Here is a 54,352-nt window from a genome sequence, read left to right on the forward strand (position 1 = left end):
TACCTCAAGTCACTCGGCCAAGTCGATCTCTTGGTCAAGCTTTGCTATGTGGTTTTCCTTGGCGTGATCGGTGGACTGATGTTCATCGAAAGCCTGAATGCTATCCGAAAGTCCCGTAAAAACGGCCCCCCGACAAAACGCAAAAACCACAACTGGATTCACGGCCTTCCGTTCAAAATGCGGTTTCGGGTTTCGGGACTCTATATTTCGGTAATACCACCGCTGATCGTTGGCCTCTTCGTCGGTGTTCTTGCGGCCATCATGGGTGTTGGCGGCGGGTTCATCATGGTTCCCGCGATGATCTATCTTCTGGGCATGCCCACAAAGGTGGTGGTCGGCACCTCGCTGTTCCAGATCATTTTCGTTACCGCCTTTACCACGCTGCTGCACGCAACGACCAACTACACAGTGGACATGGCGTTGGCCGTTCTTTTGCTGGTCGGTGGCGTGATTGGCGCCCAGATCGGCACGCGGATCGGCACCCGCCTTAAGGCCGAGCAATTGCGCATCCTTCTGGCACTGATGGTACTGGTGGTCTGTGGCAAGCTTGCGCTGGATCTGTTGCTCATGCCAACCGAGTTGTATTCGCTTGGCGCGGCAGGAGGGCATTAAGATGTTTCTACGTCTGTTCGCTCTGCTCGCCCTGCTCACCGGCCCGGTTGCCGCCGAAGAAGTTGTTCTGGGAATGAGCCAGAACCGTGTTGCTATCACGGCCAATTTCGACGGCTCTGAGATCCTTTTGTTTGGCGCTGTGAAGCGCGAGACTTCCATTCAGGACTCGCCGCCGCTGGAAGTTGTGATTGCCGTCTCTGGCCCGCTGCAACCCGTCACCGTGCGTAAAAAGTCCAAAAAGCTCGGGATTTGGGTGAACACGGAAAGCGTTGACGTCGACTACGCACCCAGCTTTTACGCGATTGCAACCAGCGCCCCTTTTGACGACGTCATGAGCCATGTGGATGATCTGCGCTACAGAGTGTCTATCCCACGCATGATCCGCTCGGTCGGGGCGCCGATGGACGTTCAGAATGCCCAGCGTTTCTCAGACGCAGTTCTGCGAATTCGCACGAACAACGGATTGTATCAGATGCTTGAAGGCACGGTGGACATAGATCAGCAAACTCTGTTTCGCACATCCATTGCCATGCCCGCCAACCTCACCGAAGGGGATTATCCCACGCGCATCTTCCTGACCCGCGGTGGCAAGGTCATTTCGCATTATGAAACGATCATTGATGTGCGCAAGGTCGGGTTGGAACGCTGGCTTTACAATCTGTCACGTGAACAGCCGCTGGTTTACGGAATTCTCTCTCTGGCCATCGCGATTTTCGCGGGCTGGGGCGCTTCGGCAGCCTTTCAGGTTCTACGTCGTGGCGGGTGATTATCCACGCCCGATGTAAGGCATTTTTGTCGCCATCACCGTCATGAACTGAACATTCGCTTCTGGTGGCATTTCCGCCATGTGCAGGACAGAGCGCGCGGCTTCATCCACGTTCATGCTGGGCATCAGTTCCGCGTTCGGGTCTGCAGCGAGAATGCGGGCGTTCAGATCACGCACCATATCGGTTTCGGCGTTGCCAATATCGATCTGGCTGCAGGCAATATCAAACGCACGACCGTCCAGTGAGAGGCTGCGCGTCATGCCGGTAATCGCGTGTTTTGAGGTTGTATAGGACACGGATCCCGGTCGCGGATTGTGGGCAGACAACGACCCGTTGTTGATGATCCGCCCACCTTGGGGGGATTGATGCCGCATGAGCTCAAACGCAAGCTGGGCGCAGATGAACATACCACGCACATTGACGTTAAGAACCTCTTCGAAACTGTTCAAAGGCACCTCATCGATTGGACCCGCAGTTCCAAACATTCCGGCATTGTTGAACAGCACGTCCAAACGACCCGTCTGATCCGTGAACTGTTTAAAGGCCTCTGCCATTTGGTTTTGATTGGTCACATCTGCAGGCAAGGAAATGGCGTTGTCGTAACCAGCGGCCAAATCGTTCAGGCGTTCGGCCCGACGGGCCACAAGTCCGACGTGCCAGCCAGCTTTCAGAAAGACTTCGGCCGTAGCGGCGCCAATTCCAGAGCTCGCTCCGGTAATAAGAATGGTCTTCACGTCGTTTCCTCCTGTGTAAGCGTCAAGGGAGCTGGCGCGACTCGCAAATCATCCACACGCAATGGTCCCGAAGGGCGCGACAAACGGTTGCGCACCACCCAATGCAGGCGTTCCTGCGCACGCGTGATTGCGACGTAGGCCAGACGCTTCCACAGGGGTTGCCCAGCTTCGATACGCCCCATTTTCGAGGCCACATAGAGGTCTGGGGCAAAGACCTGAACGTCTTCCCACTGCGAGCCTTGGGCCTTGTGAATGGTGACCGCAGCGCCATGCAAAAATGTTGCCCCCATGCGCGCAGCAAACGGGATAAAGGGTTCTTCCTCGTCCGGTTTTTCGATTTTAACGATCGAAGCCGCAGAGACTTGCGGGTCTTCTGCACCAATCACGTGCAACCGGGAAAACCCGGGTTTGCGCCCTGGTTCGAGATAGATCACCTGCGCCCCCTTGATCAGGCCTCGCGCCTCAAGGTCCAACCGCTTTTTGCGGTGTTTCAGGGGCAGTTCAATGCCATCACAAATCAAAGGCTCGCCTTCCAGCAGCATATCATCTGGTGCGTCATAGACCGCCCGGAAGGCGTTGATCAGGCGAATGCGCGTCGCGTTACGCCAAACAAGAACGGGGCTGCGGGCCATCAGATCTACCTCAACCCGTTGGCTCCAAACCACACGATCATCGCGTTTCGCTGCTTCCTCGATCATCTGCTCAAAGGATTGAAAATCAAGCATCGGGTCGGCCAACGCGTGGGCGAGATCGAGAATTGGGTTATCCGCATCCTGACGGTGGATACGTTGCAACTCGAATTTCGAGTCCACTGGCATCGTGTCGAAAACCATCGCCCCGGATTGGTTCACCGGGGCCAGCTGCGCCGGGTCGCCAAACAGTAAAAGCGTTGAGAAGATCTCTTTCAGATCCTCAAACTGGCGGTCATCCAGCATCGATCCTTCGTCAACAAACCCAATATCAAGTGGTTCGTCGCGACGCTTCCATCCAGTGATGAAATCCGACCCACGCAAGCCAGCAGCGGCCAGCGCGCCGGGGATGGATTTGTGACTCTGATAAAAGGCATGCGCGCGGTTCAAGGCCTCATCCGTCAGGCCCTCAATCTCGGGGCGCTCACCCTGCCCGGCCAACCACTCCGCTATACGTTCATATTCGGGATCATAGACCGGGGTATAGAGAATGCGGTGGATCGTGGTTGCCGGCACACCCCGCATACGCAGCACGCTCGCGGCCTTGTTGGTTGGGGCCAAGATGGCCAGCGTCCGGCGATCCTTGTGCTTTTTACCCTCATAGTCGCCGGAAACAATTGTCACCCCAGCAGAATCAAGCTCTTTCACCAATTCCGCAAGCAACAGGGTTTTGCCGGACCCGGCCTTTCCCACCACCGCGGCGACGGAGGATTTGCCGTCCCGTGGAGGCGTTAGAAGATTGTCCTCCAGATCAACACCCGCCGCGCGCAGCATCTCGGTGATGTTGTCAAAGGCAGCAGCCTGATCGTGGGAAAGCGTCAGCGCGGTAGTCATGAGGCGACCCTACAGTCGCCCCGAACCAAGCGCCATGCGCATTATGCTGTTTGTGCGATTTCTCGGCCCACATCTGGCGAGGATGTCCGACCGAATGAGAGGTCAAACCATCTGCGCGACAGATCCAGTGGAATGCCTGCTCGTTCGCCAACGGCGCGACGCGACTCTTGTGAAAAACTCCACAGTCCGACACTGATTTTGTCACGACCCTCTCCCTTGGCGCCAAGCACCTCGGGTGACGAACCGATCATCCGGTAAATCCGTACCATTCGCGCATCAAAAACACCGACATAGTGTTCGACGCCGAAGCCTTCCATTACCTCGCCCCCGGCCAGCATCAGGGCGGCAGCGGTGCGTGGCTCAGCGTCGCGAGACAGACAAAATCGGGTACATTCCCAGATCAGAGGACTCATAATACGGACCCCATCGGTGATATCGAGGAAATGGTCATTCACCATACAAGGCCCGGTCGTGGGCAGCAGTCGCATCGAGCCGCCATGTGATCCATCGGGTTTCTCCCAAATCACATAAAGCGGATTCAGCTTGTCATAGTCATCATGTTCTTCTCCATCTGCATCCACGTGCACGTCCCACCCAAGGCGAACCTTGAATTGGTCAGCACGGTCGCGAAACATCGACTGTTTCAGCTTCGGAAACTTGTCCAGGTCACTGGCATAAATATAACGGATCATTCTGGCATCCCTTTCCGTTTCGGAATGGGAAGACAGCTAGCCAAGCAGGGTTAATCGCCTGCTAACGGGGCGCGCAGGCATTAACCATTTCAAACGACAATTAGGCCTCGGCTGAGAGCTCTTGCTACCGCATGAGTTGTATTTAGCGCTCCCAATTTGGAGCGAGCAGACTCGATATACACCCTGAGTGTGTGCTCTGAGATCGAGAGTGTTTCCGCAACTTGCGCACGGCTATAGCCCATCGCAATGAGGGTCATGGCATCAATTTCACGGGGGGACAGTGCACGTGACTGTTCATGATTGCGCCCTGGCTCAATCTCCAGCGCTTTCTTGTTGAACTCATGTGCTATCAGGATCAGGTCACGGCGGTTGGCATCCTTAAACCTGGCCCACTCTTCGTCAGAACAATGGTGTGACGCAGTAAATAGGGCGAACTGCCCGATAGGACCTCGGATTGGCACCGAGAAGCCCTGATTGCCGATACCATAGGCGATAGCGTCGGCCTGAAACTCGCGTGCGGCTTTTGACGACCAGTCCAGCCGCTTCCAATCTACCGGGTGAAACCTTTGATAACATCCAATAATAACGGGATCTACGCGCAAGTAATCCTTGTCCAGATACCGTTGGACCCACTCATCCGAATAAGTACCACAGCCAAACTGTTCACCACTGGAGCTGACCCAGTGGTAAACAAGATGGTCTATGCGGAAGTGATCGCGTAATTCAACAATCGTGTTTTGAAGGGCCTCAAGCCCGTGCGCGCTCTCGAGCGTTTCCAGAATAAGTTCCCGTCGAGGTATCATCCCCATGAGCCACCAAACCCGTCATGTCGGAGACACTGACAATCTCGATTGCTGCAATCTGCCGGGTTTCTTCCAGTTGATCCGCAAGAACCCTAAGGTCATTTGCATGGGCAAATGTCTTCAGATCCGCAAGAACGTCGAGTATCCAATCATATTTCATAACAACTCTCGGTTTAAGGGGTTAACGAATGGTTAACACAAGCATAGCACGAGTGCTTTCCGTTCATAAATTCGCGTAAATGCACTCCCCCAAAATAGCGGGTCAGTGGTTTCCAAAGCGTTGAAAAGCAATCATTTGGGCAAAAACAATGAAAAACCCGCGGCGCCCAGTCGGGTGCCACGGGTGATTCGGTCGTTAACCTTTACGCAACCTTAAGGTCGCGTTGGCGGATTACTTACCGGCCTCAAGAACTTCCTCAACAGTCCGCAAACCGGTTTTTGGGGCCTGAACCAGAACCGCCATGTTGCCGGGCTTGTGCTCGTTGCGCAGCATCTTGGTGTGAGCGGCAGGAATCTCGTCCCAGGCGAACACTTCGGACATGCACGGGTCGAGGCGACGTTCGCACATCAGACGGTTGGCGGACGCGGCCTGTTTCAGGTTGGCAAAGTGCGACCCCTGAAGACGTTTCTGGTGCATCCACATGTAGCGCACGTCAAAGGTGGTGTTGAACCCTGAGGTCCCCGCACAGATCACGACGATACCGCCCTTTTTCACCACAAGTGTCGAAACTGGAAAAGTTGCCTCACCGGGGTGTTCAAACACCATGTCGACGCTGACACCTTTGCCGGTGATGTCCCAGATCGCCTTGCCGAATTTGCGGGCTTCTTTCAGCCACGCATTATACTCCGGCGAGTTCACGATGGGCAGTTGGCCCCAGCAATCAAAATCCTTGCGGTTGATGACGCCTTTGGCGCCCTGATCCATAACGAACTGGCGTTTGCTTTCATCCGAGATAACACCGATCGCGTTGGCACCAGCGGTATTGGCCAGCTGGATCGCGTAAGAGCCCAAACCACCCGAAGCCCCCCAGACCAGAACATTCTGACCGGGACGCAGTTCATGCGGATGGTGACCGAACAGCATGCGATATGCGGTGGCTAGCGTAAGTGTGTAGCAGGCGGCCTCTTCCCAAGTCAGATGCTTGGGGCGTGGCATCAGCTGCTGTGCCTGCACTTTGGTGAACTGTGCGAATGATCCGTCGCCAGTCTCGTAACCCCAGATACGTTGGGTGGGGGAGAACATCGGATCGCCACCGTTACATTCTTCGTCGTCGCCGTCATCCTGATTACAGTGGATCACGACCTCGTCGCCCACTTTCCAGTTTTTGACTTTGTCGCCGACTTTCCAGACGATACCAGAGGCATCAGAGCCGGCAATGTGGAAATCCTGACCGTGGACGTCAAATGGTGAAATCGGCTGGCCAAGACCGGCCCAAACGCCGTTGTAGTTTACGCCTGCAGCCATCACGAGCACCAGCACTTCGTGGCTGTCGATCTCCCAGGTATCAACGACTTCTTTTTTGAACGATTGTTCCGGCTCACCGTGACGCTCGCGGCGGATCGCCCAAGCGTACATTTTCTTAGGCACGTAGCCCAATGGGGGCATTTCCCCGATTTCATAAAGGTCTTTCTCGGGCGCCTCGTAGGGGGCGATGGCAATATCGGTGTCCAGAGCCATTTTCGTCTCCTGAAGTTGGGTTTTGCCGCGATGCAGAATCGCGCGTCTGGTGATTTGATATGTATCACTAGGTAATATTGCAACCACAATCAGAGGAATTTTGTAATTTTATGACCCAGCAACTGCAGAAAATCTTTCTGCAGTTGCAAAATCACCTCAACAGATGGCGGATTGAATTGGCGTAGAAGGCCAGCGCATCGGATTGTTCTGGGTTTTCGCGAAAGCAGCCGTCTTCTTTCAGGATCATGCGTCGCTCGAGCAACATACGCAGTCCGGTTTCAGTTGCATAGCTCAAGTCATCGCGCGGCAAATGCACATGCGCTTTGTCCAGCTTGACGACCCAGGTTGCGAATTGAGCCTCGATTGCTGCGCGTGACACAGGCTTATCAGCGCTCTGTATAATGGCCGCCACCATCGGGACCGGCAGGATCGGCACGACATCCTCAATACGGCGCATCAGTTCCCGTCCCAAATCTTTGGTAATGTCCTTGTGCGCACCTTTGGAGAACTCTCCCAAAGACAAGGGGTGGCCAAAACTGACCGCAGCGTAACCGAATTTGTGGTAGCGCCCGCGTACCCGCAGCCAGATCTGTTTAAAGAAGAACCCCGCAATCACACTGATCCGTGCGCGAAACCCTCTCCCCCCACGGGCGTGAGCCTCAAGCAAGATACGGTCTTCGAGGACACGGTCATAATTCAGCGCCACCGGAACAAACACCACGTCGCGCACCTCCGCATCGAAGCCGTCGGTGATATACTTGAGCAATCCCAGTTTTGGAATTTGTGGTGCGCCGTTCAGCGACAAGCCACCTTCGGGAAACATGGCCTGCGAGACACCGCCATCGGTTGCAAGCCGCACGTATCTGGCCAGTACCTTGCGATACAACGCATTACGCGATTTGCGGCGGATAAAGTATGCGCCCATTGCCTTGATCAGGCGTGACAGCGGCCAAACCCGCGCCCATTCACCAACAGCATAGGCCAGAGCAGACCGCTCTGCCGCCAAATAGGTCACAAGCACGTAATCCATGTTGGAGCGGTGGTTCATAACGAACACAACAGTTGAGTCGCGTGGAATGTTCTGAATCCCGATCTCATCAAAATGTGCAAGGCGGACACGGTAGAGAGCCTGGCTCAGAAATCTCGCAACCCGAATGGCAAACCCAAAGTAGGCCGATGCGCTGAACGAAGGCACAATCTCGCGCGCGTATCTCTTGGCCTCTTCAAAGGCGACGTTCTCGGGTATGCCCTGCTCGCGGGCATGTTCGACAATCGCAGCCGTCACGTCCGGATGATACATTAGGCGCTGGATCATGTCATGTCGACGAGCCAACTTGAAGGGTTCGATCGGACGTTCAAGGCGTTCATTCAGACGCTTAACAGCCCGCTCCATACGACGTCGAAAAAACCATCTTACGGAGGGGAACAACAAATGGCTGGCAGCTGTGACCGCTGCAAAAAGCAGGATCAGAACGAATAGCCAAATCGGAAGTTCTATCGTCGACATCATCCAACGACCCTTGCAGGACCGATGCGCCGGGTAAATATAAAACTGTAGCGTCACGGTAAGAGGGCCGACAACCGATGTCTGAATTCACCATACACCGCGGATTTGAGCCCGAGCAGTCAGAACACGTGGCGCGCCTGTATTGGACGGCTTTTGCGAGCAAACTCACGAAACTGATGGGGCCGGATGACAAGGGCATCAGTTTTTTCACCTCTGTCGTGGACCCTGAATTTGCGCTGACGGCCATTGGGGCTGGCGGCGAAGTTCTGGGGGTCGCAGGCTTCAAGACTTCTGAGGGTGGTCTGGCCGGCGGAGATCTCCGCGATCTGGCAAAAGTGTACGGTTGGGTCGGTGCGATTTGGCGTGGACTGCTGCTATCGGTGTTGGAGCGTGACCTCGCAGATAACTCTCTATTGATGGACGGTATATGCGTTTCTGAAACCGCACGCGGGCAAGGCGTGGGAACGGCCTTGTTGGCCGCAATCAAAGAAGAAGCCTGCGCAAGAGGTCTGCAAGACGTCCGTCTTGACGTGATCGACACAAACCCTCGCGCACGAGCACTCTATGAGCGCCAAGGCTTCACCGCCGGAGAAACCCAATACCTTGGCCCGCTGCGCTATATCTTTGGCTTTCGCTCGAGCGTTGCGATGCGTTATGCTGTACCTGCAAAGGAAATACGCCGCGACGCAGCGAATTGACTTGCACATGATATTTCGAATATCTACCCTCTGACGCAATAAAATTGCCCAACCGATTCACGAGGACGTTCCATGTCGCAGACGCAGAAAGATCGCCCCTGGCTCATCCGGACCTATGCAGGTCACTCGACCGCCAAGGCTTCAAACGCGCTTTACCGGTCTAATCTGGAAAAGGGTCAGACAGGGCTTTCCGTGGCCTTCGACCTGCCGACCCAGACCGGCTATGACAGCGATCATGTGCTGAGCCGTGGCGAAGTGGGAAAAGTGGGCGTGCCCGTCTGCCATCTGGGCGACATGCGCACCTTGTTTGACCAGATCCCGCTGGACCAGATGAACACCTCGATGACGATCAACGCGACAGCACCTTGGTTGTTGTCGCTCTATATTGCCGCCGCCGAAGAACAGGGCGCGGATATCTCAAAACTGCAGGGCACCGTTCAGAACGATCTGATCAAGGAATACCTGTCGCGTGGCACCTATATCTGTCCGCCAAAGCCGTCGCTCAAGATGATCGCGGACGTGGCAGAGTATTGCTATACAAACGTGCCCAAATGGAACCCGATGAACGTTTGTTCCTACCACCTGCAAGAGGCCGGCGCGACGCCTGAACAGGAACTGGCCTTTGCACTAGCCACCGGCATCGCGGTTCTGGATGAATTGCGCCCACGCGTACCTGCGGAAGATTTCGGCCCGATGGTGGCGCGGATTTCGTTTTTCGTGAACGCGGGTATCCGGTTCGTGACCGAGATGTGCAAGATGCGCGCCTTTGTCGATCTGTGGGACGAAATCTGTCAGGAGCGCTATGGCGTAACCGACCCCAAACACCGCCGCTTCCGCTATGGTGTGCAGGTAAACTCGCTGGGTCTGACCGAGCAACAGCCCGAAAACAACGTCTACCGCATCCTGATCGAGATGCTGGCTGTGACGCTGTCGAAAAAGGCCCGCGCGCGTGCCGTGCAACTGCCTGCTTGGAACGAAGCTCTTGGCCTGCCGCGTCCCTGGGACCAGCAATGGTCGATGCGCATGCAGCAGATCATGGCCTTTGAGACCGACCTCTTGGAGTACGATGACCTGTTTGACGGCAACCCCGCCGTGGACCGCAAGGTCGAAGAGCTAAAAAACGGCGCACGCCACGAACTGGCCAACCTTGGCTCTATGGGTGGTGCCATTGGCGCGATCGACTACATGAAATCGCGGTTGGTCGAGTCCAACGCTGAGCGTCTGAACCGCATCGAGGCCGGTGAAACCGTTGTTGTTGGGGTGAACAAATATCAACAGGGTGAGGCTTCGCCTTTGATGACCGGTGATGGTGGCATCATGGTTGTCGACCCTGCGGTGGAACAAGAACAGATCAACCGCCTGAATGATTGGCGCTCTGAGCGTGACAATGACGCTGTTGAGAAAGCCCTCGCCGATCTGCGTGCCGCCGCCAAAGCAGGCGAAAACGTCATGCCCGCATCGATTGCTGCGGCCAAGGCGGGTGTCACCACAGGTGAATGGGCCGCACAGATGCGCAGCATTCACGGTGAATATCGCGGCCCAACCGGAGTCTCTGGCTCGCCTTCGAACAAGACCGAAGGCTTGGACGATTTGCGCAATGCCGTGGATGCCGTGTCGGACAAACTGGGCCGTCGCCTGAAGTTCGTCATCGGCAAACCGGGTTTGGACGGCCACTCAAACGGGGCCGAGCAAATTGCTTTCCGGGCGCGTGATTGCGGTATGGACATCGAATACGACGGCATCCGCCTGACCCCGGAAGAGCTTGTTGCGTCTGCCATCGACACCAAGGCCCATGTGGTTGGCCTTTCGATCCTGTCAGGCAGCCATATCCCGCTGGTTGAGGACATGATGAACCGTATGCGCGAAGCAGGTCTGGGCGATGTTCCTGTCGTTGTGGGCGGCATCATCCCTGACGACGACGCGGATCGGTTGCGCGCAATGGGCGTGGCACGGGTTTATACGCCAAAGGATTTTGAGCTGAACACGATCATGATGGATGTCGTGACACTGGTCGATCCCAAGGCCGTCGCCGCCGAGTAACCTGGCCCGGTGCCAGATTGTAAAAAGCCCCAAAGCCGAAAGCTCCGGGGCCTTTGCCTTCGGCGAGAGTATTTTTGGCAATACGAAGACTTGGCGTTGTGCAGGCGTAAAGCAGTGGTATTCTGACCTTCTGTTTAATCGGAGCGAGCCATGACAGTTCACATCGGAGCCAAACCCGGCGATATCGCCGAAACCGTCCTCATGCCCGGCGATCCCTATCGCGCGAAATGGGCAGCCGAGACATTTCTGCAGGACGCGGTCTGCGTCAACGAAGTGCGCGGCATGTTGGGCTTTACCGGGACCTGGAAAGGCAACCGCGTAACCATTCACGGCTCGGGCATGGGAATGCCATCGCTGTCGATCTATGCCAATGAGTTGATCCGTGATTATGGCGCCCAGACCCTGATCCGCATCGGGTCCTGCGGCGGCATGCAAGACAGCGTCAAAGTGCGCGACGTGATCGTGGCCATGACCGCGTCGAGCTTGTCGACCCCCTCTTCGGGCATTTTCAAGGAATTGAACTTTGCGCCTTGTGCGGATTGGTCCCTATTGAAAGCTGCTGTTGCAGCGGCAGAAGCCAAGGGCACACCAACCCACGTCGGGGGCATTTATTCGTCAGACGTGTTTTATGACGAACGGGCCGACCTGAATGAACAGATGACCCGCCACGGCATTCTTGGCGTCGAAATGGAAGCCGCCGAGCTTTACAATCTGGCAGCCCGGCACGGGCGACGCGCATTGGCAGTGCTGACCGTCAGCGATCATCTCCTTACCGGTGAGGCCCTGCCGTCCGAAGATCGCGAACGCAGCTTTGGCGATATGGTGGAAATCGCGCTAGAAGCCGCTTTCGCTGGATAAGTGATCCATCAACTGCGCCAGCGGGCCCACGGCTGGCTGGCGCGTTGAAAGTGACAAAGCCAATCCCGTGGCAACCAGGGATGGAAACGGATAGACCAGCCTGCCCGCCTCCACGAGTGGCGCAATCAGGCATTCGTGTCCCATCAACACACCGCCACCGTTGACGGCCTCTTGCACAGCGAGGGCGTAGAGCGAATAACTTGGGCCGCGAAGGCGGCCGGTCAAATCAGCGGCATTCTGAGCCAACCACAAATCCCAATCACCAACCCACACACTGTCGGCCAGACATGGGACGTTCAGAAGGTCGTGAGGTTTGCGCAAATTCTCTGCCAACTGCGGAGAACAGGCAGGGCGGACAACATCTGTTGCGATCTGGTGCGGGGCGCCCTCCGGCACCATGAACAAGGCAATGTCGAACTGCTCACGTTCTAAATTCGGTGGATGTTCCATGGCCGTCAAAGACAGCTCAAGCGCCGGGTATGCCTGACGTAGTTCCGGGAGTCTCGGCGACAACCAAAGCTGAGCAACTGCTGGCGAGGCCGCAATATGAATGCGTTGGGGCGTTGCTGCCTGACGCAAGGCGCTGACGGCGTCGCCAAGCGCGTCAAAGGCGGTCTCCAACAGTGGCCCAACGGTTTTTCCAACAGGTGTCAGAACCACCCCATGTGCGCGCCTTTCAAACAGCGGCTCCCCCGCCCATGCTTCAAGCTGCTTTACCTGTTGAGCGACGGCTCCCGGAGTCACGCACAACTCGTCTGCAGCCCGGGTAAACCCGCCAAGACGAGCAGCAGCCTCAAAGGCGCGCAGGGCGTTGAGGGGTGGAGACGGTGGGCGAGGAGGTTTGACAGGCATCAGATAGACTCAGTTTTTCTATGCCTAGTTTACAAGAAAATTCGTTTGCGCCCACCCCTGTCCTGAGATTGATTGCTCTCAGAAACTTTGGTGGAGAATCAACATGACACATCTCATCAAGCGGGATTGGGTCCCAACCCACTGTGAAGTGCGTGTGCAAGAGATCGCGGCGCAAACAGCGCGATCTGACAGCACAGCGCTGAACGCAAAACTGGACCTTCTGGTGGCCAAAAACCAGCAAATACATGAGCGTGACTGTTTTAACCTGAACCCCGCGACCAATGTCATGAACCCGCGGGCCGAAGCCATGTTGGCCAGCGGCTTGGGCAGCCGCCCGTCACTGGGCTATCCCGGTGACAAATACGAAATGGGGCTTGAGGCCGTTGAAGAGATCGAAGTCATCGCGGCCGAACTCGCCGCCGAAGTCTTCAACGCAAAGTATGCCGAAATCCGCGTTCCATCCGGGGCGATTGCCAACCTTTATGCCTTTATGGCTTTGGCTGAGCCGGGCGCGAAAATCATCACGCCTCCGGCGCCTGTCGGCGGTCATGTCACGCATCATGCCGATGGATGCGCGGGTTTGTTCGGGCTGCACAGCCTGCCAGCCCCAGTGGACTCTGATGGCTATACGGTTGACCTCGTTGCGCTGGCCGAGATGGCACGACGCGAACGTCCGGCCATGATCACAATCGGCGGCTCTTTGAACCTGTGCGAACATCCGGTGCGTGAGATTCGCAACATCGCAGATGAGATCGGCGCCAAAGTTTTGTTTGACGCCGCGCACCAATGCGGGATCATCGCGGGTAAAGCGTGGCGAAACCCACTGGAAGAAGGGGCGCATCTCATGACCATGTCGACCTACAAAAGCCTTGGGGGGCCGCCTTCCGGGCTGATCGTGACCAATGAAAGTGAGATTGCCGAACGGCTCGACAAAATCGCCTTTCCCGGCATGACAGCGAATTTTGATGCCGCCAAGTCTGCATCCCTTGCCGTGACAATGCTGGATTGGCGCGATCATGGTGCGGCTTATGCGGCGACAATGATCGACATGTCGCGCGCATTGGCCGAGGCACTGATCGCCGAAGATATTCCTGTGTTCCAAACCCACAGCGGACCAACGCTCTCGCACCAATTCGCGGTTGAGGCTGCAGCTTTTGGGGGTGGTCAGACGGCCTCAAAAACCTTGCGCAAGGCCGGGTTTCTAGCCTGTGGTATTGGCCTGCCAATTCCTGAAGTTGACGGCGATCTGAATGGCTTGCGCTTTGGCACACCGGAACTTGTGCGCTGGGGAATGACAGCGCAGCATGGGCCAGAAATGGCCCGGCTGATCGCTGGGGCCTTACGGGCCAATGACCCTAGTCGGCTTGCAAAAAAGGTCTCGGATTGGCGGCAGACCTTTGATCAATTGCACTTTGTGAACCTCTAAGGATCGTCGACACCGACCCTAGCCAACGCGATCACCTGTCGCCGGACACCCCATGACTGCGATTATATCCGTTGGCTTGAGGCGCATGCCATGTCTCAAGTGCTGTGGCTTCGGGCGCAAAGACTTCGACCAGCAAAGGGTAACAAGGCGCCGTATCAGAGCTGTGTTCGCTGGAACAATCTCCGCCCGGGCAGGCACTAAGCGCACCGAGCAGATCGATCTCTGCGAACAACTCAAGATAGTCTCCCGGTCGTACTGGGCTGGCCTTCATAAAGTACTGACCTGTATCGCGCGTGAAGCCTGTGCACATGAACACGTTGAGGACATCATGCACGTAGCTTTCGGCCTCGAGCAAATCCATACCCGTTTCTGCCGCCAAGGCCCGTGTCAGATTTGAGTGACAGCAGTGATGATACTGCGACCCAGCCAAGAGGTTGCCGGTATAGGGATCACAGCGCGTCCCGATCACGTCATGAACCGAACCGCCAAAGGAATCCATGCCGTACCAATCCAGAGTATCGTCAATGATGGTCGCCATCGGTCTGAGGTGAGGGAATGACGACCACATGCGTTCGCCAGTCGTCAGATGCGTGCCGTGCAACGCGCGGGTCTTTCCAGAGTAAAAGCGCTCGGACAGGTCATTCGCATTCCACAGATTCAGATCGCCAACTTGCGGACCCTCTACGGACGAGATGCGGAAGAAATGACCTTGCGGGACGTGGAAACACGCCGCGTCACGGGCTGGAACCAGCACTTCCGAGGTTTTTTGCGCAGATCGACGCGCGGCCCTGAACGTCTCCATCGGCGGTTTTGGCAACGTATCATTTGGATAACAAATGACAGGTTTGACAGCCTTTCGCGCGTCGGCATCGGCGGGTCTGGACATGGCGGGCTCCTCAGGTTGGCGGTAAAGGAGATGAGTGCGGATTTCTGGTAAGATTGCAATGCCTGCGACGCGCCCAGCAAGCTGGGGGCCTTTCAAAGCGCGTCGGCATAGCCAAACAATGCAGGCTGCCCGCCTGTGTGCCAGAACAGCACGCGCTGGCCCTTTAGCGCATCCGCCTGAGCAATCAGAGCCGCCATCACTTTGCCGGCATAAACAGGGTCCAGAAACACGCCTTCGGTTCGGGCGGTCCTGCGGATTGCCTCGCGAACGCCGTCGTTCAAACGCCCATAGCCGGGTGCCAGCGCGCGATCGTCAAGTTGTATGTCCTGCTCGGCCACCGGGTTCGCAAAGCCCATGAGCTGGGCGAGATCGTCAAGGCGACGACGCACACGTGCCTTTTGCGCTGTAGCATCCCGCCGCACGCAAACTCCGGTAATGGGCGTGCCATTCCCAAGTGCACGCAACCCAAAGAGCAAACCGCAATGCGTCAAAGCTGAGCCTGAGGCCACGACCACGACGTCAAACTCTGCATCCTGCTCTAACAGCTCGCGGGCGGCATCAACATAGCCCAGCGCCCCGGTTGGCGGCTGATCCGCGGACAATGGCACGATATAGGGTATCTCACCCTTGGCGCGCAGAGCCTCTGCGATCTCGCCCAGCGCCGCATCCGCCCCGGCTTCGTCCTCGCCTTCGGGGAAGCTATGCAACGTCGCCCCTAAAAGCTGGTCCAAAAGCACATTGCCATTTTCGCGGTACTGCGCCCCCACGTCCGGCACGCGATCTTCCAACTGAATGTGACAGCCCATGCCCAGCCGTGCAGCCATCGCTGCTGCTGCGCGCACGAAATTTGATTGGACGGCGCCGGTGATCAGGATTTGCGTGGCCCCCTGAGCCAATGCCTTGCCCAGATAGAATTCGAGCTGCCGCACCTTATTGCCGCCAAATCCAATGCCTGTGCAATCATCGCGCTTTATCCACAGATCAAGACCCAGCTCACGCCCAAGGTTGGTCATAGGTTCCAACGGTGTCGGCAGGTGACCCATGTGGACGCGGGGGAATGTGGAGAGGTGATCCAGAACAGTCATGTAATGATACCGCCCGCAGCGCTGCGCAAAGTCAATGCGCCTTAGACACTCCTGCCGGCCGCACGCCCAGAAAAGATACAACCGCCAAGGAATGTCCCCTCAAGCGCGTTGTAGCCGTGGTAGCCGCCGCCACCGAACCCTGCAACTTCGCCAGCCGCGAACAGGCCTTCAAAAGCTGTGCCATCCGCGCGCAAAACCTGCCCTGTGATGTCCGCGTGCAATCCGCCCAGAGACTTGCGGGTCAGAATGCTGAGTTTAACCCCGATCAGCGGGCCGTTGGCGGCGTCCAGAATACGGTGTGGTTTGGCGGTGCGGATCAAACGATCCCCGCGATAGGTACGCGCGCCGCGAATAGCCGTGACCTGCGCATCTTTCGCAAAGGGGTTTTCGATCTGGGCATCACGCATTTCGATCTGGTCGCGCACCTTGTTCACATCCAGAGGCGTATCGGACACCTTGTTCATCCCTGTGACCAGTTCCTCCAGCGTATCCGCAACAACAAAGTCTTCGCCGTGTGTCTTAAAGGCCTCAACCGGGGCCGGGGCACCTTTGCCCATGATCCGAGCCTTCAGAACTGAGGACCACTTGCCCGACGTCAGGTCCGGGTTTTGCTCAGAGCCGGACAGGGCAAATTCTTTCTCGATGATCTTCTGGGTCAGGATGAACCAGCTGTGCTCGTGCCCCGTGGACAAGATGCGTTTGAGCGTGCCCAGCGAGTCAAAGCCCGGCAAGTAAGGCGCCTCCATGCGCTCTCCCAAGGCGTCGAACCAGACCGAAGATGGGCCCGGCAGAATGCGAATGCCGTGATTGGGCCAGATCGGATCCCAGTTGTGCAGCCCTTCGGTATAGTGCCACATCCGATCACCATTGATGATACCGGCACCGGCCTGTTCCGCCACCCGTTGCATCTGGCCATCCACATAATCCGGTACCCCGGCGACCATATGCTTGGGTGCTGCACCAAGGCGATCTTCGGGCCAATAGCTGCGAACCATGTCATGATCGCCACCTATGCCACCGGTCGTGACGATGATGGCGGGCGCTCGGAACTCAAAATCTCCGACCACATCGCGATTGGTTGATCTTCCGCGATCTGCATTATCATCGGCCAGAACCTCGCCTGCGACACCGACGGCAGCTTCGTTTTCGACGATCAGAGTCGTCACTCGATGGCGAAAGGCAAACTCTAGCTTGCCCTCATCTGCCGCTTTGCGAACCAACCGTTCAAATGGCGCAACGGTCCCCGGCCCGGTGCCCCATGTGATATGAAACCGCGGGACCGAGTTGCCATGACCATGCGCCTGCTCGCCGCCGCGCTCGGCCCAGCCCACCACTGGAAACCAGCGAAAGCCGCGCTCGGCCAGCCAGGGGCGCATCTCGTCCGCCGCGAAATCCAGATAAGCCTCGGCCACTCTGCGGGGGTTGGCATCCTCGGGACGGTCGAACTGTGCCGATCCCATCCAATCCTTCAAAGCGAGGTCGTGACTGTCCTTGATCCCCATCCGGCGTTGTTCGGGCGTGTCGACCATGAACAGGCCACCCAATGACCAGAAGGCCTGCCCACCCATGGATTGCTCGCCCTCTTGGTCCAGCAACAGAACTTTGCGTCCGCGTGAAACAGCCTCTGCAGCGGCGACCAAACCGGCCAAGCCCGAGCCAACAACAATCACATCTGCCATAGTCTTTTCCTCCTGCTAACCAAAAGCTAGACAGACAGCGTCAATTAACCAACCACAACCTTGCGTAACCCCATTCCCGCATCAGCCGTAAGGGGGAATGACGGCAGCCCCAAAAGCGAAAGGCCCGCCAAAAGACGGGCCCTCGCAAAAACAATACCTGTCGCAGATCAGATGCTGCGTTCGACCATCATTTTCTTGATTTCTGCGATGGCCTTGGCCGGGTTCAGACCTTTGGGGCATGTCTTGGCGCAGTTCATAATGGTGTGGCAACGATAAAGCTTGAACGGGTCTTCGATATTGTCGAGACGCTCGCCTGTGGCCTCATCCCGGCTGTCAATGATCCAGCGGTAGGCGTGTAGCAGAGCCGCAGGCCCGAGATAGCGGTCGCCATTCCACCAGTAGCTTGGGCAAGACGTCGAACAGCTGGCACACATGACGCATTCATACAGACCATCCAATTTCTTGCGGTCTTCAATCGACTGTTTCCACTCTTTGGCAGGGCGGTTGGTCTTGGTTTCCAGCCACGGCATGATGCTGGCGTGCTGTGCATAAAAGTGGGTCAGGTCTGGGATCAGGTCTTTGACCACTGGCATGTGGGGCAGCGGATAGATTTTCACATCGCCTTTGACCTCATCCAACCCATAGATACAGGCCAGGGTGTTGATCCCGTCGATGTTCATCGCGCAAGAACCACAGATACCTTCGCGGCACGAGCGGCGGAAGGTCAGGGTCGGATCAATCTCGTTCTTGATCTTGATCAGCGCGTCCAGAATCATCGGACCACATTTGTCCATGTCGAGGAAATAGGTGTCGACCGACGGGTTTTTACCGTCATCCGGGTTCCAGCGATAGATCTGGAACTTACGCACGTTGGTCGCCCCTTCGGGCTTGGGCCAGGTTTTACCTGTGGTGATCTTGGAGTTCTTCGGAAGTGCGAATTCAACCATGACTAACCTCTTGGGGTTTGGTGGCACGATGGCGTTTGAAATATGTCATGCGCTGTCCCAACGGGTAAATAGCGCATCCTGATGGCGGGGTCGGGGATTTTTCCAAGTGGTGTTCGACACCGCCAGAACGTCCCGGTATTCCAGCCCATGACGGGCCAGGTATGCAAAAATCTCGCTTGGCGGGTTGATCCCGGCAAAACGGTGAGTGTGTGACAACTCAAGTATGACGAAATCACAGGACGCAAGCATCTGGCTGGCGCCTTTCAGAACCTGAAGCTCATGGCCTTCGGTATCAATTTTCAACCCGAAACGGCCGGTGTGACCCGCAGCGATGTCATCAAGACGGCGCATGGGGACATGACGCGTTTCGACTGATTGGAACCGAGCGGACATATTGTCTGTGCGTGTGGCCAAGCTGGACATAGCCAGCCGTGTGCCCCGCTTCATGGTCGGGATGTTCAAGGCCACCTCGCCCTCAGCCTCACCCACTGCACAACAGTGGAACTCGTGACTGACAGCCAAGCCTGCCGACGCTATGGTGTCACGGCTTTCGGTCAAAGGATCGATCAGCACATGATGCGCATCGGGAAAGGCGTGATACAGGTAACCCGTGCCGCTTTCGACGCCGACATCAAAGACAACGTCCGGCGCAAATTCGTATCCACGCAAATAAGGGCTGGTGGTCTTATGCGGGATCGCAACTAGGCGGCCCTGCTTAAGCTCTTTCAGCGTTTCGGGTGACAGATCATTTCGCATCAGATCACCGCCACACAACCACAGTTGCTGTGATTTTTGGCCGACCGGAAACCTGTGTATGGCTTTACCGCTTCAAGCAATACCCGTCTCCGCTGTGCATTACACCGCCGCCGCCAACACAAGCGGTATTGATCGCGACGTCTTGGGCATTTCCGCCATATATGTCCGAGTAGCCCTGGACGGCTTCGCGCGTGCCGTACTGAACGGAATACCTGTCCTGCAAGCAATCGTTCACATTGTGCGCCCCACGTTCACTGCCGCCACTGGCGGTTATCACGGTCGGCACGGCGTCTGCAGTAGACATCGCGTAGCTGCCCGGTGCGCGGGTTTCTGACATACAGCTTCGAACCGCTTGAATGGCCGAATTGTCCATTGCAAAAGTTTTACCGGCAATGCCGGCGACGGCGAATACGAGAGCTGTTGTCAGAATGCGCATTAGAAAGTCCTTGCCTTAGGAGCGATTTTCTTCAGGCTAATGCCGCCTTCATCTTCGGTCGTCAGACGATCGACGATGACTGGACGATAGCTAAGATCGACCTTGGCGCCATCAACATGGCTGACAGTATGCACACGCCATGCCTTGTCGTCACGCTCTGAGTAATCTTCATGCGCATGAGCACCGCGGCTTTCCTTACGTGCCTCGGCGCCGACGATGGTTGCCATCGCGTTTGGCATGAGGTTGGTCAGCTCTAGTGTTTCCATCAGATCCGAGTTCCAGACCAGCGACGTGTCCGTGACATGTAGGTCGTCCAGCTTCCCGGCAATCGCGGTCATTTTCTCGACGCCCTCTTTCAGGGTTTTGTCGGTCCGGAACACGGCGGCATCGGCCTGCATCGTGCGCTGCATTTCCAAGCGCAGTTCTGCGGTCGGAACACCACCCTTGGCATTGCGCAGACCATCAAAGCGATCAAACGCCCCATCAACTGAGGCTTGGTTCAGCACAGGGTTCGACGCCTCAGCATCAACAACCTTGCCTGCACGGATTGCAGCAGCGCGACCGAACACGACAAGGTCGATCAGCGAGTTTGACCCCAAGCGGTTCGCCCCGTGCACCGAGGCACAGCCCGCTTCGCCCACGGCCATCAGGCCCGGTACGACGGCGGTCGGATCATCCTTGGTCGGGTTCAGAACCTCACCCCAATAGTTCGTCGGAATGCCGCCCATATTGTAGTGCACGGTAGGCAGAACCGGGATCGGCTCTTTGGTGACGTCCACACCTGCGAAAATTTTGGCGCTTTCCGAAATGCCCGGCAGGCGTTCGGCCAATGCTTCGGCTGGCAGGTGGTTCAAGTTCAGGTGGATGTGGTCTCCGCCTTCACCAACACCGCGGCCTTCGCGGATTTCCATGGTCATTGAACGCGAAACATAGTCACGCGGCGCGAGATCTTTGTACTGGGGCGCATAGCGCTCCATAAACCGTTCGCCTTCGGAGTTGGTAAGATACCCACCTTCGCCGCGCGCTCCTTCGGTGATCAGACAGCCCGAGCCATAGATGCCGGTCGGGTGGAACTGAACAAATTCCATGTCCTGCAGCGCGAGACCTGCGCGGGCTACCATGCCGCCACCGTCGCCGGTGCAGGTGTGGGCCGAAGTGGCCGAGAAATAGGCGCGGCCATAACCGCCAGTTGCCAGCACCACCATCTTGGCGTTGAAGACGTGCATGGTGCCATCGTCCAGCTTCCAGCAGACAACACCCTGACATTCGCCGTCATCGCTCATGATGAGGTCGATGGCAAAATATTCAACATAGAATTCGGCGTTGTTCTTCAACGATTGACCATAGAGCGTGTGCAGGATCGCATGGCCTGTTCGGTCCGCGGCTGCACAGGTCCGCTGCACGGCGGGGCCTTCGCCAAACTCGGTGGTGTGGCCACCAAACGGACGCTGGTAGATCTTGCCTTCTTCGGTGCGCGAAAACGGCACGCCGTAGTGCTCAAGCTCGTAAACGGCCTTGGGCGCTTCACGGGCGAGGTATTCCATCGCATCCGTGTCGCCCAACCAGTCCGAGCCCTTCACAGTGTCATACATGTGCCACTGCCAGTGGTCGGGGCCCATGTTCGACAGCGAGGCAGCGATCCCGCCTTGTGCGGCAACCGTGTGCGAGCGGGTTGGGAAAACCTTGGTTACGCAAGCGGTGCGCAGGCCTTGTTCGGCCATACCCAGAGTGGCACGCAGACCAGCGCCACCAGCGCCAACCACGACCACGTCATATTCATGTGTTTCGTATTCGTAAGCAGCCATTCGTCCAGCTCCGGTCTTAAAGGGCAATACGCGCCAGGGCGAAAAGCCCGGTGGCGGCAACGGCGTAAGCAATGCAGGTGCAGAGGATGATCAGGAACTTCTTCTGAAGCCCGCGGGTGTAGTCTTCGATCACCACTTGAATGCCGTGGCGGAAGTGGATCATCGCAACGGTGATGGTCATCGCAGCGATAATCGCCGGGAATGGACGCTGGTAATAAGAGATCACTTCTTCATAAGTGCCTCCCAGAGCGCAACCAAAGGTGATGACGAACAGCGGCACCAAAATGGCGAGGCCAACGGCGCTGATGGTCTGGCCCCAGAAATGCTCGGTGCCGGTTCTGGATGAGCCGCGAAATTCGGCGCGTTTACGGTCGGTCAGGAATGCCATGATGCGAACCCCCTCAGAGTACCAATGCCACGAGAACAGCCAGAACGACCGATCCGATGACAACGGCCCAGCCCAGCTTTTGTGCAGTTTCAAGTTCAAAGCCTCGGCCTGTATCCCAGTAAAGGTGACGCAAGCCCGACAAGAAGTGATAGCAGACAGCCCAGAGAGCTGCGAACATCACCAAGTCACCGAACCAAGAAGTCATGATCCCGTTAACTAGGTCGAAGTATTTTGGCCCTGCAGACGCAGCAAGGAACCACCAGACCACCAATGCAGCCGCGCCGAGCAAGGCAACGCCTGTGACACGGGCAAAGATCGAGGTTACTGAGGTCAGCTGTGGGCGGTAAACTTGCAAATGCGGCGAAAGTGGGCGATTGCCCCGGTTCACATCGGCCATATTGAATCCTTTCGGTTTCCCTTGGTTCTTTACTACCTATTTTTTAGCTCATGTCACTGTCATGGCAGCGCTAAAGGCGCGGTTTTTTGGCGCAATACAAACTTTTCTGGAAATTTTGTGATCACTGCATAAATTTCGTGATCACATATTCGCAGATCGCGATGCAGATCGGTCACAACCAGTCCCTTTGCGCCGCATGAGTCGTTTTTAGCGACATCCACTTTGTCAGACCCGTGCCAGAGCTGATTTTGTGACCACAAAGTCATGGCATTGTTTCCACCAGATAATCTGCAAATTCGGTGCAAATTGTTATGCTGCGTGTCTGGGGATCGTAAAACGCGTTCGGCTCTCCGCAAGGCACAATATCTGTGTGCAACCGAAACGGCAGACGAAGTTCTGTGTCGAGTGCGTCGAGCTCGGCCTGTATTACCTCGAGCGTAAAACGCCCGCCTTCTGTCGGGGTCTCGACAGTATTCAACCCAAAATCACCGCCATTGTTGGGATGTAGGACGTCGTCCAGCACCGCGCCCCAACTGTCGTTAGCCTGATCGTATTCATCTGGGCAATACTCAGCGCGTTCTGGCGGCAATCCGAGATCGTCGGCCACATCGTCACGCTCTTCTGGGTTTGCGCCGTAGAACACGCAGACCAAATTGTAATAGCGCTGCAGGTCTGGCCCATGAACGTCCCAATAGGCGGGCTCTTCACCTGCCAGCTCGCGCTCTTCGGATTCACCCAGAAACCCGAACGCGGTGTCATACGCCATCTGAACGGCACTTTCTTCTTCCCAGAACGCGTCGATCAGAAAGACGGAAAGAACATCTGCAGCGTCTTCTTCCTGCCCAAAGATCGGCAGATCGAGAAAATCGATCAGGGCATGGCCGAGCTCATGATAGAAAATGCCAAGCAAGTTGCTTTCGACATATCCCCTAACATCGTCAGAGGCATCGGCGGTAAACTCCGCCCGCGCCGGAGGCGTCAGGCAAAATACCACTGCAAGACAAGCTAAAAGGTGCTTCATGCACTCTATTAGAGCGGCATCAACGCCCAGTAATCAAGATCAAGCAACACATCCGGCAAGTATTTTCCATCTTCGCCACGCAGCGCGAAGGGGTCTCCGCCCCGTGTCGCCACAAGCCGCAAGCGAACGGCCCCAACACCCGGAGCATTGGTTTCAGCCGTATCCAAAACTTCTGACCACGCTTTGACCGTCAATCCGGAAAAGGCCGGGTTCGCGTGTGCACCACCGTTCAGGCCGACAATCATCTGTGCGTTGGCAAGACCATTGAAGGACAGTGTGCGGGCGAGGCTGATAATGTGACCGCCATAAATCAGGCGCTGACCGTCGGGACGGAATGTGGCATCGAAATGCACCTTGGCAGTGTTCTGCCATAGGCGCGTCGCCATCATGTGCTCTGCCTCTTCCAGTGTTACACCGTCGACGTGGTCGATGGTTTCACCGACTTCATAGTCACCCCATCGATGAGGCTCACCTGCGAGCGTGAAATCGTAGTTGGTAAAGTCCAGGTCCTCGGGAATCACGAGATCCTTGGCGTCGATCACCTTGGCCAACTCGGGGACCACGGTTTCGGGCGCTGGCGCATCAAAGTCGCGTTTGCGAACCATGACCCAACGCACATATTCCATCACGATCTCATCGTTTTGGTTCATGCCACGGGTGCGCACATAGACCACCCCGGTTTTGCCGTTCGAGTTTTGTTTGAGGCCGATGACCTCGGAGGTGGAGCGCAAAGTGTCGCCTTCGTAGACCGGCTTTAACCAGCGCCCTTCGGCATAGCCAAGGTTGGCAACCGCATTCAACGACACATCCGGAACGGTTTTACCAAAGACCACGTGGAACGCTGCCAGATCATCGATCGGCGACTTTGGCAGGCCGCTCGCCTGTGCAAAAGCATCCGATGAATAGAGGGCATGACGCGCTGGGTAGAGTGCGTGATAAAGCGCACGCTCGCCGCCTGATACGGTGCGCGGCACCGCGTGCTCGATCACCTGCCCTAGCGTGTAGTCTTCAAAAAACCGACCCGGATTGGTCTTGGCCATCTAGTGCTCTCCTAATTTTGTGTCAGGGGTATAGGTGCCCTCAACCTCTTTGATGACTGCCTGGCCACAGCGCATAACGCCGGTGGCCTGACAGAATGTCTGGGTGGGAGAGCCATAAAGCTCCCAGCCCTTGTTCAGCGCGTCCGTCACCTTGTGACAGAACGCTGAGGTGTCTTCTTCGCTGAGGAACCGGTAGAGCTTCATGCGTCTACACCGGATATGGCCAAGGACCGACCCAGTAGTGGATGTAGCCAATGACCGCCAACAGAACGATCGATGCGATCAGGAAAATACCGTCCTTGGCATAGGTTCCCGGCTCACCCGGCGTCCAGTCCGGCTCAGCTTTGTTGATCAGGGGAACCTCAATAAGCGCCCAAAGGAACAAGCCACCAAACAGGATCAGGCTGGCAACGTCGCCGTTGACCAGAATGTGGGCAAAGGCCCAAGCCCGGAAACCGGCCAGCATCGGGTGGCGCATGCCATTCAGGATGCGGCCCTTTTGCGGGGCGGGGCTCATCATGAAGATTGCGATCAACACCAACAAATTGTTGACATGGATTGTCCAGGTCGGAGCCACCCAAAGATCAATCACCTCGGCCTGTCGATAGCCAATCACCATTAGCACAACGCTGATCACCAAAACGATCGCCACAACGCCGCGCCCTGCGTCGCCCATCCTGGCGCGGGCCTCAGGCATCAGACGTTTGAAGAAATGGGCGAAGGCCCAGAGCAATACCCCAATAACCAAAAGTAACATTTGCGTCTCCCTTTGTTGGTCTTGGGTTAAGACTTAGCCTTCCAGCGCCGCGATTGCATCTGCTTTCGCGAGGATTTCTTTGGCGGTGACAACGTGCAGGTTTTCAACGATCTTGCCATCCACCACGGCAACGCCCTGACCCGCGGCCTCAGTCTCTTCAAACGCGGCAATCTGACGTCGGGCCAAATCAATCTCGTCTTCGGTTGGGGCAAAAGCCTCGTTGGCGACATCCACCTGCGCCGGGTGGATCAGAGTTTTTCCGTCCATACCAAGGTCGCGACCTTGCTCGCACTCTACTCGCAGACCTTCGGCATCTTTAAACGCGTTATAGACACCGTCCACGATAACAAGCCCCTCGGCCTTGGCAGCCAACAGGCAAAGCGACAGGGACGTCATCATCGGCAAACGATCCGCACGGAAGCGACACTGCAAATCCTTGGCGAGATCATTTGTGCCCATTACAAAGCCCTTCATCAAAGGGTGCGAAGCTATTTCGGCGGCATTCATGATGCCACGTGGGGTTTCCATCATTGCCCAGATCGGCAGATCACCCGTGATCTCGGCCAATAGGTCCACTTGGGCAAAGCTTTCGACTTTGGGCAACAAAACCGCGTCGCAATCCATCTCGCGCACGGCGGCGGCATCTTCACGGCCCCACTTTGTGATCAGCCCGTTGATGCGCACGATCCGGGTACGGTTGCCGTAACCTCCGGCTTCCAACGCGGCCTTTAGTGTTTCTCGGGCGTTTTCCTTTTCGTCCACTGACACGGCATCTTCGAGGTCAAAGATGATGGCATCCACAGGCAGTGTACGAGCTTTTTCCAGCGCGCGGTCTTTTGAGCCGGGAATGTAAAGAACCGAGCGAAAGGGGCGTGTACGCTGAACCATGAGTCTCTCCGAAATAAAGTTGCGCAGAAAAGGCCACTTTTTCACGAAAAGTTCAAGGCAGAAAATGCCGCAACGCAGAAAGGTCGACGTGGGACGCTGCGTTAACCTGGATTTGGCACTCCGACCGCCAGTCTTTTGCATCGGGAAAACGCGGAAAAACCCGCATTTGAAAGGGCATTGAGATGAAACAAGAGCTTATTTCAGCGACGATGGGCCTTGGCCTTATGGCCTTGGCAGAAAATCAAGTTGCGGCGCAACAAAACAACTGCGCCCCCAGAGAGGTGGTCTTGCAACGACTCACAGAAGGATACGGGGAAACCCGTCAAGCGATTGGGTTGGGCGCCAACAACGTGGTCGTCGAGGTTTTTGCGAGCGAGACCGGGAGTTGGACGATTACGGTCACGCTTCCCAATGGTGCGACCTGCCTTGTGGCGTCAGGGCAAGCCTATGAAGAGTTGGCCGAAACTTTGCCCGCTAAGGGAGATGACGCCTAAAATATCCGGTCGGCTTTCTGAGCCGGCTAAAAACTACTGCTCTAGGTCAGAGCATCCCAGATGAGTTTCAATCCTGTCACGGTCAACATGGCATAGGTCACCCCAAAGAAATGACGCTCTGAAACCCAATGATGGGCCTTGACCCCGAGCCATGCGCCAAACAGAGCAAAGGGTGCCAACATTAGATCCGCCTTAAGAGTCTCGATGGTGAACACACCAAGCACCCCATAAGGAATGGCCTTGGCAATGTTGATAATCCAGAACACCAGAACAGTTGTTGCCTGATAGGCGGTTTTCTCGAGGCCGCGCGACAACAGATAGACGGCCACTGGTGGCCCTCCAGCATGGCTTACGAAACTCGTGAAACCGGCAATGACGCCCGCGAGTCCGCCAGACCACCCGGGCTGGACCCGAATACGCCCCGTTCCGGGCACAAGTCGCCACATCACAAACCCAAGTGCGACGCCGCCGATCAGCAGTCGCAGGACATCATCATTGGCAACGGTAAACAACGCGGCCCCCAGAACAGCGCCCGGAATACCGCCCAACACCAACAACCGCGCATCCGGCCAACTCCAACGCATCCAATAGGGGCGTAACGTGGTCACATCGATCAACATCAAAAGCGGCAACATCAGCCCAAGCGCCGTGGCGGGTGGGAGAACCAATGCTAACAAGGCAGAACTTGCAAAGGCGGCTCCGGATCCGAAGCCGCCTTTGGAAACGCCCGCAAATACTGTTGCAAGCGCAGCGAGTAGAAACAAAGTTTGAGACTCAAACACGTGCAGATAGACCTGACACGCCTAACACCGACCGCGCGGCTACCACCCTATTTTTTGGACAAGATTTTCTTACGCTGCTTTTCGTATTCGTCTTCGGTCAGCAGACCTTTGGCATAGGCTGTCTCCAGCGCCTCGAGCTCTTCACCAACTGTCGTTGTTGTAACCTGGTTGGTTGTATTGCCGCCATTGCCGCATGCCGAAAGTGTCATGCCAGCAACAACCATTACCATCAAAAGCTTCGCAGTCGCCTTCATTCGTCCCGATCCCCAATAGTGAGTGTTTGACACGATGCTAATCCCGACGGCGACTTCGGGCAAGCATGTTCACGCGACAAATTTTCCCTTGGTTTTCGGCGTTGTGGCCCTCCTGCATCCCTTCGCCGCGCCTGCAAAGTCTTGCGTTAAGACCGATTCCCGCCTAAGCCGACCACGAAATTCAAACCGGACCGGAGATATTCCCTATGGCCAGACCCAAGATTGCCCTTATCGGCGCAGGCAACATCGGCGGCACGCTCGCCCACCTCGCAGCTATCAAAGAACTGGGCGACGTAGTTCTGTTCGACATCGCCGACGGCCTGCCCCAAGGCAAAGCCCTCGACATCGCAGAATCGGGCCCCGTCGAAAAAATTGATGCCGCGATGTCAGGCTCGAGCGACTATGCAGCCATCGCTGGCGCAGACGTCTGCATCGTAACCGCAGGCGTTGCACGCAAACCCGGCATGAGTCGTGATGACCTCTTGGGCATCAACCTCAAGGTCATGAAGTCAGTCGGTGAAGGCATCGCCGCTCACGCACCGGACGCTTTTGTGATCTGCATCACCAACCCGCTCGACGCGATGGTCTGGGCTCTGCAGAAGTTTTCAGGCCTGCCCACGAACAAAGTTTGCGGCATGGCTGGTGTTCTGGACTCAGCTCGCTTCCGTCACTTCCTCGCCGAAGAATTCAACGTTTCGATGCGCGACGTAACCGCATTTGTTCTGGGCGGCCACGGTGACACCATGGTGCCATCGGTTCGCTACTCGACCGTTGCCGGTATCCCGTTGCCTGACCTGATCGAGATGGGCTGGACCACTCAAGAGAAACTGGACGCAATGGTTCAGCGGACCCGTGATGGTGGCGCAGAAATCGTTGGCCTCTTGAAAACCGGTTCGGCGTTCTACGCTCCGGCAGCTTCAGCAATCGAGATGGCCGAAGCCTATCTGAAAGACCAAAAACGCGTTCTGCCATGTGCCGCCTATTGTGATGGCGATCTTGGCGTCAAAGACATGTATGTCGGCGTTCCCACCGTGATCGGTGCTGGTGGTGTTGAGAAGGTCGTGAACATCAAGCTCAACAAAGAAGAGCAAGAAGGTTTCACAACCTCGGTCAAAGCTGTTCAGGGTCTTATGGAAGCCTGCAAAGGCATCGACGGCTCGCTCGCGTAAATGACAAACGGCTTTATCTTTGCCGTTTCAGGGCCAGACTATGCCGGTCTGGCCCAACAAGCCGCCGCAACTGTGGCGCAGCACCATCCAGACATTCCAATAGACTTGTTCACCGACCAGCCTTGCGATGATCCGGTTTTCACGCAGGTCCATCAGCTGTCTGGCTCCAGCCCTCGTCCCCGTTTCGAGGCGCTGCTTCAGTCTCGGTTTGACAACACCATATGCCTGGATGCCGATCTTTTCGTGATCGCGCCGATTGCCGATGTTTTTGCCCTTCTTCAGCACTTTGATATTGCCGCGGCACATGATCAGCGACTGAACGTGTCCACCCATACGCTGGTCTTTCATACCAAGCCGGTCCCCACTGCGTTTCCGCAATACAACTCGGGGGTTTTCGGCCTGCGCAAGTCGGATGAGACCCACGCGTTTGTTCGGGCATGGGAGGCTGGGTACATCGCGGCCGATCTGGGAATTGATCAACCAATTCTACGCGAGCTGTTGTTCGAAAGCCGACTGCGAATTGCTACTTTACCGGCACAATACAACGTCATCGACATGGACCTGATCCGGAGCTTTGACAGTCGCACGATCGCGCCTCGTATCCTGCACTCTTCGTTACTGCGCACCGGCTACAAGCGCGACGTCTCGACAGCGACAACACCTGAAGACTTGGTCGGCAAGGATTTCATGCAGTTTTTGCGTGACCTCCAGGAGGCCGATGTCACGCTGACACCAAAACCCATCCAGCGGGTCGTCGAAGCCTATTGCGATACCCGCCCCGGAACCAAAGTGCATCCGCAGAATAATTTCACCATGAAGTACTCCAAGCGGACGCGGCTACGGCGGTGGTGGGCTGAACTAAAGGTTCCGTTCATAGATACTTGAGTGGCTATTCGTCCGGATAGAGCTCGAGCAGCTCAGACCCTTGCAAACGCTCTAGCACGAAGGCTTTGTCTTCGGCCTCTAACAAGTCATAGCTCGCACGTGCGGCGTTCTCACGATAGTTTTTTGGGGGCTTCTTACGTTCCCACACGCGCCTTCTCGGACGCATGAATCTTCGGCTGTCTTCTTGCGGCAAGGTTTCAAGCAAATCAGCTTTGGTTTCCAGACCGACACAGTTCAAAATCATCGCAGGGTCTTGAACCAGATCCTCATAGCGAATGATGGCACTGTTCTCATAGGTGGCCAACAAACGGGTGTAGCTGGCAACCTTGGCAATCATCATGTCAATCAAACTGTCAAACATCCTTCGTCCGACACAATCGCGCCCTGCGGTCAGCCAAGGTTGGCGCACAAAGCTGCTGAACTCACGCGGAATATGCACAAGGGTATGAAAAGGGTTGCGATGCATCGACAGCAACCAACTTGCGGGATGGCGGACAATGATAAGCACGGCTGGATTGTGCGTGGCCAGGAACGTGTCACTAAAACGCTGATCCGGTGCCGAATGCTTCCAACCACCGTACTCCGAGACAAAAGTGTAGTGTTGATGATCCAACATGGCTTCTCTTGCAGCGAGACCTTTGTCGCCTCGGGGAAATGGGCCATTGGGCTCTCGCGGCGCAAGCTGTTGCGTGAGCCGGGGGATACTATGGAAAATCTTTACGTCACAATTGTTACGCAGCACGCCTTCCAGAAAACTGGTACCCGAATTGCGCTCGCCCAAAAGCTTTAGCCCATTGGTCAAAGTCAAATGTCGATTGTGGCCAATCATAAGCACACCCGATAGTTTCTTTGCGGTTCTGGAATGCTGAGTTCACTGCGCGCCACTTTCGCCCCTTTCTGCAGGATTTTGAATATCCTTGAAAGGGACAAATCACATATCAATGACTCCCGAACCGAGTCGCCTCGCCACTTGGTTCGCCCCTGACTTCATTGTTCTCCGTTTGGCGGCAATCTCTCCAGGGATTAAAAAACGCGATTCTAAGTGATTTGCTGCAAATTGCGCTCAATTCTTTGCTTCTAGTGGGCGTGGGGTCACTTTTGTGATCACACGATACTTTTGTGTGATCACAAAAACAAAAAACCGAACCAGAATCGCAAAAACCGTTATTAAGCCGGGATAGTTTATGCCTATATCGCTTGCAATCGTAGCAAGATGGGACAGTTCCATGAACATCCATGAATACCAAGCGAAGGCATTGCTTCGCTCCTACGGTGCCCCCGTATCTGAAGGACGCCCTGTCCTGAAGGCCGAGGACGCCAAAACCGCAGCCGGTGAACTTGATGGGCCGCTTTGGGTTGTCAAAGCCCAGATCCACGCAGGTGGTCGCGGCAAGGGCTCGTTCAAAGAAGCCGACGCCGGCGAAAAAGGTGGCGTGCGCCTGACCAAATCGGTGGAAGAAGCTGCCGAAGAAGCCAAGAAGATGCTGGGCCGCACGCTTGTGACCCACCAGACCGGCCCTGCGGGCAAACAGGTCAACCGCATCTACATCGAGGCCGGATCCGGCATCGAAAGCGAACTCTACCTCGCCCTGCTGGTGGATCGTCAGACGTCGCGTGTATCATTCGTCTGCTCGACCGAAGGCGGCATGGACATCGAAGAAGTGGCCGCAGCCACGCCCGAAAAGATCCTGTCGTTCAGCGTTGATCCAGCCACAGGTTATCAGGCCTATCACGGTCGCCGCATCGCCTTTTCGCTGGGCCTTACTGGTGCACAGGTCAAACAGTGCGTCAAACTGATGGGCCAGCTCTACCAAGCCTTCATGGAAAAAGACATGGAGATGCTGGAAATCAACCCGCTGATCGTCGCGGATGACGGCAACCTCAAGGTTCTCGACGCCAAAGTCAGCTTTGACGGCAACGCCATGTACCGCCACGCCGACATCGCTGAACTGCGTGATGAGACGGAAGAAGACAGCAAAGAGCTGGAAGCCTCCAAGTATGACCTGAACTACATCGCTCTGGACGGCGAGATTGGCTGCATGGTCAACGGCGCAGGTCTGGCGATGGCCACAATGGACATCATCAAACTCTACGGTGCCGAGCCTGCCAACTTCCTCGACGTGGGCGGCGGTGCGACCAAAGAGAAAGTCACCGAAGCCTTCAAAATCATCACCTCGGACCCGAACGTTAAGGGCATCCTCGTAAACATCTTCGGTGGCATCATGCGCTGTGACGTCATCGCCGAGGGCGTTGTCGCCGCGGTGAAAGAGGTCGGCCTGCAGGTTCCGCTGGTTGTGCGCCTCGAAGGTACCAACGTGGAAGCTGGCAAAGACATCATCAACAACTCCGACGTTGATGTGATCGCTGCTGACAACCTCAGCGACGGTGCAGAAAAGATCGTGAAAGCGGTGAAAGGTTAAGACCATGGCAATTCTTGTTGATGAAAACACCAAAGTGATCTGTCAGGGCTTTACTGGCTCGCAGGGCACTTTCCACTCTGAACAGGCTATCGCCTATGGCACCAAAATGGTCGGCGGTGTGACCCCAGGCAAAGGCGGCATGGACCATCTCGGCCTGCCGGTCTTTAACTCGGTGCACGAAGCCAAGGCCAAGACCGAAGCCAATGCTTCCGTCATCTACGTCCCCCCGCCCTTCGCGGCAGACTCGATCCTCGAGGCGATTGACGCAGAGATGGAACTGATCGTCTGCATCACCGAAGGCATTCCGGTTTTGGACATGATGAAAGTGCAACGCGCGCTGGAAGGCTCGGCATCGCGTCTGATCGGCCCCAACTGCCCCGGTGTCATTACGCCGGATGCTTGCAAAATCGGCATCATGCCCGGCCACATCCACAAACGTGGCTCGGTCGGTGTTGTATCGCGTTCGGGTACGCTGACCTATGAAGCCGTGAAGCAGACCGCAGACATCGGCCTCGGCCAGTCGACCGCGGTCGGCATCGGTGGTGACCCCATCAAGGGCACCGAGCATATCGACGTCCTCGACATGTTCCTGTCGGATGACGAAACGCAGTCGATCATCATGATCGGTGAGATTGGTGGTTCGGCCGAAGAAGAAGCCGCCGAATTCCTCGCCAACGAGCGCAAGAAGGGCCGCTGGAAACCAACCGCTGGCTTTATTGCCGGTCGCACGGCGCCTCCGGGCCGCCGCATGGGCCACGCTGGCGCGATTGTTGCCGGCGGTAAAGGTGGTGCCGAAGACAAGATCGAAGCCATGAAAGAGGCCGGTATCGTTGTCGCAGACAGCCCAGCTGGTCTGGGCGAAGCCGTGCTCAAGGCAATCGGCTAAATCGTGTCGGTTCCGAGTTTTTAAGTTCGGAACCGACAACCAATCCGTAGTTCTAGATTCGCGCAAAACTGAAACAGGAGGTTCCGGATGATACAGATCTCAAAACGCCTATTGTCGATGATTGCGTTTCTCATCTTCACGTTACCGGCCTTCGCCCAATCCCCCGGCCCCTTGCAGGGCAAGGTTTATGGATCGGGCAACCGTGCGCTGGTTGTTGTGCAGCACGGCGATGTCAGCAGCGGTGGCGCGGCGAACTATCACTACGACTTTGCGCGGAGCGTGGCGCGAGCCAACAAGAACGTGACCGTGTTCGCGTTGCTGCGGCCAGGGTATTCCGATGGCAAGGGGCTTAAGTCCAAGGGCTCCAACAGTGGCCGCCGGGACCATTACACCAAAACCAACAACAAGTTGGTGGCACAGACCATTCAGGCGATGGCCAAACAGGTTGGCACCTCTAAGATCATTGGCGTCGGCCACTCGGGTGGCGCCGCGCAACTGGGCGGTGTTCTGGGGCTTGCGCCCGGATTGCTGGACAGCGCCATTCTCGTCTCTTGCCCCTGCGACATCGCCACTTGGCGCTCAAAGCGGGGCAAATCGGCCTGGCCCAAAAGCGCGAGCCAGTCTCCGCACAAGCAAATCTCAAAGATCGCGAAAGGCACGCGCATTACGCTCGTGGTGGGAACGAACGACAGCAATACGTTTCCAGACCTGAGCAAAGACTATGTGGCCGCGGCCAAGGCTCGTGGATTGTCTGCTCAATATGTCCCGGTAAATGGCGCGGGTCATGGCTTTAGCGGAACACAATCCACAGTTCGCAAACTCGTCAAAACAGAAATCAACAGATAACCCAAAATCCAAAGCTAGAGGAAAGTGCCCGCATGACCGAACAGTCTCCCAATGACATCTTCCACGCTTCCAGCTTCATGCAGGGGCACAATGCGGAATATCTGGAACAGATGTATGCCCGCTATGCCAGCGATCCCAACGCGGTGGACGAAGCCTGGCAATCGTTTTTCCGTCAGCTGGGTGATGCCGAGCTGGACGTCAAGGCAGAGGCCTCTGGCCCATCCTGGGCGCGGGGTGACTGGCCTCCGATGCCGCAAGATGAATTGACGAGCGCGCTGACCGGCGAATGGGCCGAGCCTGCCGAGATCAAAGGGGCTGGTGACAAGATCAAGGCTAAAGCGGCCGACAAGGGCATTCAGGTTTCGGACGAAGCAGTCAAACAGGCCGTGCTGGATTCAATCCGCGCCCTGATGATCATCCGGGCTTATCGTATCCGAGGTCACCTTGTGGCGGATCTGGACCCACTTGGCATGCGCAGTCAAACGCCTCACCCTGAGTTGGACCCGAAATCCTATGGTTTCGCCGAATCCGACATGGACCGCCCGATCTTTATCGACAAGGTTCTGGGTCTGGAAATCGCGACGATGCGCCAGATCATCGACATCGTGAAACGCACCTATTGCGGCACCTTTGCGCTGCAATACATGCACATCTCAAACCCTGAAGAAGCCTCATGGCTGAAAGAGCGGATTGAAGGCTTTGGCAAAGAAATCCAGTTCACTCGCGAAGGTCGTAAAGCGATCCTCAACAAACTGGTTGAAGCCGAGGGCTTTGAAAAGTTTCTGCACGTCAAATACATGGGCACCAAGCGGTTTGGTCTGGATGGTGGTGAAAGCCTGATTCCCGCGATGGAGCAGATCATCAAACGTGGCGGTAATCTGGGCGTCAAAGAGATTGTCGTCGGCATGCCTCACCGGGGTCGCCTCTCGGTGCTCGCCAATGTGATGGCCAAGCCCTACAAAGCGATCTTTAACGAATTTCAGGGCGGCAGCTTTAAACCCGAAGACGTGGACGGTTCAGGTGATGTGAAATATCACCTCGGCGCGTCATCTGACCGCGAATTTGATGGCAATACGGTGCACTTGTCACTGACCGCCAACCCCTCGCACCTTGAGGCTGTAAACCCGGTGGTTCTGGGCAAGGTTCGCGCCAAGCAAGACCAGAACAACGACGAACAGCGCACCAGCGTGATGCCGATCCTATTGCACGGTGACGCCGCGTTTGCTGGCCAAGGTGTCGTGGCCGAGTGTTTTGCCCTCTCGGGCCTGCGCGGTCACAAAACCGGCGGCACCATGCATATCGTGGTGAACAACCAGATCGGCTTTACCACGGCGCCGCACTTCTCTCGGTCGTCTCCGTACCCGACCGACAACGCGCTGGTGGTGGAAGCCCCGATCTTCCACGTTAATGGCGACGATCCCGAGGCCGTTGTGCATGCCGCCAAGGTTGCGACCGAGTTCCGCCAGAAATTCCAGAAAGATGTGGTGCTCGACATCTTCTGCTACCGCCGTTTTGGTCACAACGAGGGCGATGAGCCCATGTTCACCAACCCGGTGATGTACAAGACAATCAAGGGCCACAAAACCACCCTGTCGCTCTACACGGATCGTTTGGTCAAGGATGGGTTGATCCCCGAAGGCGAGATCGAAGACATGAAAGCCGCTTTCCAAGCACGTCTGAATGACGAGTTTGAGGCTGGCAAGGATTACAAACCCAACAAGGCCGACTGGCTGGACGGGAGATGGTCCGGCAAGGACAAAGAAGATGGCGTCTATCAACGTGGTCAGACATCGATCAAACCCGAAACATTTCAGGACGTGGGCACTGCCCTCAGCCGCGCGCCCGAGGGCTATCCGATCCACAAGACCGTTAGCCGCCTTTTAGAGACCAAGGGCAAGATGATGGAAACCGGCAAGGGCATTGACTGGGCCACTGCCGAAGCACTGGCCTTTGGCTCATTGCTAACCGAAGGCTACCCAGTGCGTCTTGCAGGACAGGACGCCACCCGTGGCACATTCTCGCAGCGTCATTCGGGCATCGTCAATCAGGACACCGAAGAACGCTACTATCCGCTGAACCATATCCGTGCGGGTCAGGCCCAATATGACGTGATTGACTCGGCGCTGTCAGAATACGCGGTGCTGGGCTTTGAATATGGGTATTCGCTGGCCGAACCCGACACACTCACGTTGTGGGAAGCGCAGTTTGGCGATTTTGCCAACGGTGCACAGATCATGTTCGACCAGTTTATCTCGTCCGGCGAGGCGAAGTGGCTGCGGATGTCCGGTCTGGTCGTTCTTCTGCCTCACGGTTTTGAAGGCCAAGGCCCCGAGCACTCATCGGCCCGTCTGGAACGCTTCCTGCAGATGTGCGGTGGGGACAACTGGATCGTGGCCAACTGTACGACGCCTGCGAACTACTTCCACATTCTGCGCCGTCAGATCCACCGCTCGTTCCGCAAGCCACTGATCCTGATGACGCCGAAATCGCTGTTGCGTCACAAGCTCTGCATCTCGGAAGCCGAAGAGTTTACCACTGGTTCGTCATTCCACCGCGTCCTCTGGGACGATGCACAAAAGGGCAACTCAGACACCAAACTGGTCGCTGACAACAAGATCAAGCGCGTGGTGATGTGCTCGGGTAAGGTCTATTTCGACTTGCTGGAAGAGCGCGACGCCCGTGGCATCGACGATGTCTACTTGATGCGGATCGAACAGTTCTATCCGTTCCCGGCCCACTCGCTGATCAAAGAGCTTGAGCGCTTCAAAGGGGCCGAGATGGTCTGGTGTCAGGAAGAGCCCAAGAACCAAGGCGCCTGGTCGTTCATCGAGCCCAATATCGAATGGGCGCTGACCCGTATCAAAGCCAAACACACACGTCCGGTCTATGCAGGTCGCCCCGCTTCGGCGTCGCCTGCGACCGGTCTGTCTAGCCAACACAAAGCACAACAAGAAGCGCTGGTGAACGCCGCGCTGAGCATGGAAGGAAACTAAACCATGACCGAAGTTCGCGTCCCCACCCTAGGCGAGAGCGTCACCGAGGCCACCGTGGCCACCTGGTTCAAGAAACCGGGCGATGCGGTCGCCGTTGATGAAATGCTCTGCGAGCTGGAAACCGACAAGGTGACCGTCGAAGTGCCTGCCCCCGCCGCTGGCGTCATGGGCGAGATTGTTGCCGCTGAGGGCGAGACCGTAGGCGTTGATGCGCTTTTGGCCACGATTTCGGCAGGCGAAGGTGCTGCTCCGGCCCCGGCCGCTGAGGCACCTGCTGCTGCTGCGCCGGCCGCTGCCGGAGGCGACAGCGTTGATGTCATGGTTCCAACCCTTGGTGAATCCGTGACCGAAGCAACTGTCTCGACCTGGTTCAAGGCAGTAGGTGACAGTGTCAAACAGGACGAGATGCTGTGCGAGCTGGAAACCGACAAGGTGTCGGTTGAAGTGCCCGCCCCGGCCTCAGGTGTTCTTGCGGAAATTACGGCTGCCGAAGGCTCGACCGTGGACGCCACGGCCAAACTGGCAGTGATCTCATCCTCGGGCGCCGTTGCAGCACCCGCCGCAGCACCAGCGCCTGCCGCAGCTGCTGCCGGTGGTAAAGACGTCGAAAATGCCCCTTCAGCCAATAAACTGATGGCGGAAAAGGGCATCGATCCGGCCAATGTTCAGGGATCCGGCCGTGACGGTCGCATCATGAAGGAAGACGTGGCAAACGCCGCTATCCCAGCCCCTGCCCCGGTCGTTTCAGCACCGGCACCAGCCGCTGCAACGCCACGCGCGCCTGTCTCTGCCGACGATGCTTCGCGCGAAGAGCGTGTGAAAATGACCCGCCTGCGCCAGACCATCGCGCGCCGCCTGAAAGACAGCCAGAACACCGCGGCCATGCTGACCACCTATAACGAGGTCGACATGGGCGCTGTGATGGAACTGCGCAATCAGTACAAAGGTGAGTTCGAAAAGAAACACGGAACACGCCTTGGCTTCATGTCCTTCTTCACCAAGGCCTGTTGCCACGCGCTGAAAGAAGTGCCCGAAGTCAACGCCGAGATCGACGGCACCGACATCGTTTATAAGAACTTTGTTCACATGGGCGTCGCTGCTGGCACCCCCACGGGCCTCGTGGTTCCGGTGATCCGCAACGCCGACTCGATGTCCTTTGCCGAGATCGAAAAGGCCATTGCTGAAAAAGGCAAACGCGCCCGTGACGGCAAACTGTCGATGGCTGAAATGCAGGGCGGCACGTTCACGCTGTCCAATGGCGGCGTCTATGGCTCGCTGATGTCCTCGCCGATCCTGAACCCGCCGCAGTCGGGCATCCTCGGCATGCACAAGATTCAGGACCGCCCGATGGCGATTAACGGCGAAGTTGTCATCCGCCCGATGATGTACCTCGCCCTGAGTTACGACCACCGCATCGTCGACGGCAAAGGCGCCGTGACCTTCCTCGTCCGCGTCAAAGAAGCGCTCGAGGATCCGCGTCGGTTGTTGATGGACCTGTAAGAACCCAAGACAATTTGAGGCCCGTGCTTCATTTTGGCCCAAATACTTCGGGGGAATCGTGGCTTGCCGCGATGGGGGCTGCGCCCCCTCCCCATCCCGAAAACTAGGAGACACCTATGTCCCAATATGACGTCATTATCATCGGCGCTGGCCCCGGCGGCTATGTGTCGGCCATCCGCTGCGCCCAACTGGGCCTCAAGACCGCGGTGGTAGAAGGCCGCGAAACCCTTGGCGGCACTTGCCTGAACGTGGGCTGTATCCCGTCCAAGGCGCTGCTGCACGCCTCGCACATGCTGCACGAGGCCGAGCACAATTTTGCCGCCATGGGCCTCAAGGGCAAAAGCCCTTCGGTCGACTGGAAGCAAATGAAGACCTACAAGGAAGAGACCATCGGCCAGAACACTGGTGGCATCGAATTCCTGTTTAAAAAGAACAAGATCGACTGGCTCAAGGGCTATGGCGAAATCGAAGCCGCAGGCAAGGTCAAGGTGGGCGACACCACCTATGAAACCAAGAACATCGTGATCGCCTCGGGCTCTGTTCCATCGTCCCTGCCGGGCGTTGAGGTCGACAATGACAAAGGCGTCGTGGTGGACTCCACCGGTGCTTTGGATCTGCCCAAGGTACCCAAGAAAATGGTCGTGATCGGCGCGGGCGTCATCGGGCTGGAGCTTGGCTCGGTCTATCAGCGTCTGGGTTCGGAAGTGACCGTGGTCGAATACATGGACGCAGTTTGCCCCGGCATGGACGCCGACGTTCAGCGCAGCTTTAAGCGTATCCTTGAAAAACAAGGCCTCAGCTTTGTCATGGGCGCTGCCGTGTCTGGAGTGGACGCGACCAAAACCAAAGCCAAGGTCAAATACGCGACCAAGAAGGCCCCCGACGACGAACAGGTCATCGATGCGGATGTCGTCCTCGTCGCCACGGGTCGCAAGCCCTACTCCGAAGGCCTCGGCCTCGACAAACTCGGCATCACCATGACAGACCGCGGCCAGATTGCCACCGACGGTCAATGGAAGACCAACATTCCCGGCATCTACGCCATCGGAGACGTGATCGAAGGCCCGATGCTGGCCCACAAAGCCGAAGACGAAGGCATGGCCGTCGCCGAAGTGATCGCTGGCAAACATGGCCACGTGAATTATGGCGTGATCCCCGGCGTGGTCTACACAACGCCCGAGGTCGCCACCGTCGGCCAGACCGAAGCCGCGTTGAAGGCTGAGGGGCGCAAGTTGAAGATCGGCAAATTCATGTTCATGGGCAATGCCCGTGCCAAGGCCGTGCATCAGGCCGAAGGCGGTTTCGTCAAAATCATCACCGACAAGGAAACCGACCGCGTGCTGGGCGCCGCAATTATCGGTCCCGCAGCCGGCGACATGATCCACGAGCTTTGTGTCGCGATGGAGTTCGGAGCTTCAGCGCAGGACATCGCCCTTACCTGTCACGCTCACCCGACTTATTCAGAAGCGGTGCGCGAAGCGGCGCTTGCCTGTGGGGATGGACCGATCCACAGCTAAACGATCCACATCGTTAACCAAAAAGATGGCGGTTCTCACAGAACCGCCATTTTTTTGTCCACTTGCTCGGAGAGAAACAGACATCAAAGGTCGATGTCCCAATTGCGGGTATCAACTTTCATTTCAAGTAACGCACAGCATTGAGGTCAATAAATGCGTATTCTTCTTATTGGATGTCTCACCTTTTTCACGATCATTCTTACCAGCCAAACCGCTGAGGCCCGCCGAGGGGGCAACAATTCCGGCCACTACGAAACACTGACGTTTGTGAGTGAAACCGCCATCGTCAGAGAAGCCGAAGGGCCTATGGCGCTTTGTCACCTAACCCGCAAACGGTATATCGCCTTCATCGACTATTGGGTCAGCAGCAAGGGGTATGTGCTGGCTGCCAACAATTGCAATGTCGAGAGCTTTTACAAGGTCACGGCCGATGATGTCCTGATGGCGCAATCAATTGGCATGATCCCTGACAGCATTCCTGCCGAAGCGTCCATGTCGATATCAGAATTCGCCAAGGGGTCTTGGGGGGCGGCTCTGGCCATTCTGTTGGCCGTGCTCGTGGGCATAAAGCTGTACCGCCAGGCGATGCGAAAACGCGGTCGCAAGGGTGAGATGGGCAATATTTCCCCTCAGGCATCCGCGTTTTTGGATGCGATCTGTCACGCGGCAAAGGCCGACGGCGACATTGACCCAAGTGAAATTCAAGTCATTTCAGAAATCGCGTCCCAAGCAACCGGCCAGAACTTTGGGCCTGCACAGATCAAACGGATCATCCAACAGGCCGAGCGCAATCTGACTGACGCACAATACAGATCGTTTGGCAAAGACCTGTCACGGCATCAAAAGCTCATGCTGGTCGAGGCTGTATTGGCCACGGTTACGGCAGACGGCAAGATCACCAAGGACGAACACACGTTCCTGTCCAAGCTCGCCGGGGCATTGGGCGTCACCGGGGCTGAAGTTTCGGCCATGCTCCCACAACGGGCGCCTGCACCGGCCTAACTGGGGCGACTTTGACATGTGCGACGGCCTCAAAAACCGGGGCCGTCGTTACCACAGGGTTTGTTTCGCCCGCTTTAACCAACCGTCATCATAGTGTTTCCCGCCTTCGCGGCCTTCAGTCATCTCAGCCAGGATTTCCCCTGCGGTTGGCAACCCTTCGCTCTCGTCTCCGCTGGTCCAAAGCCGTGCCCGCATCGGCGCACGCGCGCATTGGGTATAGACCTCGCCAATGCGGATCACGATGACCGAGCGCGGCAGCCGGCCCTTGAACTCGAACCGCGCACACAGGGTGTCATCCACTGTCATTCGCGCCAAACCGTTTACACGCACAATTGTGTTTGATCCCGGCACCATGAACATCAGCGAGATGCGCCCGTCTTCGACAATGTTGCGGATCGTGTCCATTCGGTTGTTGCCGCGCCAGTCTGGCATGGCGAGCGTGTGCTCATCCAACTCCAACACGACAGGGCCATCATCCCCACGTGGGCTGCCATCAGTGCCACTGGCCCCGACCGTCGAGACGACGCAGAACCGCGATGCCATAATCCACTTGCGATAACCGGGTGTCAGCCGGTCTGCGACCTTGTTCTGCGATGCTGACCCTGGCTCGCCATAAAGCGCCTCTAGCTCGGCAATTTCTTCAATCCACTGCATCCGCTTTGAACCCCGCTTCTTGCATCAGCTTGTTCGATCCGTCTTCGATCATCGCTTCAAGCCGCGCCATAAAGTCGGTCTGCTTCGTGCCAGGATTGATTGGATCCAAAAACTCAACCACGGCCAATCCCGGCGTGCGCAACATCGTGCCCTTGGGCCAGAACATGCCTGCATTCGTCGCCACAGGCACCGCGCTTTGCCCGGTTTCCTTGTAGAGGACATATGGACCGATCTTGTAGGGGCGATACTCGCCTACCGGAACCCGCGTGCCCTGCGGGTAGATCACCAATTGGCCGGGCGGCACGCGACCGCTCTCGACGTCAGCCAACATGTCCTTGATCGCCGCCCCGCGCTTGCCGCGTTTGACCGGCACACACCCCAAACGCCACGCGTAAATTCCGATGATCGGGGTGAAGAGCAGTTCGTATTTCATGATGAAACGCGGCTGCGGCACGGCCTTGAAGATCATCATGATATCCAAGAATGACTGGTGCTTGGCGGGCACCAAACAGGCCCCAGAGGGAATTTCGCCCCGCACCTCTGAACGGATACCCACCATCCAGCGTGCAGTCCACAAAGCCCAGCTTGCATAGGTGTTACAGGCAGTCATAGCGCCCTTGGGGGACACCAACGCCCAAGGCAGAAATACAATCCCCATGATCAACATCACCACAGCGTTCTGGACGACGTAGAGAATGGACATAACCCATTGAAACGCGAGACGCATCAATCCAACTCCGACAAAGTCCGGCGCGCTGCGGCGCCGGTTGCAATATAGGCCACCATCGCGGCCAAAAGCGGGATCAGCACCGGCCAACCCCAGGCCAATCCCTGAAATCCAAGCCCTGTCAAAAAGCCACCTGCCTCTTGCGCAGCAGGTAACAACATCACCGCCACGATCCCTGTAACGGTACCAACGACCGCCCCCACGAGGGCGCGCAAGGTAAAGCGGCGCACAAAGGCGTGGGCAATATAGCTGTCTTGTGCGCCCACCAAACGCAACACAGCGATGACCTGTGCGTTTGCAGCCAAAGCCGCGTTGGCGGCCAGAGTGATCATCGTTCCCGTCGTCGCGGCGATCAAAATGATAGAAATCCACCCCAACATACGTAGCCGGCCCGCGGCTTGTTCGAGCGGTTTGCGCCAGCGCGTGTGATCATCCAGAACCGCGCCCGGCACTTCGGCTGATAGGCGCAAACGCAGCCCAGCCGCATCATAGCCTGTCTCGGTCTCGACAATTTCAATCAGCTGCGGCACGGGCAGCGTTTCAAGCGGCAAATCCGGTCCAAACCACGGCTCGAGAAGCGCGCTTTGCTCTTCACTCGACAGCGCACGGGCATCGGCCACGCCGGGTGTGGTTTCAAGAACTCTTAGCGCCGTTGCGGTCTGTTCCGCCATCTGCTCCACCGGTGCGGAAATACGCAGGGTCGAGCTATGCGCCAGCTCGTCCCCCCAGCGCTTCGCCAACCGCCCGGATGCCAGCGACAAAGCCAAAGCAAAAACGGCGAGAAAGGCCATGGCCGCCGCGGCAAAACTCGTCAGGCGCGCGGTAAAGCCCGAGGGTGGCACCACGCGATCCGCTTGCGTGTCGCCAGCCACAAAGGCAGTGATCTTTTGTATGGCGCCACTCATAGATCTGCCCCAGCCAGTTGCAGCTTGCGGTTGGCAATCCGCAGGACACGCGCCTGAACCTTGTTCTTGGCGGCACGGATCAGGTTCATGTCGTGGGTCGCGATCATGATTGTCTTGCCCATTTTGTTCAATTCGACCAACAGCTGCAAAAGCCGCTGCGACATATCCCAATCAACGTTGCCTGTGGGTTCGTCCGCCAGTACCACGTCTGGCGACATGATGATCGCCCGGGCCAGCGCGGCACGTTGACGTTCGCCACCCGAAAGGGTTGGCGGCAGAGCACTGGCACGTTTGCCTAGCCCAACCCACCCCATCAACTCCTTGAGGTCCGAGACATGCTCAATGTTGTCCTTCCCCGACACGTTCAATGGAAGCATGACGTTGTCGGCAATAGGCAGGTGATCAAGGAACTGACAATCCTGATGGACCACGCCGATCCGGCGGCGCACCAACGCATGATCGTCACGCGACATTGAGCGCACATCTTGGTCAAAAAGACGGACATCCCCCGAGGTTGGAGTCAGAGCGCCATAGCACAATTTGAGAAATGTGGTTTTACCTGAACCCGAAGGTCCGGTCAAAAAATGAAAGGATCCCGGCGACAATTTCAGGGAAATGTCGCTCAGAAGCTCTCCGCCCCCATAGCTGTAGGCGATGTTTTCCAGTTCGATCAAAGCGGATGCCCCGTTTTTGTGTCAGCTCTGTTGTGCCTGAGCATCGACGCGGTTTCAATCCGTGCCTTTGCGGCTTTTGTCTTTCAACAGGCGAAGTTACGCCATATGCTCGCTCCAAGAATAAAGAACTCGGGGACAAACAGGGGAACAACATGCGGCTAAGCTGTCCGAATTGTGGTGCCCAGTATGAAGTGCCAGTCGAGGTCATTCCACAAGATGGCCGTGATGTGCAGTGTTCAAATTGTGGGCACACGTGGTTTCAGCTGCATCCCGATCAGGATGTAGATCTCGCTCAGGAGACCGGAGGCTCGCTTCCGGACCAAAGCTGGTCGCCCGAAGAAGTGGCCGAGACCGTTCAACAAGAAACAGATCTTGTTGAAGATCCGGTCATGGACGAACACGATCAAGAGGTTCAACCGCCCGAACCACGGTTTGACGATGAACCCTCAGCGGATTCAGACCTGTCCCTCGAGGACGAAGAAGAAGACCCGCAACCCGAAGAGCCTCCAGTCGAGCCCGAAGAAGACGTCGCCGACGAAGCGTCAGAGGATGCAGACCACGCTGAGCCGGACGTAGCCGAAGAGACCGAAGATGAGGTGGATGACGAAGAGGATCCGGCTGACCTTGATGAAGAAGAAGCGGAAACTCCTCGATCCCCACGTGGAATAGATCCAGCCATTGCGGATGTCCTGCGCCAAGAGGCAGAGTACGAAGCAAACGCGCGAGAAAGCGAAGCGCAAGAAGCGCTGGAAACACAAACAGAACTCGGCCTACAGGATCCCGGCTCACATGCTGACGATCAACGCGCCGCCGAAGCGCGCGAACGGATGCGCCGCATTCAGGGCCTGAACGATGGCTCCGATGATGCCGATGCAAGTCCTGAGGTGTCATCGACCGAGTTGGATGACGCCGCACATGCGTCTCGACGCGATCTTTTGCCGGACATTGACGAAATCAATTCGACTTTGCGGGCTGCTGATGATCGGGGCGGCGCAGAGGGCACAGTCGCGGCCGTCACCACCCGCGAGCGCAAGCGTAGTGGATTCCGGTTGGGCTTTGGACTTGTTCTGTTGTTCGCCGCGCTGGTCATCATGGCCTACATCTACAACCGCGAGATAGCGGCTGCATTCCCAGCGATGGCACCAGCAGTTGACACCTTAATGGAAACGCTGAACGCGATGCGGGTCTGGTTGGACACGCGTGTTACCGAAGCCATGTTGTGGCTGGATGGTATGGCAGAATCTGCTGGTGGCGAAACCGAGTAAAACCGGGGTTCAAAACCGATCCAGAAGCCGTTTCAGGTAACTGCGCTCTTGCTCTGTGCGTTCGTCCTCTCCGGCGCGGCGACGGATTTCATCCAGCAGGCGGCGCGCCTGACGATACACATCTTCTCCTTGCAGCAGGCCCTCTTCGGTGCCAGCTGGCCCGCGGGCGCCATTACTGCGACCAAGTGGATCTGACGAATTCCCCTGAGCTTGCTCACGGCCTTCCTGACCCTGCCCCTGTTGCTGGGCCATGGCCTCACCCAGATTGCGCATGCCTTCGCGCATGGCATCCATCGCCTGTGCTTGTTGATCTATGGCTTCTGCCAGATCATCCTGTCTCAAGGCCTCTTCGGCCCCTTCCATTGCCTCACCGGCTCGACCCAGCGCATCCGCTGCGGCATCCCCTTCCGGGGTTCCGCGACCGGGCATCTGACTTTGCAGATTTTCCAGCTGTTGACGCAGTGCTTCTTGGCGTTCTGCGAGGGAACCAGCACTCTGGCCTTGGCCCTGTTCACCTGGTTCTCCGGGGGTTTGGCCGCTCTGTCCGTCCTGACCATCCGAGCCGCTACCCTGGCCGGTACCATCATGTGCCTGGCCGCGACCCTCACCGCCGCTAAAGCCTTCGTTCCCCTGGGATTGCCCGGCGTTGCCGTTGGGGTTGAATTGCTCTTGCAACTCGCGGAAAGCCTCATCCGAGAGCCCTTGTTGATCCCGCAGAGTTTCTGCCAGACCTTCCATCGCCTCTTCACCTGGGCTTTGTTCACCGTTGCCTTGGCCCTGGGTCACCCGCATGTTTTCCATCATGCGCTGGAACTCTTCGAGTGCCTGCATCGCTTCGGCCATGCGGCCTTGTTCCATCAGTTCCTGAATGCGGTCCATCATCCGCTGCAGGTCATCTTGGTTCAGCTGCATGCTGTTCTCAGCCGTTTGCTGATCTTCGCCACCTTGCTCGCCATCGCGTTGTTGCTGGCGCGCCAATTCACGCAGGTAGTCCTGAGTTGCCTCGCGCAATTCCTGCATCAATCGGGCAATTTCTTCATCGCTGGCACCGTTTTTCATGGCCTCGGCAAGGCGTTCGCGGGCCTGTTCCATGCGCGCCATTGCGTCGCCCAGATCACCCTCTTCCAACATCAGGGCCAGTTCCCAAAGCGCCTGAGAGATTTCATCCCTCTGGGGTTCTGCAAACCCATCGGCCCGCACCATGTTATCCAGCCGCCGCAGGATCGTGCCGAACCTCAGATAGGTGGTTTCGTCCGGGAAGAGCCCCTCCTCCGGTTGATAAGAAACAGCCCGCAAAAGCTGAACCACACGTGGCGCGTTGGCCTTGTTCCACAAAAGATCGCGACGCAGTTCGACCACGGCCGCGGCAAGCGGATCAAAGAACCGACGCGCGGGCAGGATGGTCTTGAGTTCGGGCGCCGCCCCAGACTGAGCCACAGCATCTTCAACCGTCAACGACACGGTGACAGGCAGATGCGCCCAGACATGGTCTGAAAAATCCTCGATCAACACCTCTTCAAAGGCCGAGCGATCTCCGGCGATGGGCAGCGGAAGCGGCACGTCGATAACCGCAATCTGCTCGGGTTCAATTGCCAGACCATGTTCGCGGTCTACTGCGGCCAAATCCAACGTAATGCGCGCTTGGCCAGAGACAATCTCATAATCATCCGTTGCAGAGAATGGCAGGCTCATCTCACCCCGACCTGAGACCTCTGCACTGCCCAAAATCACCACGCCCGGTGCTTCGTCAACCAGCATGTCGATCTGCCATGACCGCCCTCCGGCCCCTTCAATCACTAGCGAGCCGGATTGGGTGACCGTGAATTCCTGTTCCGGTTCGACAGCGCTTGGCACATCCTCAACCCGACCCGAGACTGACTCGGACACCGTAAGGGCGCCGACCTCGCCATAAAGACGTACCAACACGCGGCTACCTTGCGGCAAGACAAGCGATCCTTCCGGCAAGTCCGGCAAATACAACGCTGGTTTCCCTGTATAGGCAGGGGGCTCAATCCACCCCTCCCAGCTTGGCCCGCTGAGCGGAGCGGCGCCGCCAGCGGCCACTTCGGCCACCGTGCCAACGCGGGAAAACGAGCCAAACAACAAGGCCACAGCAAGCGCCAGCACCGCAATGTAGCGCAAGCCAAAGGGATCCAGCCGAGAAATTCTAAGATTAGGCTCAGGCGCTTGAGCATCTGAAGCCTTGGCCGCCATGCGCCCCTGATGCACGCGCCACAACTGTTCAGCCGCATCATCGCCCGCACCAATTACGGGGTGGTCGCGCAGCGCTTGCAAGGGACGCCCCGGCAGGGTCGCGTCAAGTCGCACAAACGCCTCTTCGCGGGAAGGCCAATGAAAGCCGCGCGCACCTTTCCAAAGGCACCAAACGCTCAGGAACGCAGTAAACAATCCAACGGTCCAAAGCAGTTCAAGGCTGACTTCTTCGTGCAACCCCAACATCAGAGCCGCCAAAACGACAAAGGCCACTGACCAAAGGGACCAGAAGTTTCGCGTGACAGATTCGGCGAGCAGCCCCAAACGCGTCAGCGTCAGGACCCGACCCAGCCGTTTCAGCACCTTTTCAGGGTTGTCAGGGCGTGTTGCCATTCATCCTTCCAGATCGCTCAGAGGCAAAATGCATCAGAGCCACTCAGGAATGGTATCTCGGTTTATCATTTCGTCCAAGGTCGGGCGTCGGCGGATAACCGCAAATTGATCGCCTTTCACAAGCACTTCTGGGATCAAGGGGCGCGAGTTGTACTCGCTCGACATCACAGCACCATAAGCACCAGCACTGCGAAACGCGATCAAATCACCCGCCTGAACCGGCTCCATCACCCGTTCTTTGGCAAAGGTGTCACCAGATTCACAGACCGGGCCAACGATGTCATAACGCTGTTTTTCAACGCCCGGAGAGGCTTCGACCACAGGAATAATGTCATGGTGCGCTTCGTACATGGCAGGGCGGATCAGATCATTCATGGCGCCATCGATGATCATAAACTCGCGATCTTCGCCCTCTTTCACGTAAATCACCTTGCTGACCATGATCCCGGCATTGCCCGCAATCAGGCGGCCCGGTTCAATTTCGATCTCGCAGCCAAGATGACCCAGGGTTTCACGCACCATCGCGCCGTATTCGGTTGGCAAAGGCGGCGCATCATTCGAGCGCGTATAGGGAATTCCCAGACCGCCACCCAAATCCAGCCGCGAAATCTCGTGCCCGTCGCTGCGCAGGTCTTCAGTTAACTGCGCGACTTTTTCATAGGCCAGCCGGAACGGCTCAAGCTGCGTCAATTGGCTGCCGATATGCACATCAATGCCAATTACTTTAAGCCCCTTGAGGCTTGCGGCATGAGCATAGACCTCTCGCGCCCGGCTAATGGGGATGCCAAATTTATTCTCGGATTTGCCAGTGGCAATCTTGGCGTGGGTTTTGGCATCGACATCCGGGTTCACGCGCACCGTGATGGGGGCCACAACGCCCAACACCAAAGCAACCTCATTGATCACAGCCATTTCAGGCTCGGATTCGACGTTGAACTGACGAATGCCGCCGCTCAGGGCCATCTCAATCTCATCGCGGGTTTTCCCGACGCCGGAAAAAACGATCCGATCTCCCGGCACGCCTGCGGCTTTGGCACGGGCATACTCGCCGCCAGACACGACGTCCATGCCAGCGCCAACGGCTGCCAATGTCTTAAGAATCGCCTGATTGCTAGCGGCTTTCATGGCGTAGCAGACCAGATGGTCCATGCCCTCCAATGCCTCGTCGAACAGCCGGAAGTGGCGTTCAAACGTGGCTGTGGAATAGCAATAAAAGGGCGTGCCAACTTCGGCGGCAATCTCTGCAACGGGTACGTCCTCGGCAAAAAGCGCACCATCACGATAGAGAAAATGATCCATATCCGGCCCTTTCAGCCTGTCATAACCCGCCTCTCATAGCCAGCAGTGCTCAGGCAATCAACATGCGCGGGCGGGCAGACGGGAAAATACCTGGCAGCTTGGCAGTCGCACATCAGATGTCAGCAAAATCTCCACCCCGACCTTTGCCACTGGAAAAGCGGGCAGCACCCGAGGTGCCTTCGGATATAAAGCTTTGAAATGATTGCCATTCGCGTTTGAGACTCGCTGCCAGTTCGGGCCCAGAAAGACGGGCCGAGGCATGGTCAGCCCGCATGCACTCTTGGGGGAAACGGGTCAACGCCTCGGCAAGCTCCATCGCCTGATCCAATGCCTGCCCATCAGGCACCACACGATCTGCCAGTCCCATACGCATGGCCTCATCTGCACCAACGGGGCGTCCGATCAGGATCAGATCATTGGCCCGCCCCTGCCCGACAAGACGCGGCAACCGAACAGTGCCACCATCGATCAACGGCACTCCCCAGCGGCGACAGAACACACCAAACGTGGCGCTCTCGGCGGCGATGCGCATGTCACACCAAGCAGCCAGTTCGAGGCCCCCGGCAACGGCATATCCTTCAACCGCCGCGATCACGGGCTTGGAGAGAATGAGCCGTGACGGGCCCATAGGACCGGGGATGGGATCAGTGACGGCATCACTCCAAGTATCTGGAATTATGACGTTTTCAATCCACTCCTGGCCCTCACCTGTTGCGGCAGATTTGAGATCATAGCCAGCGCAGAAATGATCCCCGGCACCCGTGAAGATGGCCACATCAACCGATTCCTCGGCGTCAAAATCGAGGAACGCTTCGTAAAGGGCTCGGGCCGTTTCGGGGTTTACGGCATTGCGCGCGCCGGGGCGATTGATGGTGATGATCCGAACCCGCCCGCGATCTTCGATGGTGATGCTCATATGACGACCCTCCATTAAAGCATCCTTGCGCCGGATACCCTTGCAGGCAAGCCCAACGCCGCGTCGCTTGACGCTTGCGCCGGGCGGGCCTATCGAAGCGTCATGGAAAAACTCGAAGAACAAATTGCGCATCTGACCCGCACTGTCGAAGAACTTTCGGACGTTATGGCGAGACAGGACGCCGAGATAGCCACGCTCAAACGGCGTGTTCAGATGCTGATGGAACGCGAGGCCGGACGGGAAGCGGACGCGTCAGGCGGGATGGTCATCGGTAACGAGCGCCCACCGCATTACTAAGGGCGCATCCCGAATTGGGCCGTTTGGTACACTTCCCAGCCCCCCAGCACCGTACGACCCCGCCCTACCTCAGCGTGCGTTTAGAGGTTGGTAAGAGGGCTGATCGCTAAAACTCTTCCACCGCCATCACGCCTTCGAGCGACTTCAGCGCACCTTTGATCTGGGGGTTGACCGGGCATTGGATGCCAAGGTCCATCTCAACCTCGCCCGGCAGTTCGCCATGCATCAGGCAGAACATGACCGGCCCCTTGCCGCCCAGTTTGACCGTTTCGATACTCTGCTGGATCACATTGGCCACCGGCATCACGGCAGTGATGTCTTCAACGTAGATCTTTAACCCCATGGCCCCGGCATCAGCCACGACACTGTCGACGGGGGCGATGGATTTTGCCAAGAGCTTGAGTTGGTCCGCCTCGACGGTGGCCTCGACCGTGACAACAACTTTGGAGCCCGTTTCCAGATAGTCGCGGCTTTTCTCGAGGGTTTCGGAAAAAATCGTCACCTCGTAGGCGCCTGTCGGATCAGAAAGTTGCGCAAAGGCAAAACGGTTTCCCCGGCTGGACTTGCGTTCCTGACGACCCGAAACACGGCCCGCGATCTTCACAACACAAGGCCCCATGCGGGCCTGTTCGGTGGCCTCGTCCAGCGTGAGAACCTTTTTGCGCTTGAGCGCGGCCATGTAGTCTTCAAGCGGGTGGCCCGACAGGAAGAAGCCAACGGCCTTGGCCTCTTCGTCCAGCTTTTCAGCCGGCAGCCAGTCGGCGACGCGGGACAGGCGCGGTTCGGGCAAATCGTCACCCGCTTCGCCAAACAAGGACACTTGGTTCGAAGACTTTTGGTCAAAAATCGCGGCGGAATAGGCCACAAGCCCATCCAGACTCTCAAGAACCCGACGACGGTTCTTATCCAGCTCGTCAAAGGCCCCTGAACGGGCCAGCATTTCTAATGGGCGTTTGCCGACACGTTTGAGATCAACCCGGCGGGCAAAGTCAAAGAGGGTAGCAAAAGGCTTGTCTTTGCCGTCAACCTTGCGCCCTTCGGTCACCAGGTGCATCGCTTCGACACCGACGTTTTTCAAGGCCCCCAGCCCGTAAACCAAAGCGCCGTCAACCACGGTGAACGTGGCGTCGGAGCGGTTCACACACGGCGGCACCCAAGGCAAAGCCAGCGCTTTTTTCACTTCTTCAAAGTAGACGGCCAACTTGTCGGTCAGATGGATATCACAGTTCATCACCCCGGCCATGAACTCGACAGGGTGGTTCGCCTTGAGCCAGGCGGTCTGATAGCTGACCACGGCATAGGCTGCTGCGTGGGATTTGTTAAAGCCGTAGTTGGCGAATTTTTCCAAGAGGTCGAAGACCTCTGATGCCTTCTTTTTGTCGACCCCGTTTTCCATCGCGCCCTTTTCGAACTTGGGGCGTTCCTTAGCCATTTCCTCGGCGATTTTCTTACCCATCGCCCGGCGGAGCAAATCCGCACCACCCAGCGAGTAGCCCGCCATGACCTGAGCGATCTGCATCACCTGTTCCTGATAAACGATGATGCCTTGGGTCTCTTCAAGGATGTGGTCGATCAGAGGATGAACGGATTCAACCTCGCGCAGGCCATTCTTGACCTCGCAATAGGTCGGGATGTTCTCCATCGGGCCGGGTCTGTAGAGGGCGACGAGCGCCACGATGTCCTCGATACTGGTGGGCTTCATGCGCTTCAGCGCGTCCATCATGCCCGAGGATTCCACCTGGAACACGGCCACGGTTTTGGCGGCGGAGTAGAGTTTATAGGTCGGGTCGTCATCCAGCGGGATGGCGTTGATCTCGTTCACGGCGCCTTCGGGTGGCTCGTAGAGCTGGGTGCCGTCGGCGGTAATATGGATGTCACGGCCCGAAGCAAGGATCTGTTCGATGGCGTTTTGGATAACGGTGAGTGTCTTGAGGCCGAGGAAGTCGAATTTCACAAGACCCGCCTGTTCAACCCATTTCATGTTGAATTGGGTGGCTGGCATATCCGAACGGGGATCCTGATAAAGCGGCACCAGCGCGTCCAGCGGGCGATCGCCGATCACCACACCGGCGGCATGGGTCGAGGCGTTCCGCAGCAGCCCTTCAACCTGCTGGCCGTAATTCAGCAGGCGTTCCACTACCTCTTCGTTGCGAGCTTCTTCGCGCAGCCGCGGCTCATCCGCCAACGCCTTCTCGATGCTGACAGGTTTAACGCCTTCGACCGGGATCATCTTTGACAGACGGTCGACCTGACCATAAGGCATCTGCAACACACGGCCGATATCTCGCACGGCGGCTTTGGACAATAGCGCACCAAAGGTGATGATCTGGCCAACCTTGTCGCGGCCGTATTTCTCTTGCACGTAGCGGATCACCTCTTCGCGGCGATCCATGCAAAAGTCGATGTCAAAGTCAGGCATCGAGACCCGTTCAGGATTGAGAAAGCGTTCAAACAGCAGGCTGTAGCGCAAGGGATCAAGGTCGGTGATCAACAGCGCATAGGCCACTAGGCTGCCCGCCCCGGAACCACGGCCCGGCCCCACAGGAATGCCCTTGTCCTTGGCCCATTTAATAAAGTCGGCAACGATCAGGAAATAGCCCGGAAAACCCATGCCTTCGATGATGCCCAGTTCGAAATCAAGCCGCGCCTTGTAGTCTTCAACGCTGACGGCGTGGGGGATCATCGAGAGACGATACTCGAGGCCGGCCTCGGCCTGACGACGCAGTTCGGCAACCTCATCATCGGCGAATTTCGGCAGGATCGGGTCACGGCGATAGGCCATAAAGGCGCAGCGTTTGGCGATCTCGATCGTGTTGTCTATCGCTTCGGGAAGATCGGCAAACAAGGTCACCATTTCCTGCTGCGACTTGAAGTAATGCTGGGATGTCAGTCGGCGACGCCCGGCCTGTTGGTCAACATAGGCGCCTTCGGCGATGCAGATCAGGGCATCATGCGCCTCAAACATATCGGTTTTCGGGAAGTAGACGTCATTTGTGGCCACCAAGGGGATGCCCATGCCATAGGCCATCTCAAGGAACGGGCGTTCGGTCAGGCGCTCGGCTTCAGGTTGGCCACCTTCGCCGGGGTGGCGTTGGAGTTCGATATAGAGGCGATCACCGAACATTTGGTGAAAGCGGGACATCATGGCCTGAGCTGCCGGGTGCTGACCCTGTTGCAAGAGCCGCCCCATCGGTCCATCCGGGCCACCCGTTAGACAGATCAACCCTTCGCTATGCGCCGCCAGTTCGTCAATCGAGACCTGCGGCAACTGCCCACCACTGTCTACATAGAGACAGGACGACAGTTTCATCAGGTTCTCATAGCCCTCTTCACGTTGAGACAAGAGCACGACTGGCGCAGGGGCCGGGGGCTGCGTGCGCCCCGATGGGTCATCATGGGGCATGGTCACATCGACCTGACAGCCAATGATGGGCTGGACCCCGGCGCCACTGGCGGTCACGGAAAACTCCAGCGCCGCAAACATGTTGTTGGTGTCGGTGATCGCAACCGCAGGCATATCCGCTGCCGCGCACATGCCAGGCAGTTTCTTGACCCGCAACGCGCCCTCAAGAAGCGAGTATTCGGTATGCGTGCGGAGGTGAATGAATCGGGGTTGGCTGCTCATGCGGTCAAGCTAGCGTAGAGGCGAAAGAAGGTCACGGGGCGATTGGAGTTTCGGATGTCTTGATGACACCTCTGGTGCAAGTCCGCTTTGTGGGACTTAGCAGACCCACACAGCGTTAAGTTCAACTGGAACTTTCGGCTCAAAACCGACCTTTGTGGTGTGTACGGCAAAGGTCAGGAGGGGACAACGGTGTTGCCTCTTAACGCCTGTACTTGGCGAAGAGTATGCAAGAAGGAACGCTCTTTAAACGCAACAAACCCGACAAGCATAAAGCTCACCGGGCTTGAAGCAGAGCACCAGAGAAACCTGGTGTCGGTTGGAAAGGATTAACCGTTCCGGGTCATTCTATCAGCGACGATG

General features: G+C 57.1%; 52 protein-coding genes (1 of these 52 only partly in view). 18 read left to right on the top strand and 34 right to left on the bottom strand.

What is annotated here, in order from left to right:
- Both Q0932_RS13510 and Q0932_RS13515 read left to right on the top strand, forming a co-directional pair.
- A protein-coding gene (locus Q0932_RS13510) for a sulfite exporter TauE/SafE family protein (protein WP_299353918.1) crosses the window boundary here: on the top strand, positions 1-612 show its 3' portion. Its footprint begins 306 nt before the window's first position; only the last 612 of its 918 coding nucleotides appear in the window; the start codon falls outside the window, past its left edge; its stop codon occupies positions 610-612.
- 1 nt (position 613) lies between these two features.
- Positions 614-1,378, top strand: a complete 765-nt coding sequence (locus tag Q0932_RS13515) for a TIGR02186 family protein (RefSeq protein ID WP_299353920.1) — start codon at positions 614-616, stop codon at positions 1,376-1,378.
- On the opposite strand, the gene Q0932_RS13520 is transcribed toward Q0932_RS13515, so the two are convergent.
- From Q0932_RS13520 to Q0932_RS13550, 7 genes are all read right to left on the bottom strand, one after another.
- Positions 1,379-2,113, bottom strand: a complete 735-nt coding sequence (locus tag Q0932_RS13520) for an SDR family oxidoreductase (RefSeq protein ID WP_299353923.1) — start codon at positions 2,111-2,113, stop codon at positions 1,379-1,381.
- On the bottom strand, positions 2,110-3,636 hold the full coding sequence (locus tag Q0932_RS13525) for an ATP-dependent DNA helicase (RefSeq protein ID WP_299353926.1): 1,527 nt from the start codon (positions 3,634-3,636) through the stop codon (positions 2,110-2,112). Before Q0932_RS13525 ends, Q0932_RS13520 begins: the two co-directional genes overlap by 4 nt.
- Before the next feature lie 41 nt (positions 3,637-3,677).
- Positions 3,678-4,328: an acyl-homoserine-lactone synthase gene (locus tag Q0932_RS13530; protein ID WP_299353929.1), complete on the bottom strand. Its 651-nt coding sequence runs from the start codon at positions 4,326-4,328 to the stop codon at positions 3,678-3,680.
- An 89-nt stretch (positions 4,329-4,417) separates the two neighbouring features.
- A complete protein-coding gene (locus Q0932_RS13535) occupies positions 4,418-5,131 on the bottom strand; it encodes a LuxR family transcriptional regulator (protein ID WP_299354107.1) in 714 nt (237 codons plus the stop codon).
- On the bottom strand, positions 5,076-5,291 hold the full coding sequence (locus Q0932_RS13540; protein ID WP_299353932.1) for a hypothetical protein: 216 nt from the start codon (positions 5,289-5,291) through the stop codon (positions 5,076-5,078). Before Q0932_RS13540 ends, Q0932_RS13535 begins: the two co-directional genes overlap by 56 nt.
- Before the next feature lie 231 nt (positions 5,292-5,522).
- On the bottom strand, positions 5,523-6,809 hold the full coding sequence (gene ccrA, locus Q0932_RS13545; RefSeq protein ID WP_299353935.1) for a crotonyl-CoA carboxylase/reductase: 1,287 nt from the start codon (positions 6,807-6,809) through the stop codon (positions 5,523-5,525).
- Positions 6,810-6,960: 151 nt separating this feature from the next.
- Complete coding sequence (locus tag Q0932_RS13550) at positions 6,961-8,319, bottom strand: 1-acyl-sn-glycerol-3-phosphate acyltransferase (RefSeq protein WP_299353938.1); 1,359 nt, start codon at positions 8,317-8,319, stop codon at positions 6,961-6,963.
- A gap of 74 nt (positions 8,320-8,393) precedes the next feature.
- Between Q0932_RS13550 and Q0932_RS13555 the strand changes: the two genes are divergently transcribed.
- The 3 genes from Q0932_RS13555 (at position 8,394) to deoD (ending at position 11,912) form a co-directional block, all read left to right on the top strand.
- Positions 8,394-9,014, top strand: a complete 621-nt coding sequence (locus Q0932_RS13555) for a GNAT family N-acetyltransferase (RefSeq protein WP_299353941.1) — start codon at positions 8,394-8,396, stop codon at positions 9,012-9,014.
- Between the two features lie 72 nt (positions 9,015-9,086).
- Positions 9,087-11,054, top strand: coding sequence for a protein meaA (locus Q0932_RS13560; RefSeq protein WP_299353944.1), 1,968 nt, complete (start codon positions 9,087-9,089; stop codon positions 11,052-11,054).
- Between the two features lie 150 nt (positions 11,055-11,204).
- Positions 11,205-11,912 (top strand): purine-nucleoside phosphorylase, encoded by a 708-nt coding sequence (gene deoD, locus Q0932_RS13565; protein ID WP_299353946.1) that lies wholly within the window; start codon positions 11,205-11,207, stop codon positions 11,910-11,912.
- Here deoD and Q0932_RS13570 read toward each other — a convergent pair.
- Complete coding sequence (locus Q0932_RS13570) at positions 11,889-12,764, bottom strand: LysR family transcriptional regulator (protein ID WP_299353949.1); 876 nt, start codon at positions 12,762-12,764, stop codon at positions 11,889-11,891. The genes deoD and Q0932_RS13570 overlap by 24 nt on opposite strands.
- Before the next feature lie 103 nt (positions 12,765-12,867).
- Here Q0932_RS13570 and Q0932_RS13575 point away from each other — a divergent pair, with 103 nt between their 5' ends.
- The gene (locus Q0932_RS13575; protein WP_299353952.1) at positions 12,868-14,190 is read left to right on the top strand and encodes an aminotransferase class I/II-fold pyridoxal phosphate-dependent enzyme; all 1,323 of its coding nucleotides are present in this window, start codon (positions 12,868-12,870) and stop codon (positions 14,188-14,190) included.
- Between the two features lie 31 nt (positions 14,191-14,221).
- On the opposite strand, the gene Q0932_RS13580 is transcribed toward Q0932_RS13575, so the two are convergent.
- The 15 genes from Q0932_RS13580 to Q0932_RS13650 form a co-directional block, all read right to left on the bottom strand.
- Positions 14,222-15,076 carry a DUF1989 domain-containing protein gene (locus Q0932_RS13580; RefSeq protein ID WP_299353954.1) on the bottom strand — a complete coding sequence of 285 codons (855 nt, stop codon included), beginning with the start codon at positions 15,074-15,076 and terminating at the stop codon, positions 14,222-14,224.
- Positions 15,077-15,168: 92 nt separating this feature from the next.
- The gene (locus tag Q0932_RS13585; RefSeq protein ID WP_299353957.1) at positions 15,169-16,161 is read right to left on the bottom strand and encodes a D-cysteine desulfhydrase family protein; all 993 of its coding nucleotides are present in this window, start codon (positions 16,159-16,161) and stop codon (positions 15,169-15,171) included.
- A gap of 41 nt (positions 16,162-16,202) precedes the next feature.
- Positions 16,203-17,840, bottom strand: coding sequence for an FAD-binding dehydrogenase (locus Q0932_RS13590; RefSeq protein WP_299353960.1), 1,638 nt, complete (start codon positions 17,838-17,840; stop codon positions 16,203-16,205).
- 167 nt (positions 17,841-18,007) lie between these two features.
- Positions 18,008-18,787, bottom strand: a complete 780-nt coding sequence (locus Q0932_RS13595; RefSeq protein WP_299353962.1) for a succinate dehydrogenase iron-sulfur subunit — start codon at positions 18,785-18,787, stop codon at positions 18,008-18,010.
- Between the two features lie 45 nt (positions 18,788-18,832).
- Positions 18,833-19,543, bottom strand: a complete 711-nt coding sequence (locus tag Q0932_RS13600) for an FkbM family methyltransferase (protein WP_299353964.1) — start codon at positions 19,541-19,543, stop codon at positions 18,833-18,835.
- Between the two features lie 64 nt (positions 19,544-19,607).
- The gene (locus Q0932_RS13605; protein ID WP_299353967.1) at positions 19,608-19,979 is read right to left on the bottom strand and encodes a hypothetical protein; all 372 of its coding nucleotides are present in this window, start codon (positions 19,977-19,979) and stop codon (positions 19,608-19,610) included.
- Complete coding sequence (gene sdhA / locus Q0932_RS13610) at positions 19,979-21,784, bottom strand: succinate dehydrogenase flavoprotein subunit (RefSeq protein WP_299353970.1); 1,806 nt, start codon at positions 21,782-21,784, stop codon at positions 19,979-19,981. Before sdhA ends, Q0932_RS13605 begins: the two co-directional genes overlap by 1 nt.
- A gap of 16 nt (positions 21,785-21,800) precedes the next feature.
- On the bottom strand, positions 21,801-22,172 hold the full coding sequence (gene sdhD, locus Q0932_RS13615; protein ID WP_299353973.1) for a succinate dehydrogenase, hydrophobic membrane anchor protein: 372 nt from the start codon (positions 22,170-22,172) through the stop codon (positions 21,801-21,803).
- Between the two features lie 13 nt (positions 22,173-22,185).
- Positions 22,186-22,569: a succinate dehydrogenase, cytochrome b556 subunit gene (sdhC, locus tag Q0932_RS13620; protein ID WP_299353976.1), complete on the bottom strand. Its 384-nt coding sequence runs from the start codon at positions 22,567-22,569 to the stop codon at positions 22,186-22,188.
- A gap of 59 nt (positions 22,570-22,628) precedes the next feature.
- Positions 22,629-22,835 (bottom strand): hypothetical protein, encoded by a 207-nt coding sequence (locus Q0932_RS13625; protein WP_299353979.1) that lies wholly within the window; start codon positions 22,833-22,835, stop codon positions 22,629-22,631.
- On the bottom strand, positions 22,832-23,590 hold the full coding sequence (locus Q0932_RS13630; RefSeq protein WP_299353982.1) for a DUF4344 domain-containing metallopeptidase: 759 nt from the start codon (positions 23,588-23,590) through the stop codon (positions 22,832-22,834). Before Q0932_RS13630 ends, Q0932_RS13625 begins: the two co-directional genes overlap by 4 nt.
- Before the next feature lie 8 nt (positions 23,591-23,598).
- Positions 23,599-24,630 (bottom strand): MaoC family dehydratase, encoded by a 1,032-nt coding sequence (locus Q0932_RS13635; RefSeq protein ID WP_299353986.1) that lies wholly within the window; start codon positions 24,628-24,630, stop codon positions 23,599-23,601.
- Positions 24,631-24,834, bottom strand: coding sequence for a DUF1737 domain-containing protein (locus Q0932_RS13640; protein ID WP_127113724.1), 204 nt, complete (start codon positions 24,832-24,834; stop codon positions 24,631-24,633). It lies immediately after the preceding gene.
- Positions 24,835-24,838: 4 nt separating this feature from the next.
- Positions 24,839-25,387, bottom strand: coding sequence for an NnrU family protein (locus tag Q0932_RS13645; protein ID WP_299353989.1), 549 nt, complete (start codon positions 25,385-25,387; stop codon positions 24,839-24,841).
- A gap of 33 nt (positions 25,388-25,420) precedes the next feature.
- Positions 25,421-26,275, bottom strand: coding sequence for a CoA ester lyase (locus tag Q0932_RS13650; RefSeq protein WP_299353992.1), 855 nt, complete (start codon positions 26,273-26,275; stop codon positions 25,421-25,423).
- Between the two features lie 182 nt (positions 26,276-26,457).
- On the opposite strand from Q0932_RS13650, the gene Q0932_RS13655 reads away from it, so the two are divergent.
- A complete protein-coding gene (locus Q0932_RS13655) occupies positions 26,458-26,769 on the top strand; it encodes a hypothetical protein (protein WP_299353994.1) in 312 nt (103 codons plus the stop codon).
- Between the two features lie 41 nt (positions 26,770-26,810).
- On the opposite strand, the gene Q0932_RS13660 is transcribed toward Q0932_RS13655, so the two are convergent.
- Complete coding sequence (locus Q0932_RS13660; RefSeq protein ID WP_299353997.1) at positions 26,811-27,533, bottom strand: sulfite exporter TauE/SafE family protein; 723 nt, start codon at positions 27,531-27,533, stop codon at positions 26,811-26,813.
- Between the two features lie 65 nt (positions 27,534-27,598).
- On the bottom strand, positions 27,599-27,805 hold the full coding sequence (locus Q0932_RS13665) for an SHOCT domain-containing protein (RefSeq protein WP_299354000.1): 207 nt from the start codon (positions 27,803-27,805) through the stop codon (positions 27,599-27,601).
- A 206-nt stretch (positions 27,806-28,011) separates the two neighbouring features.
- Between Q0932_RS13665 and mdh the strand changes: the two genes are divergently transcribed.
- Positions 28,012-28,974, top strand: a complete 963-nt coding sequence (gene mdh / locus Q0932_RS13670; RefSeq protein ID WP_299354002.1) for a malate dehydrogenase — start codon at positions 28,012-28,014, stop codon at positions 28,972-28,974.
- Positions 28,975-29,859: a hypothetical protein gene (locus Q0932_RS13675; RefSeq protein ID WP_299354015.1), complete on the top strand. Its 885-nt coding sequence runs from the start codon at positions 28,975-28,977 to the stop codon at positions 29,857-29,859.
- A 4-nt stretch (positions 29,860-29,863) separates the two neighbouring features.
- Here Q0932_RS13675 and Q0932_RS13680 read toward each other — a convergent pair whose 3' ends face one another.
- Positions 29,864-30,475: a hypothetical protein gene (locus tag Q0932_RS13680; RefSeq protein WP_299354017.1), complete on the bottom strand. Its 612-nt coding sequence runs from the start codon at positions 30,473-30,475 to the stop codon at positions 29,864-29,866.
- Positions 30,476-31,085: 610 nt separating this feature from the next.
- Between Q0932_RS13680 and sucC the strand changes: the two genes are divergently transcribed.
- From sucC to Q0932_RS13715, 7 genes are all read left to right on the top strand, one after another.
- Positions 31,086-32,279: an ADP-forming succinate--CoA ligase subunit beta gene (gene sucC, locus Q0932_RS13685; RefSeq protein WP_299354019.1), complete on the top strand. Its 1,194-nt coding sequence runs from the start codon at positions 31,086-31,088 to the stop codon at positions 32,277-32,279.
- 4 nt (positions 32,280-32,283) lie between these two features.
- Positions 32,284-33,165 carry a succinate--CoA ligase subunit alpha gene (gene sucD, locus Q0932_RS13690; RefSeq protein WP_299354021.1) on the top strand — a complete coding sequence of 294 codons (882 nt, stop codon included), beginning with the start codon at positions 32,284-32,286 and terminating at the stop codon, positions 33,163-33,165.
- Between the two features lie 87 nt (positions 33,166-33,252).
- Positions 33,253-34,011 carry an alpha/beta hydrolase gene (locus Q0932_RS13695; protein WP_299354023.1) on the top strand — a complete coding sequence of 253 codons (759 nt, stop codon included), beginning with the start codon at positions 33,253-33,255 and terminating at the stop codon, positions 34,009-34,011.
- A 32-nt stretch (positions 34,012-34,043) separates the two neighbouring features.
- The gene (locus tag Q0932_RS13700) at positions 34,044-37,004 is read left to right on the top strand and encodes a 2-oxoglutarate dehydrogenase E1 component (protein ID WP_299354056.1); all 2,961 of its coding nucleotides are present in this window, start codon (positions 34,044-34,046) and stop codon (positions 37,002-37,004) included.
- 3 nt (positions 37,005-37,007) lie between these two features.
- On the top strand, positions 37,008-38,504 hold the full coding sequence (odhB, locus tag Q0932_RS13705; RefSeq protein ID WP_299354059.1) for a 2-oxoglutarate dehydrogenase complex dihydrolipoyllysine-residue succinyltransferase: 1,497 nt from the start codon (positions 37,008-37,010) through the stop codon (positions 38,502-38,504).
- Positions 38,505-38,620: 116 nt separating this feature from the next.
- A complete protein-coding gene (lpdA, locus tag Q0932_RS13710) occupies positions 38,621-40,021 on the top strand; it encodes a dihydrolipoyl dehydrogenase (protein WP_299354062.1) in 1,401 nt (466 codons plus the stop codon).
- Between the two features lie 153 nt (positions 40,022-40,174).
- Positions 40,175-41,023 carry a TerB family tellurite resistance protein gene (locus Q0932_RS13715; RefSeq protein WP_299354065.1) on the top strand — a complete coding sequence of 283 codons (849 nt, stop codon included), beginning with the start codon at positions 40,175-40,177 and terminating at the stop codon, positions 41,021-41,023.
- A gap of 48 nt (positions 41,024-41,071) precedes the next feature.
- Here the strand turns inward: Q0932_RS13715 and Q0932_RS13720 are convergent, their stop codons facing one another.
- From Q0932_RS13720 to Q0932_RS13735, 4 genes are read right to left on the bottom strand one after another with little or no spacing between them, the layout of a single operon-like run.
- Positions 41,072-41,677 carry a pyridoxamine 5'-phosphate oxidase family protein gene (locus Q0932_RS13720; protein WP_299354068.1) on the bottom strand — a complete coding sequence of 202 codons (606 nt, stop codon included), beginning with the start codon at positions 41,675-41,677 and terminating at the stop codon, positions 41,072-41,074.
- On the bottom strand, positions 41,664-42,404 hold the full coding sequence (locus tag Q0932_RS13725) for a lysophospholipid acyltransferase family protein (RefSeq protein ID WP_299354071.1): 741 nt from the start codon (positions 42,402-42,404) through the stop codon (positions 41,664-41,666). The genes Q0932_RS13720 and Q0932_RS13725 overlap by 14 nt, the downstream gene beginning before the upstream one ends.
- The gene (locus Q0932_RS13730; RefSeq protein ID WP_299354074.1) at positions 42,404-43,309 is read right to left on the bottom strand and encodes an FtsX-like permease family protein; all 906 of its coding nucleotides are present in this window, start codon (positions 43,307-43,309) and stop codon (positions 42,404-42,406) included. Before Q0932_RS13730 ends, Q0932_RS13725 begins: the two co-directional genes overlap by 1 nt.
- A complete protein-coding gene (locus tag Q0932_RS13735) occupies positions 43,306-43,983 on the bottom strand; it encodes an ATP-binding cassette domain-containing protein (protein ID WP_299354077.1) in 678 nt (225 codons plus the stop codon). The genes Q0932_RS13730 and Q0932_RS13735 overlap by 4 nt, the downstream gene beginning before the upstream one ends.
- Before the next feature lie 152 nt (positions 43,984-44,135).
- Here Q0932_RS13735 and Q0932_RS13740 point away from each other — a divergent pair, with 152 nt between their 5' ends.
- Positions 44,136-45,248 (top strand): zinc-ribbon domain-containing protein, encoded by a 1,113-nt coding sequence (locus tag Q0932_RS13740; protein ID WP_299354080.1) that lies wholly within the window; start codon positions 44,136-44,138, stop codon positions 45,246-45,248.
- Between the two features lie 9 nt (positions 45,249-45,257).
- On the opposite strand, the gene Q0932_RS13745 is transcribed toward Q0932_RS13740, so the two are convergent.
- From Q0932_RS13745 to Q0932_RS13755, 3 genes are all read right to left on the bottom strand, one after another.
- Complete coding sequence (locus tag Q0932_RS13745; protein ID WP_299354082.1) at positions 45,258-47,855, bottom strand: TIGR02302 family protein; 2,598 nt, start codon at positions 47,853-47,855, stop codon at positions 45,258-45,260.
- A 33-nt stretch (positions 47,856-47,888) separates the two neighbouring features.
- The gene (gene lysA / locus Q0932_RS13750; protein ID WP_299354084.1) at positions 47,889-49,154 is read right to left on the bottom strand and encodes a diaminopimelate decarboxylase; all 1,266 of its coding nucleotides are present in this window, start codon (positions 49,152-49,154) and stop codon (positions 47,889-47,891) included.
- A gap of 112 nt (positions 49,155-49,266) precedes the next feature.
- Positions 49,267-50,070, bottom strand: coding sequence for a crotonase/enoyl-CoA hydratase family protein (locus tag Q0932_RS13755; RefSeq protein ID WP_299354086.1), 804 nt, complete (start codon positions 50,068-50,070; stop codon positions 49,267-49,269).
- A gap of 102 nt (positions 50,071-50,172) precedes the next feature.
- Here Q0932_RS13755 and Q0932_RS13760 point away from each other — a divergent pair, with 102 nt between their 5' ends.
- Positions 50,173-50,367 carry a SlyX family protein gene (locus Q0932_RS13760; protein ID WP_299354089.1) on the top strand — a complete coding sequence of 65 codons (195 nt, stop codon included), beginning with the start codon at positions 50,173-50,175 and terminating at the stop codon, positions 50,365-50,367.
- Between the two features lie 106 nt (positions 50,368-50,473).
- On the opposite strand, the gene dnaE is transcribed toward Q0932_RS13760, so the two are convergent.
- The gene (gene dnaE / locus Q0932_RS13765) at positions 50,474-53,992 is read right to left on the bottom strand and encodes a DNA polymerase III subunit alpha (RefSeq protein WP_299354091.1); all 3,519 of its coding nucleotides are present in this window, start codon (positions 53,990-53,992) and stop codon (positions 50,474-50,476) included.
- Between the last annotated feature and the right edge of the window lie 360 nt (positions 53,993-54,352).

It is taken from the genome of uncultured Shimia sp. (assembly GCF_947498095.1).
GTDB lineage: Bacteria > Pseudomonadota > Alphaproteobacteria > Rhodobacterales > Rhodobacteraceae > Shimia.

Bases quoted from the DNA above. Each gene is read 5' to 3' on its own strand.
- Q0932_RS13590 (WP_299353960.1), bottom strand. From the start codon at position 17,840: ATGGCAGATGTGATTGTTGTTGGCTCGGGCTTGGCCGGTTTGGTCGCC.
- Q0932_RS13630 (WP_299353982.1), bottom strand. From the start codon at position 23,590: ATGAAGCACCTTTTAGCTTGTCTTGCAGTGGTATTTTGCCTGACGCCT.
- Q0932_RS13550 (WP_299353938.1), bottom strand. From the start codon at position 8,319: ATGATGTCGACGATAGAACTTCCGATTTGGCTATTCGTTCTGATCCTG.
- sucD (WP_299354021.1), top strand. From the start codon at position 32,284: ATGGCAATTCTTGTTGATGAAAACACCAAAGTGATCTGTCAGGGCTTT.
- sdhC (WP_299353976.1), bottom strand. From the start codon at position 22,569: ATGGCCGATGTGAACCGGGGCAATCGCCCACTTTCGCCGCATTTGCAA.
- Q0932_RS13665 (WP_299354000.1), bottom strand. From the start codon at position 27,805: ATGAAGGCGACTGCGAAGCTTTTGATGGTAATGGTTGTTGCTGGCATG.
- Q0932_RS13525 (WP_299353926.1), bottom strand. From the start codon at position 3,636: ATGACTACCGCGCTGACGCTTTCCCACGATCAGGCTGCTGCCTTTGAC.
- Q0932_RS13645 (WP_299353989.1), bottom strand. From the start codon at position 25,387: ATGTTACTTTTGGTTATTGGGGTATTGCTCTGGGCCTTCGCCCATTTC.
- Q0932_RS13600 (WP_299353964.1), bottom strand. From the start codon at position 19,543: ATGCGAAATGATCTGTCACCCGAAACGCTGAAAGAGCTTAAGCAGGGC.
- ccrA (WP_299353935.1), bottom strand. From the start codon at position 6,809: ATGGCTCTGGACACCGATATTGCCATCGCCCCCTACGAGGCGCCCGAG.
- Q0932_RS13535 (WP_299354107.1), bottom strand. From the start codon at position 5,131: ATGATACCTCGACGGGAACTTATTCTGGAAACGCTCGAGAGCGCGCAC.
- Q0932_RS13625 (WP_299353979.1), bottom strand. From the start codon at position 22,835: ATGACTTTGTGGTCACAAAATCAGCTCTGGCACGGGTCTGACAAAGTG.
- Q0932_RS13650 (WP_299353992.1), bottom strand. From the start codon at position 26,275: ATGGTTCAGCGTACACGCCCCTTTCGCTCGGTTCTTTACATTCCCGGC.
- dnaE (WP_299354091.1), bottom strand. From the start codon at position 53,992: ATGAGCAGCCAACCCCGATTCATTCACCTCCGCACGCATACCGAATAC.
- Q0932_RS13730 (WP_299354074.1), bottom strand. From the start codon at position 43,309: ATGAGTGGCGCCATACAAAAGATCACTGCCTTTGTGGCTGGCGACACG.
- Q0932_RS13540 (WP_299353932.1), bottom strand. From the start codon at position 5,291: ATGAAATATGATTGGATACTCGACGTTCTTGCGGATCTGAAGACATTT.
- Q0932_RS13725 (WP_299354071.1), bottom strand. From the start codon at position 42,404: ATGCGTCTCGCGTTTCAATGGGTTATGTCCATTCTCTACGTCGTCCAG.
- Q0932_RS13570 (WP_299353949.1), bottom strand. From the start codon at position 12,764: ATGCCTGTCAAACCTCCTCGCCCACCGTCTCCACCCCTCAACGCCCTG.
- Q0932_RS13755 (WP_299354086.1), bottom strand. From the start codon at position 50,070: ATGAGCATCACCATCGAAGATCGCGGGCGGGTTCGGATCATCACCATC.
- Q0932_RS13585 (WP_299353957.1), bottom strand. From the start codon at position 16,161: ATGACTGTTCTGGATCACCTCTCCACATTCCCCCGCGTCCACATGGGT.
- sdhA (WP_299353970.1), bottom strand. From the start codon at position 21,784: ATGGCTGCTTACGAATACGAAACACATGAATATGACGTGGTCGTGGTT.
- Q0932_RS13640 (WP_127113724.1), bottom strand. From the start codon at position 24,834: ATGAAGCTCTACCGGTTCCTCAGCGAAGAAGACACCTCAGCGTTCTGT.
- odhB (WP_299354059.1), top strand. From the start codon at position 37,008: ATGACCGAAGTTCGCGTCCCCACCCTAGGCGAGAGCGTCACCGAGGCC.
- Q0932_RS13680 (WP_299354017.1), bottom strand. From the start codon at position 30,475: ATGTTGGATCATCAACACTACACTTTTGTCTCGGAGTACGGTGGTTGG.
- Q0932_RS13715 (WP_299354065.1), top strand. From the start codon at position 40,175: ATGCGTATTCTTCTTATTGGATGTCTCACCTTTTTCACGATCATTCTT.
- Q0932_RS13740 (WP_299354080.1), top strand. From the start codon at position 44,136: ATGCGGCTAAGCTGTCCGAATTGTGGTGCCCAGTATGAAGTGCCAGTC.
- Q0932_RS13530 (WP_299353929.1), bottom strand. From the start codon at position 4,328: ATGATCCGTTATATTTATGCCAGTGACCTGGACAAGTTTCCGAAGCTG.
- Q0932_RS13745 (WP_299354082.1), bottom strand. From the start codon at position 47,855: ATGGCAACACGCCCTGACAACCCTGAAAAGGTGCTGAAACGGCTGGGT.
- Q0932_RS13605 (WP_299353967.1), bottom strand. From the start codon at position 19,979: ATGCGCATTCTGACAACAGCTCTCGTATTCGCCGTCGCCGGCATTGCC.
- Q0932_RS13555 (WP_299353941.1), top strand. From the start codon at position 8,394: ATGTCTGAATTCACCATACACCGCGGATTTGAGCCCGAGCAGTCAGAA.
- lysA (WP_299354084.1), bottom strand. From the start codon at position 49,154: ATGGATCATTTTCTCTATCGTGATGGTGCGCTTTTTGCCGAGGACGTA.
- Q0932_RS13675 (WP_299354015.1), top strand. From the start codon at position 28,975: ATGACAAACGGCTTTATCTTTGCCGTTTCAGGGCCAGACTATGCCGGT.
- Q0932_RS13700 (WP_299354056.1), top strand. From the start codon at position 34,044: ATGACCGAACAGTCTCCCAATGACATCTTCCACGCTTCCAGCTTCATG.
- Q0932_RS13560 (WP_299353944.1), top strand. From the start codon at position 9,087: ATGTCGCAGACGCAGAAAGATCGCCCCTGGCTCATCCGGACCTATGCA.
- sdhD (WP_299353973.1), bottom strand. From the start codon at position 22,172: ATGGCATTCCTGACCGACCGTAAACGCGCCGAATTTCGCGGCTCATCC.
- Q0932_RS13515 (WP_299353920.1), top strand. From the start codon at position 614: ATGTTTCTACGTCTGTTCGCTCTGCTCGCCCTGCTCACCGGCCCGGTT.
- Q0932_RS13635 (WP_299353986.1), bottom strand. From the start codon at position 24,630: ATGGCCAAGACCAATCCGGGTCGGTTTTTTGAAGACTACACGCTAGGG.
- mdh (WP_299354002.1), top strand. From the start codon at position 28,012: ATGGCCAGACCCAAGATTGCCCTTATCGGCGCAGGCAACATCGGCGGC.
- deoD (WP_299353946.1), top strand. From the start codon at position 11,205: ATGACAGTTCACATCGGAGCCAAACCCGGCGATATCGCCGAAACCGTC.
- Q0932_RS13595 (WP_299353962.1), bottom strand. From the start codon at position 18,787: ATGGTTGAATTCGCACTTCCGAAGAACTCCAAGATCACCACAGGTAAA.
- Q0932_RS13695 (WP_299354023.1), top strand. From the start codon at position 33,253: ATGATACAGATCTCAAAACGCCTATTGTCGATGATTGCGTTTCTCATC.
- lpdA (WP_299354062.1), top strand. From the start codon at position 38,621: ATGTCCCAATATGACGTCATTATCATCGGCGCTGGCCCCGGCGGCTAT.
- sucC (WP_299354019.1), top strand. From the start codon at position 31,086: ATGAACATCCATGAATACCAAGCGAAGGCATTGCTTCGCTCCTACGGT.
- Q0932_RS13580 (WP_299353954.1), bottom strand. From the start codon at position 15,076: ATGTCCAGACCCGCCGATGCCGACGCGCGAAAGGCTGTCAAACCTGTC.
- Q0932_RS13760 (WP_299354089.1), top strand. From the start codon at position 50,173: ATGGAAAAACTCGAAGAACAAATTGCGCATCTGACCCGCACTGTCGAA.
- Q0932_RS13575 (WP_299353952.1), top strand. From the start codon at position 12,868: ATGACACATCTCATCAAGCGGGATTGGGTCCCAACCCACTGTGAAGTG.
- Q0932_RS13720 (WP_299354068.1), bottom strand. From the start codon at position 41,677: ATGCAGTGGATTGAAGAAATTGCCGAGCTAGAGGCGCTTTATGGCGAG.
- Q0932_RS13655 (WP_299353994.1), top strand. From the start codon at position 26,458: ATGAAACAAGAGCTTATTTCAGCGACGATGGGCCTTGGCCTTATGGCC.